The organism is Rhabdochromatium marinum, assembly GCF_016583795.1.
Taxonomy (GTDB): domain Bacteria; phylum Pseudomonadota; class Gammaproteobacteria; order Chromatiales; family Chromatiaceae; genus Rhabdochromatium; species Rhabdochromatium marinum.
This window is the reverse complement of the sequence record NZ_NRRS01000016.1, coordinates 1-57671: the sequence shown is the minus strand read 5'-3', so window position 1 is coordinate 57671 and position 57671 is coordinate 1. Positions and strand designations below refer to the sequence as shown.

The 57671-nt window shown below is 60.6% G+C and carries 47 protein-coding genes, 5 tRNA genes and 1 pseudogene; 28 read left to right on the top strand and 25 right to left on the bottom strand.

Going from position 1 to position 57671, the window contains the following annotated elements:
- Position 1: 1 nt before the first annotated feature.
- The gene (locus CKO36_RS07320; protein WP_242469445.1) at positions 2-550 is read left to right on the top strand and encodes a DUF302 domain-containing protein; all 549 of its coding nucleotides are present in this window, start codon (positions 2-4) and stop codon (positions 548-550) included.
- Here CKO36_RS07320 and CKO36_RS07315 read toward each other — a convergent pair.
- From CKO36_RS07315 to CKO36_RS07280, 8 genes are all read right to left on the bottom strand, one after another.
- Positions 547-2283, bottom strand: a complete 1737-nt coding sequence (locus tag CKO36_RS07315) for a GGDEF/EAL domain-containing response regulator (RefSeq protein WP_200282685.1) — start codon at positions 2281-2283, stop codon at positions 547-549. The two genes, CKO36_RS07320 and CKO36_RS07315, sit on opposite strands and share 4 nt — an antisense overlap.
- A gap of 148 nt (positions 2284-2431) precedes the next feature.
- Entirely contained in the window at positions 2432-3955 is a 1524-nt protein-coding gene (locus tag CKO36_RS07310) for a SpoVR family protein (protein WP_200282682.1), read from the bottom strand.
- A gap of 3 nt (positions 3956-3958) precedes the next feature.
- Positions 3959-5224 carry a YeaH/YhbH family protein gene (locus CKO36_RS07305; RefSeq protein WP_200282679.1) on the bottom strand — a complete coding sequence of 422 codons (1266 nt, stop codon included), beginning with the start codon at positions 5222-5224 and terminating at the stop codon, positions 3959-3961.
- Between the two features lie 38 nt (positions 5225-5262).
- Complete coding sequence (locus CKO36_RS07300) at positions 5263-7185, bottom strand: PrkA family serine protein kinase (protein WP_200282677.1); 1923 nt, start codon at positions 7183-7185, stop codon at positions 5263-5265.
- Between the two features lie 201 nt (positions 7186-7386).
- Positions 7387-9333, bottom strand: a complete 1947-nt coding sequence (locus CKO36_RS20260) for an OmpA family protein (RefSeq protein ID WP_200282674.1) — start codon at positions 9331-9333, stop codon at positions 7387-7389.
- A 197-nt stretch (positions 9334-9530) separates the two neighbouring features.
- The gene (locus CKO36_RS07290) at positions 9531-9860 is read right to left on the bottom strand and encodes a hypothetical protein (protein ID WP_200282671.1); all 330 of its coding nucleotides are present in this window, start codon (positions 9858-9860) and stop codon (positions 9531-9533) included.
- Between the two features lie 71 nt (positions 9861-9931).
- Entirely contained in the window at positions 9932-10990 is a 1059-nt protein-coding gene (locus tag CKO36_RS07285; protein WP_200282668.1) for an HD-GYP domain-containing protein, read from the bottom strand.
- Positions 10991-11030: 40 nt separating this feature from the next.
- Entirely contained in the window at positions 11031-11516 is a 486-nt protein-coding gene (locus CKO36_RS07280) for a Rab family GTPase (protein ID WP_207161412.1), read from the bottom strand.
- 133 nt (positions 11517-11649) lie between these two features.
- Here CKO36_RS07280 and CKO36_RS07275 point away from each other — a divergent pair, with 133 nt between their 5' ends.
- Positions 11650-12141, top strand: coding sequence for a molybdenum cofactor biosynthesis protein MoaE (locus tag CKO36_RS07275; RefSeq protein ID WP_242469444.1), 492 nt, complete (start codon positions 11650-11652; stop codon positions 12139-12141).
- A gap of 15 nt (positions 12142-12156) precedes the next feature.
- Here CKO36_RS07275 and CKO36_RS07270 read toward each other — a convergent pair whose 3' ends face one another.
- From CKO36_RS07270 to CKO36_RS07250, 5 genes are all read right to left on the bottom strand, one after another.
- On the bottom strand, positions 12157-12882 hold the full coding sequence (locus CKO36_RS07270) for a hypothetical protein (protein WP_200282660.1): 726 nt from the start codon (positions 12880-12882) through the stop codon (positions 12157-12159).
- Positions 12883-12975: 93 nt separating this feature from the next.
- Positions 12976-13824 carry a hypothetical protein gene (locus CKO36_RS07265; RefSeq protein WP_200282657.1) on the bottom strand — a complete coding sequence of 283 codons (849 nt, stop codon included), beginning with the start codon at positions 13822-13824 and terminating at the stop codon, positions 12976-12978.
- Between the two features lie 35 nt (positions 13825-13859).
- Positions 13860-14951, bottom strand: a complete 1092-nt coding sequence (locus CKO36_RS07260) for a hypothetical protein (protein ID WP_200282654.1) — start codon at positions 14949-14951, stop codon at positions 13860-13862.
- A 52-nt stretch (positions 14952-15003) separates the two neighbouring features.
- Positions 15004-15498 carry a hypothetical protein gene (locus CKO36_RS07255; protein ID WP_200282651.1) on the bottom strand — a complete coding sequence of 165 codons (495 nt, stop codon included), beginning with the start codon at positions 15496-15498 and terminating at the stop codon, positions 15004-15006.
- Between the two features lie 12 nt (positions 15499-15510).
- Positions 15511-16185 carry a cysteine hydrolase family protein gene (locus CKO36_RS07250; protein ID WP_200282648.1) on the bottom strand — a complete coding sequence of 225 codons (675 nt, stop codon included), beginning with the start codon at positions 16183-16185 and terminating at the stop codon, positions 15511-15513.
- Positions 16186-16407: 222 nt separating this feature from the next.
- Between CKO36_RS07250 and CKO36_RS07245 the strand changes: the two genes are divergently transcribed.
- From CKO36_RS07245 to CKO36_RS07225, 5 genes are all read left to right on the top strand, one after another.
- Positions 16408-16821, top strand: coding sequence for a DUF6858 family protein (locus CKO36_RS07245; RefSeq protein ID WP_200282645.1), 414 nt, complete (start codon positions 16408-16410; stop codon positions 16819-16821).
- Positions 16822-16985: 164 nt separating this feature from the next.
- Positions 16986-17062, top strand: a tRNA-Pro gene (locus CKO36_RS07240).
- A 28-nt stretch (positions 17063-17090) separates the two neighbouring features.
- Positions 17091-17167, top strand: a tRNA-Arg gene (locus CKO36_RS07235).
- Positions 17168-17190: 23 nt separating this feature from the next.
- Positions 17191-17266: transfer RNA gene (locus tag CKO36_RS07230), tRNA-His, on the top strand.
- Positions 17267-17296: 30 nt separating this feature from the next.
- A tRNA-Lys gene (locus CKO36_RS07225) sits at positions 17297-17372 on the top strand.
- Between the two features lie 84 nt (positions 17373-17456).
- On the opposite strand, the gene CKO36_RS07220 is transcribed toward CKO36_RS07225, so the two are convergent.
- On the bottom strand, positions 17457-17876 hold the full coding sequence (locus tag CKO36_RS07220; RefSeq protein ID WP_200282642.1) for a hypothetical protein: 420 nt from the start codon (positions 17874-17876) through the stop codon (positions 17457-17459).
- Complete coding sequence (locus CKO36_RS07215; RefSeq protein WP_200282639.1) at positions 17869-21762, bottom strand: tetratricopeptide repeat protein; 3894 nt, start codon at positions 21760-21762, stop codon at positions 17869-17871. Before CKO36_RS07215 ends, CKO36_RS07220 begins: the two co-directional genes overlap by 8 nt.
- Positions 21763-21857: 95 nt before the next feature.
- On the opposite strand from CKO36_RS07215, the gene CKO36_RS07210 reads away from it, so the two are divergent.
- Entirely contained in the window at positions 21858-22973 is a 1116-nt protein-coding gene (locus CKO36_RS07210) for an S-(hydroxymethyl)glutathione dehydrogenase/class III alcohol dehydrogenase (RefSeq protein ID WP_200282635.1), read from the top strand.
- 10 nt (positions 22974-22983) lie between these two features.
- Positions 22984-23820 (top strand): S-formylglutathione hydrolase, encoded by an 837-nt coding sequence (fghA, locus tag CKO36_RS07205; protein WP_200282632.1) that lies wholly within the window; start codon positions 22984-22986, stop codon positions 23818-23820.
- A gap of 221 nt (positions 23821-24041) precedes the next feature.
- Here fghA and CKO36_RS07200 read toward each other — a convergent pair whose 3' ends face one another.
- Positions 24042-24311, bottom strand: coding sequence for a type II toxin-antitoxin system Phd/YefM family antitoxin (locus CKO36_RS07200; RefSeq protein WP_200282627.1), 270 nt, complete (start codon positions 24309-24311; stop codon positions 24042-24044).
- 198 nt (positions 24312-24509) lie between these two features.
- Here CKO36_RS07200 and pcp point away from each other — a divergent pair, with 198 nt between their 5' ends.
- The 3 genes from pcp to CKO36_RS07185 all read left to right on the top strand — a co-directional run bounded on the left by pcp (position 24510) and on the right by CKO36_RS07185 (position 28719).
- Positions 24510-25184 carry a pyroglutamyl-peptidase I gene (gene pcp / locus CKO36_RS07195; RefSeq protein ID WP_200282624.1) on the top strand — a complete coding sequence of 225 codons (675 nt, stop codon included), beginning with the start codon at positions 24510-24512 and terminating at the stop codon, positions 25182-25184.
- 763 nt (positions 25185-25947) lie between these two features.
- Positions 25948-26784 carry a PstS family phosphate ABC transporter substrate-binding protein gene (locus CKO36_RS07190; protein ID WP_200282621.1) on the top strand — a complete coding sequence of 279 codons (837 nt, stop codon included), beginning with the start codon at positions 25948-25950 and terminating at the stop codon, positions 26782-26784.
- A 24-nt stretch (positions 26785-26808) separates the two neighbouring features.
- Positions 26809-28719, top strand: coding sequence for a putative bifunctional diguanylate cyclase/phosphodiesterase (locus CKO36_RS07185; protein ID WP_200282618.1), 1911 nt, complete (start codon positions 26809-26811; stop codon positions 28717-28719).
- Between the two features lie 18 nt (positions 28720-28737).
- Here CKO36_RS07185 and CKO36_RS07180 read toward each other — a convergent pair whose 3' ends face one another.
- Entirely contained in the window at positions 28738-30888 is a 2151-nt protein-coding gene (locus CKO36_RS07180; protein ID WP_200282615.1) for an NAD(+) synthase, read from the bottom strand.
- Positions 30878-31813: a sensor histidine kinase gene (locus CKO36_RS07175; protein ID WP_200282612.1), complete on the bottom strand. Its 936-nt coding sequence runs from the start codon at positions 31811-31813 to the stop codon at positions 30878-30880. Before CKO36_RS07175 ends, CKO36_RS07180 begins: the two co-directional genes overlap by 11 nt.
- A 310-nt stretch (positions 31814-32123) precedes the next feature.
- Here CKO36_RS07175 and CKO36_RS07170 point away from each other — a divergent pair, with 310 nt between their 5' ends.
- Positions 32124-32411 carry an encapsulin-associated ferritin-like protein gene (locus CKO36_RS07170; protein ID WP_200282609.1) on the top strand — a complete coding sequence of 96 codons (288 nt, stop codon included), beginning with the start codon at positions 32124-32126 and terminating at the stop codon, positions 32409-32411.
- 61 nt (positions 32412-32472) lie between these two features.
- The gene (locus CKO36_RS07165; RefSeq protein WP_200282606.1) at positions 32473-33093 is read left to right on the top strand and encodes a hypothetical protein; all 621 of its coding nucleotides are present in this window, start codon (positions 32473-32475) and stop codon (positions 33091-33093) included.
- Positions 33094-33136: 43 nt separating this feature from the next.
- Here CKO36_RS07165 and rlmKL read toward each other — a convergent pair whose 3' ends face one another.
- The gene (gene rlmKL / locus CKO36_RS07160) at positions 33137-35371 is read right to left on the bottom strand and encodes a bifunctional 23S rRNA (guanine(2069)-N(7))-methyltransferase RlmK/23S rRNA (guanine(2445)-N(2))-methyltransferase RlmL (protein ID WP_338053435.1); all 2235 of its coding nucleotides are present in this window, start codon (positions 35369-35371) and stop codon (positions 33137-33139) included.
- Between the two features lie 47 nt (positions 35372-35418).
- Complete coding sequence (locus CKO36_RS07155) at positions 35419-35649, bottom strand: hypothetical protein (protein WP_200282604.1); 231 nt, start codon at positions 35647-35649, stop codon at positions 35419-35421.
- A 159-nt stretch (positions 35650-35808) separates the two neighbouring features.
- On the opposite strand from CKO36_RS07155, the gene CKO36_RS07150 reads away from it, so the two are divergent.
- Positions 35809-36138, top strand: coding sequence for a hypothetical protein (locus tag CKO36_RS07150; RefSeq protein ID WP_200282602.1), 330 nt, complete (start codon positions 35809-35811; stop codon positions 36136-36138).
- 74 nt (positions 36139-36212) lie between these two features.
- On the opposite strand, the gene CKO36_RS07145 is transcribed toward CKO36_RS07150, so the two are convergent.
- Positions 36213-36401: a hypothetical protein gene (locus tag CKO36_RS07145; protein ID WP_200282600.1), complete on the bottom strand. Its 189-nt coding sequence runs from the start codon at positions 36399-36401 to the stop codon at positions 36213-36215.
- A 66-nt stretch (positions 36402-36467) separates the two neighbouring features.
- Entirely contained in the window at positions 36468-36773 is a 306-nt protein-coding gene (locus CKO36_RS07140; protein WP_200282598.1) for a DUF4342 domain-containing protein, read from the bottom strand.
- A gap of 75 nt (positions 36774-36848) precedes the next feature.
- On the opposite strand from CKO36_RS07140, the gene CKO36_RS07135 reads away from it, so the two are divergent.
- The 10 genes from CKO36_RS07135 to CKO36_RS07090 all read left to right on the top strand — a co-directional run bounded on the left by CKO36_RS07135 (position 36849) and on the right by CKO36_RS07090 (position 50411).
- Complete coding sequence (locus CKO36_RS07135; RefSeq protein ID WP_200282596.1) at positions 36849-38318, top strand: TldD/PmbA family protein; 1470 nt, start codon at positions 36849-36851, stop codon at positions 38316-38318.
- Positions 38315-39667, top strand: a complete 1353-nt coding sequence (locus CKO36_RS07130) for a metallopeptidase TldD-related protein (RefSeq protein ID WP_200282594.1) — start codon at positions 38315-38317, stop codon at positions 39665-39667. Before CKO36_RS07135 ends, CKO36_RS07130 begins: the two co-directional genes overlap by 4 nt.
- A gap of 32 nt (positions 39668-39699) precedes the next feature.
- A complete protein-coding gene (gene rlmH / locus CKO36_RS07125; protein ID WP_200282592.1) occupies positions 39700-40170 on the top strand; it encodes a 23S rRNA (pseudouridine(1915)-N(3))-methyltransferase RlmH in 471 nt (156 codons plus the stop codon).
- Positions 40171-40173: 3 nt separating this feature from the next.
- Positions 40174-40833 (top strand): Maf family nucleotide pyrophosphatase, encoded by a 660-nt coding sequence (locus tag CKO36_RS07120; RefSeq protein WP_200282590.1) that lies wholly within the window; start codon positions 40174-40176, stop codon positions 40831-40833.
- Positions 40830-42284, top strand: a complete 1455-nt coding sequence (gene rng / locus CKO36_RS07115) for a ribonuclease G (RefSeq protein WP_200282587.1) — start codon at positions 40830-40832, stop codon at positions 42282-42284. Before CKO36_RS07120 ends, rng begins: the two co-directional genes overlap by 4 nt.
- Before the next feature lie 48 nt (positions 42285-42332).
- Complete coding sequence (locus CKO36_RS07110; RefSeq protein WP_200282585.1) at positions 42333-46403, top strand: YhdP family protein; 4071 nt, start codon at positions 42333-42335, stop codon at positions 46401-46403.
- 119 nt (positions 46404-46522) lie between these two features.
- Complete coding sequence (locus CKO36_RS07105; RefSeq protein WP_242469446.1) at positions 46523-47365, top strand: carbon-nitrogen hydrolase family protein; 843 nt, start codon at positions 46523-46525, stop codon at positions 47363-47365.
- Between the two features lie 42 nt (positions 47366-47407).
- Complete coding sequence (tldD, locus tag CKO36_RS07100; protein ID WP_200282583.1) at positions 47408-48850, top strand: metalloprotease TldD; 1443 nt, start codon at positions 47408-47410, stop codon at positions 48848-48850.
- 6 nt (positions 48851-48856) lie between these two features.
- Positions 48857-50221 (top strand): metalloprotease PmbA, encoded by a 1365-nt coding sequence (gene pmbA / locus CKO36_RS07095; RefSeq protein ID WP_200282581.1) that lies wholly within the window; start codon positions 48857-48859, stop codon positions 50219-50221.
- Positions 50222-50335: 114 nt separating this feature from the next.
- Positions 50336-50411, top strand: a tRNA-Phe gene (locus CKO36_RS07090).
- Between the two features lie 295 nt (positions 50412-50706).
- Here CKO36_RS07090 and hisC read toward each other — a convergent pair.
- Together hisC and CKO36_RS07075 are read right to left on the bottom strand one after the other, a co-directional pair.
- Complete coding sequence (gene hisC, locus CKO36_RS07080; RefSeq protein ID WP_200282577.1) at positions 50707-51759, bottom strand: histidinol-phosphate transaminase; 1053 nt, start codon at positions 51757-51759, stop codon at positions 50707-50709.
- Positions 51760-51991: 232 nt separating this feature from the next.
- A complete protein-coding gene (locus tag CKO36_RS07075; RefSeq protein ID WP_200282575.1) occupies positions 51992-53140 on the bottom strand; it encodes a hypothetical protein in 1149 nt (382 codons plus the stop codon).
- A 430-nt stretch (positions 53141-53570) separates the two neighbouring features.
- Here CKO36_RS07075 and CKO36_RS07070 point away from each other — a divergent pair, with 430 nt between their 5' ends.
- Together CKO36_RS07070 and CKO36_RS07065 are read left to right on the top strand one after the other, a co-directional pair.
- Positions 53571-54218 carry a leucine-rich repeat domain-containing protein gene (locus tag CKO36_RS07070; protein WP_200282573.1) on the top strand — a complete coding sequence of 216 codons (648 nt, stop codon included), beginning with the start codon at positions 53571-53573 and terminating at the stop codon, positions 54216-54218.
- Positions 54219-54224: 6 nt separating this feature from the next.
- Positions 54225-56804: a leucine-rich repeat domain-containing protein gene (locus tag CKO36_RS07065; RefSeq protein ID WP_200282571.1), complete on the top strand. Its 2580-nt coding sequence runs from the start codon at positions 54225-54227 to the stop codon at positions 56802-56804.
- 59 nt (positions 56805-56863) lie between these two features.
- Here the strand turns inward: CKO36_RS07065 and CKO36_RS20255 are convergent.
- Positions 56864-57067: pseudogene (locus CKO36_RS20255) on the bottom strand (histidine phosphatase family protein); the annotation flags it as partial.
- Here CKO36_RS20255 and CKO36_RS20405 point away from each other — a divergent pair.
- On the top strand, positions 57039-57185 hold the full coding sequence (locus tag CKO36_RS20405; RefSeq protein WP_420826318.1) for a hypothetical protein: 147 nt from the start codon (positions 57039-57041) through the stop codon (positions 57183-57185). The pseudogene CKO36_RS20255 and the gene CKO36_RS20405 overlap by 29 nt on opposite strands.
- The last annotated feature ends 486 nt before the right edge of the window (positions 57186-57671 follow it).

The window sequence follows — 57671 nt, the reverse complement described above, 5'->3', positions numbered from 1 at the left end:
GATGCAGAAGACATTGATGCAGGAGAAAAAAATCATGCGAGTGAAGTTTATGCGGTCACTTGGGACCGTCGCGATGCTACTGACCCTGAGCCTGGGGCTGAATCTGGTGCTGAATTCGGCGCAGGCGGGCGATGATCCGATCGCGCAGTCGGTGATTAAACTGCCGTTGGCGGATGGGGTCAGTATGGACGACGCCGTCGATTCCATGAAGCTGCGCGCTAATGTGCTGAATTTTAAGCTGGTGGCACAGCTGCCGCTGTATAAAGAGCTGGAGGCCATGGGGATCGAAAGCGGGCGCATGGAGATTTTTCAGTTCTGCGATGCGCGTATCGCCCATGAGATGTTGAAGCATAATCTGGACTTTGCCGCCTATCTGCCGTGCCGCATTACGCTCATCCAGGATAACGATGGCAAGCCCTGGCTGGTGACCTTGGATCTGAATCAAATCATGCAACAAGTGGACTTGCCAGCGGAACTTGAGGAGCAGGCCAAGCTGGTGCGTGACAACATCGAGTCTATTATTACCGCCGGAGCCAACGGCGATCTTTAGCCGGAACCGAGCATCGGGTGCAGATAGCCTTCCCTCAGCAGGGCTTCGACCTCGGCAGCCGGTTGCGGTCGTGCCAGGCCGAAGCCTTGTGCGAAATCACAGTCATGACGGCGCAGAAAATCATACTGCTCCTTGGTTTCGATGCCCTCGGCGATGACTTCAAGTTCCAGGCTCTTGCCGATTTGTACGATGGTTTTCAACAAGGCCTCGGACTTGCGTGATCTGCCCACGGTGCTGACAAAGGAGCGATCCACCTTCATGGCATGGAAAGGGAAGGCTTGCAGGTAGGTCAGAGCGCTGTAGCCGGTGCCAAAGTCATCCAGTGCGATGCGCAGCCCCATGTCACCGAGCTGGGTTAGCAGTTGATGAGTGCCGGGAAAATCCTCGATCAGCAGGCTTTCGGTCACTTCCAGTTCGAGTTGCGCGGGCGGGAGCGCATAGCGCTTGAGCGCGTTTTCGAGTTGCTCCAATAGATTGTTACTCTGGAACTGGCGCGGGGAGAGGTTAATGGCTACACGCAGCGCGGCTTGGTCGGGGAGTCGTTGCAGCCAGTCGCGCGCCTGGGCGCAGGACTGGTCAATAATCCATTCGCCCGCTGGGATAATCAGGCCGGTTTCCTCCAGCAGCGGAATGAACTGATCCGGTGGCACCACGCCTCGGCTGGGGTGGCGCCAGCGCAGCAGCGCTTCGACGCCAACGATGCGTCCGTCCGCCAGGGAAACCTGGGGTTGATAGACCAGAAAGAATTCCTCGCGTTCCAGTGCACGGTGGAGTTCACTTTCCAGCTGAATTTGCTCACGCACTCGGGCGTCAGTGGTGGCATCAGAAAAGGCATAGCTCAGATCCGTCTGGGCGCGGGCGCGGGTGAGTGCGGTCTCGGCGCGCGCGAGCAGCTCAGGCGCGTGGCGACCGTCTTTGGGGAAAATGGAAGCCCCAATGTGCACGGTGGGGCGAAAATCGACCTCGTCGATTTGCAGAGGCGCATGCAGTTCGTCAAGCAGATGTTGTAATTGATCAGCGAGATTGTTGAGGTGCGTGGTATCCATCCCCAGCAGGGCGATGAGAAAGCGGGTGCCGTCGATGCGACCGATGATGGCCTGGCGGGTGGGCAACAGGCTGAGCATGCGGTCTTTAAATGAACACAGGAAGCGATCACCTGCCTCATGGCCCAGGGACTGGTTGACGCGGTTGAAACGTTGCAGCGCCAGCACCAGGAAGGCCACCGGCTCGTCCTGGCAGTTGGCCAAATTGTCTTCAAGCAGACGGATACAGTAATCCCGATTGGGCAGGCCGGTCAGGCTGTCGTACTGGGAGTAAAAGCGCAGGCGTTCTTCCTCGGCCTGGCGCAGCGTCAGCATGTTCTCAATGCGCACCAGGAGTTCGGCGCGGTCAAAGGGTTTGGTCAGGAAGTCGCGCGCGCCGCCCTGTAGGGCGTGCAAGCGGGAGGCCTGATCGCTCTGCGCAGTGAGGATAACCACTGGCGGGCAGTTATTCTGGAAGCTGCCCTGGAGCTGTGCGAGGACAGCAAAACCGTCAAGATTCGGCATGTTGAGATCAAGTAGAACCACGCCGGGGCGATGATGCTCGACCAGTGAAAGTGTCTCGCGCGAGTCATTGGTGGTCATCACCGAGGTGTAGCCTGCTTTCGACAGGACTTTTTCCAATACCTTGGTGTTGGTCGGCTCGTCATCGACCACCAAGATGGTGTAGGAAAGCAGCGGATTCGAGGCCATTGCAGAGCTAGTCGCTTACCGTTTTGTTGATTGGAAAGACGTTTTGCGTTGCGCTTGCCCTGTGCATTCCTGAGGATAGGGCAACTGCAAAAATACCAGCGTGGCCAGTATAGCAAAAGGTCTTGCCGATGCCCGATGGGAAATCGACTCAAGCTTCAGCCACAAGTTGAACCCGGCCGCTGTCCTCGACGGCTTCCAGGCGCACATCAAAGCCCCACAGCCGGCGGATATGGCGCAACACTTCCGTAGCACTGTCATCGAGCGGGCGACGGTGGTAGCGAAAATGGCGCAGTGTCATGGAGCGGTCCCCCCGGGTCTCGACCCGATGCACCTGGATATTGGGTTCGCGGCTGCCAAGATTGTATTGATCGGCCAGCGAGGCCCGTAAGGCTCGGTAGCCGGCTTCTTCATGAATGGCGGTGATTTCCAGATGGTCCTCCTGGTCATCATCACGCACAGCAAACAGATGAAAGTCGCGCATCAGTTGGGGCGACAGGTACTGGGCGATAAAACTCTCGTCTTTGAAGTTGCGCATGGCAAAATCAAGCACTTTCAGCCAGTCCTGGCCAGCAAAATCGGGAAACCAGTGGCGATCTTCGGCGGTTGGCTGTTCACAGATGCGGCGGATGTCGCGCATCATGGCAAAGCCCAGCGCATAGGGGTTGATGCCGGAATAATAGGGTGAATCGAACGGCGGCTGATAAATCACATTGGTGTGTGATTGCAGGATTTCGATCATGAAACCGTCGTTGATCAGGCCCTGGTCATAGAGACGATTGAGCAGGGTGTAATGCCAGAATGTGGCCCAGCCTTCATTGATTACCTGGGTCTGGCGCTGAGGGTAAAAGTATTGTCCGATTTTGCGCACGATGCGCACGATTTCGCGCTGCCAGGGGTCGAGCAGAGGGGCGTTTTTTTCGATGAAATACAGCAGGTTTTCCTGTGGCTCGGCGGGGAAACGGCGCTCGTCGGCTTCGGCCACCGGATCGGGGCCGGCGGGCAGAGTACGCCACAGATCATTGACTTGAGCCTGCAAATAGGCTTCCCGCTCCTGCTGGCGCTTTTTTTCCTCCGCCAGCGACAGGGGCGCGGGGCGCTGATAGCGATCCACGCCATAGTTCATCAGCGCATGGCAGGAGTCGAGCAGCAGTTCGACCTCTTCCTGGCCATGGCGCTCCTCGCATTCGGCAATATAGGCGCGGGCGAACACCAGATAATCAATAATGGCATCGGCACTGGTCCAGGCGCGGAACAGATAATTGCCCTTGAAGAAACTATTGTGGCCATAGCAGGCATGGGCGATCACCAGCGCCTGCATCGGTAGGGTGTTTTCCTCCATCAGATAAGCAATGCAGGGATCGGAGTTGATCACGATCTCATAAGCCAGTCCCATCTGGCCGCGCCGGTAGGTTTGCTCAGTGGCAACGAATTGCTTGCCGAAGGACCAGTGGTTGTAGTTGATCGGCAGTCCCACGGAGGAGTAGGCGTCGATCATCTGCTCTGAGGAAATCACCTCAATCTGATTGGCGTAGGTATCGAGGCCAAAGTCGTTGTGGGCAATGCGGCGAATTGCGTGATCGAAGCGTTCCAGCAGCGGAAAACTCCATTCCGATGAGGTTGAAATAAACCCGGTCGGTGTCGCCTTGGGCGGATGCGCGCTGTCCGTGCTCATGGCTTAGGCCTCCTGCTTTTTGAACAGTTCGCGGAACACTGGGAAGATATCTTCGGCACCGGCGATTTCCTCCATGGCGAAATGCGGATACGCGCGTTTGACCTCTTGATAGGCATACCAGAGGGTTTGGTGCTGGCGCGGGGTGATTTCGACATAGGCAAAGTAGCGCATCAGGGGCATGAGCTGTTTGATCAGAATATCCCGGCACAGGTTGGAGTCGGAATCCCAGTTATCTCCGTCCGAGGCCTGTGCGGCATAGATGTTCCATTGGCTGGAATCATAGCGTTCGGTGATGATGTCATGCGCCAGGTTCAAGGCGCTGCTGACCACGGTGCCGCCAGTTTCGCGGGAATAGAAAAAATCCTGTTCATCGACTTCCTGCGCAATGGTGTGGTGGCGGATAAAGACCACTTCGATGGTGTCGTAGTTGCGCTGCAAGAACAGATACAGCAGGATGAAAAATCGCTTGGCGAGGTTTTTGCGGTTTTGATCCATCGAGCCTGATACGTCCATGATGCACAGCATCATCGCCTGGCTGCTCGGCTGCGGCTCGCGGGTGAACGCCTGGTAGCGCAGATCGAAGGTGTCGATGAAGGGCAGGGCGGCGATGCGGGTTTTCAGCCGTGCGATTTCAGCGCGCAGTTCCAGCACGAGCGGATCCTGTTCGGGCGCGCCTTGGGCCAGCCGCGCGGCGAGTTCCTGTTCCAGCTCGCGGATGCGCCCGCGATAGGGGGCGCCGAGTGCGGTGCGCCGGGCAATGGCGCCCTTGAGCGAGCGCACCACATCAATGTTGCTGGGCGCACCCTGGGTGGTGTAGCCGGCGCGAATGGTTTTGAATTCCGTGGTGCCAAGCAATTGATTGCGCACCAGATTGGGCAGTTCCAGATCGTCGAACAACAGATCCAAGAACTCATTGCGCGAGAGCTCGAAGACAAAGTCATCCTCGCCCAGCCCATCACGGCTGGCGCGCCCTGGTCCCTGACCGCTACCGCCCTCGGGACGGGGCACTCGGTCGCCGGCGATAAACTCCTTGTTGCCGGGATGGATCTGCTCGCGCTGTCCGCCCGGGCCGTGGTGGAATACTGGCTCGGAAAGGTCTTTCGCCGGAATGCCGACGGTTTCACCACCCTCAATATCGGTGATGCTGCGGCGGTTGACCGAATCGGCGACCGAGCGCTTCAGCTGATCCTTATAGCGCTTCAAGAAACGCTGGCGATTGACAGCGCTTTTGTTTTTTGACGAACTGCGACGATCAATAAAATGCGACATGCCGGTTGCTAACCCATGGGAGCCTTGGTTGACCCGGTTTATTGGGCCTTGCGGACCCGCAGATACCACTCGGAGAGCAGCCGCACCTGTTTGGGTGTATAGCCTTTCTCGACCATGCGATCGACGAACTGCTCGTGTTTTTTCTTCTCGTCGACCGAGGCCTTGGTGTTAAAGGAGATGACCGGGAGCAGCTCCTCGGTGTTGGAGAACATCTTCTTCTCGATGACCACCCGCAGCTTCTCGTAGCTGGTCCAGCGCGGATTGGAGCCCTTGTTGTTGGCTCGCGCGCGCAGCACAAAATTGACGATCTCGTTGCGGAAGTCCTTGGGGTTGGAAATACCCGCCGGTTTTTCGATTTTTTCCAGTTCTTCGTTCAGCGCACCGCGATTCATCATCTCGCCGGTATCCGGATCGCGGTATTCCTGATCCTGAATCCAGAAATCGGCATAGGTGACATAGCGGTCAAAGATGTTCTGGCCATACTCGGCGTAGGATTCCAGATAGGCGGTTTGCAGTTCCTTGCCAATGAACTCGGCATAGCGTGGGGCAAGATATTGTTTCAAAAAGCCGAGATAGCGATCTTGGACTTCCGGTTGCAGGTGCTCGCGGATAATCTGGCGCTCCAGCACATAGAGCAGATGTACCGGGTTGGCAGCGATCTCGGTCTGATCGAAGTTAAACACCTGCGACAAAATCTTGAAGGCAAAGCGGGTGGAAATGCCCGACATGCCTTCATCAATACCGGCATAATCGCGGTATTCTTGCACCGACTTAGCCTTGGGGTCGGTGTCTTTCAGGTTCTCGCCATCATAGATGCGCATCTTGGAGAAGATGCTGGAATTTTCCGGTTCCTTCAGCCGGGTGAGCACCGAGAAGCGCGCCATCATCTCCAGAGTGCCGGGGGCGCAGGGCGCCTCGTTGAGCGAACTGCTGCGCAGCAGTTTGTCGTAAATCTGCTTTTCTTCCGTGACTCGCAGGCAGTAGGGCACCTTGACGATATAGACCCGGTCGAGAAAGGCCTCGTTGTTCTTGTTATTGCGGAAGCTCTGCCATTCCGACTCATTGCTGTGGGCGAGGATAATGCCCTGGAAGGGCAGGGCCGAGAGTCCCTCCGTCGGATTGTAATTGCCTTCCTGGGTGGCGGTGAGCAAGGGATGCAGCACCTTGATCGGCGCTTTGAACATCTCGACGAATTCCATCAGCCCCTGATTGGCGCGGCACAGGGCACCCGAATAGGCGTAGGCATCGGCATCGTGTTGCGCGAAGTGCTCCAGTTTGCGGATATCCACCTTGCCGACCAGCGAGGAAATGTCCTGATTGTTTTCGTCCCCCGGCTCGGTCTTGGCGATAGCGACCTGTTCGAGCATCGACGGGTATAGCTTGACCACTTTGAACTTGGTGATATCGCCGTTGTACTCCTGCAAGCGCTTCACCGCCCAGGGCGACATAATGGTGCGCAGATAACGCTCGGGAATGCCGTAGTCTTCCTGCAAAATGGCGCCGTCCTCCTCGGGGGAGAACAGGCTGAGCGGCGACTCGAACACTGGAGAGCCCTTGATGGCATAAAAGGGCGCCTGCTCCATTAGCTCCTTGAGCTTTTCGGCCAGCGATGATTTGCCGCCGCCGACCGGGCCAAGCAGATACAGAATCTGCTTGCGTTCCTCAAGTCCCTGAGCGGCGTGCTTCAGGTAGGACACCAGCTGCTCAATCGACTCCTCCATGCCGAAGAAGTCCTTAAATGCCGGATAGCGGCGGATGACCTTGTTCTGAAAAATCCGGCTCAGGCGCAGATCGTCATGGGTGTCGATCAGCTCCGGCTCGCCAATGGCACTCAGCAGGCGTTCGGCGGCGCCGGCATAGGCGAGCGGGTCGCGCTTGCAGAGGTCCAGATACGCTTGCAGCGTCATCTCCTCTTCGCGCGATGATTCATACCTGGCTTGATAGCGCTCAAAAATCGACATCGGTTGGGACCTCTTGGATCGATCAGCGGTTATCGACTCAGACAAATGCAGTAGAGTGGCGTGTCTGGCACCGCGTGCATGGTCTCGCTGGTTATCAGCATGGCGGCGCACGGGTCTATCGACCTATTTGAGGGTGTGGTCCGTACTCCACAATGGAGGCGCCCATGTTCGAGGCTCGCGTTCAGCCACAACCAGCGTCATCTACGGCTCTGCTGTCTGCACCCGAAGCTCGACCCTTCTCATTGACGGTGTTAAGGGATTTCCAGGGTCCAGTGGATAATTGACGTCCCGGGCATGGCTGATGAACAGGGCATCCCTGGGAATACCCGCCTCGACGAGTTGATCGCGGATGAATTGGGCACGTTCTTGTCGCAACTCCTGATTTCTTTGTGCTCCCCCAAGATTGTCGGTGTATCCGCTCACCCCGATCCGGAAGGTTTGGCCGATGGCCGGAGCCTTGACGGATAACATGCGGTAGTGGTCGCGAACCTGCTTGATCGCCGACAAAAAGGGGCGATCCGGCGCAATGGTGGCTTGCGCGCTGGCAAAGTAGAACCTGGTGGCATTGAGCGCGCGAACGGCGTTCTCGTAGGCCTGCACGTCGGCGTCGAGCGGCGCAACGGCGGAAACATCAATGTCACTGATTCCTGCGATGGCGTGCGGCCAGTTGGCCACTTTGGCGACCCATCGTTGATCGGCCTTGCCGGTCAGTACCAGCCGTTCACCAGATAGTTGCGGGGTGACGGTGTCCGGGATGTTCAGGGCTTGGGTCACCCGTTTGAGGACGATGTCCGGCTCGGTGGAGTAATAAGTTTCCCATGTCGCCTGAACCCCAAGCTGTTGGTAGATATCATCGCCAGCGATCTCTTCGATCTCCCGGGCGATGGGGTCCTTGAAACCGTGAAGACGATACCCGTCTTGCTCTTCACCGCTCTCAGTGACGATGTAACCGGGCTCGGCTTGCAATTGCACCAACAACTGTTGCCATGCTTGCCAATGTGCGGGTCTGGTTGGCAAGAGGGCTTGTGTCTCGATCCTGTCAATACCCGGAACACTGTGATGATGCAGTTGATCAATCCATGCGCTTGGTGCTCGGCCGGTGAGTGTCAGTACTCGATCTTCGAGTTGAACTGAAACCGTGTTGGGTATCTTCAATTGCTGCATGGCCCGTTTCTTGACAATTTCAGGATCAAGAGAGAAATAGGGCCGCCAGTCACCGACATAAGCCGTCGCCTCCATGGCCTCTGCGTCGAGAAGCGTCGCTTCTGCACGGGCTAGGGGATCCCGCAGCCCGGAGACGATCCAATCGTTATCCTGTTTTTTTGTGTTTATGACCACATATCCCGCAGCTTGATTCAGTTGCGTGATAACGTCTTGTTGCTGCCGTTGCAGTCGCCATTGATGGGTGTTGTAGCCAATGGAGAGCAAGGCGATCAGCAGTGCAGCCAGTCCCAGGATGCTGATCGCCAGCCAGGGCTTGCGCCGCTCGGTTCTGCCCTGTCTCTGCTGCATCAGGCAGGCTGTGAGCTGGGGGCGGAAGTCCGGAAAGTGCTCCATGTCTCCCGAAAAACTTCGCAACTCGCGACCGTGGAGCCGGTGGAGCGTCTCAATGGTTTCGGACAACAGCTCCTCGACGCTATCCGGATGGTTGCCCCGTATTGCTGAGGCCAGAACGGCGTATGGTCCTTTATGGATGACCAGTTTGAGATTGCCGTAGGCCATGGCGCTCAGGCTTTCGTCATCGCCAACAGCAAAGGAGTCAGCGACAAAGTCCTGAATCGCTGTCAGCATGCTGGAGACCATATCCGGATCGCGGGTAATGGCATCTTCTCGCTGGGCATAACCGATCAGCAGACCAGTTTCCGCATGCACCAAAAAGATTTGCTCGATCTGAAACACCAGGGTTCGCAACAAGGCGATCTTGGCGAAGGGTTCTCCGGTGCGCCACGCCTCAATACGCCACAGGAAGGACTGTGGCGACAGGCTCTGTTCCATGAGCTGGTTTAAGTTATTGAACATCCCCTGGATGGCTGCGTTGATAGCCTTGCGGATAGCCGGCCCCATGACCGGGAACAAGACATCGGCAAAACGCTTGGAATCCCTTTCGATCAAGGTCTGGATCGACTGTTCGATGCTCGGCTGAAGCACCTGCTGGACATCCGCGTCTCGCGCCGTCCGTTCCTGAAGCGCCTCGGCGACAACAGAGGCCAGGGTCTCAGTCAGGGCTTCTTTATCGTGGAGCAGTCGGCTGATCGCCTCAAGATCGCTGCGTTCCCGGCCCAGCAGCAGCGTTTTGAAGCGCTGGAATTCCTCAGCGGTCGCTTGATTGGGGATCCGTTGCGACATCACGACGGGTCTTTCAGCTGCGCTGCGAGTTCTTCCAGAAGTGTTGAGATCGCTTGTCGGGTGTTTTGGTTTTGGCGCAACTCGCTTTTGATGTCCGTGATTTCGGTCTTGAGTTCCTCAACCATCGCCTGAAAGTGCTCTGTGAGAGCGGAGGTTTCATGACTTAACCGGCTCTCCAGTTGATCGATGCGTCGATGAAGATCGCTTTTGTCATGTCCGAACAGGATGTCACGCAGCTGCGCCATCCGCCCGGCATCATCGAGTTCGGTTAAATCGTCGCCGATGGTTTCCCGATCATTCGGGCGCTGGGAATGATTGTCTCCAGTCATTGCGGTGGACCCATTGTTGTGGAGCTAAGATCAGCGTTCATTTGCCCGCTCACGTTCGGGAAACGGCGAATCTAAAACGGGGATGGCTGATCGTTTTCGTGTTCTTGCACCCGGTCTTTGATGGCTTTGATGGTGTCATAAATATCGAGAAATGCCTCTACAATACGTGGATCAAAGTGGGTGTTGGCGGAGGTGCGGATAAAGTGGAGAGTTTCGCTCTCGGCGATCGGTTGTTTATAGACACGTTTATGGATCATGGCGTCATACACATCGACCACACTGACAATGCGAGCCTCAATGGGAATTTCATCCTGCTGCAATTGTCTTGGGTAACCCATGCCATTCCATTTTTCATGATGTGACCAGGCGATATGCCGTGCCATCTCGATCATCGGAATCCCGGTATCGCTGAGTATTCGTGCGCCAAGTTCGGCATGGGTTTTCATGATTTCGAATTCATCCTCATCGAGACGTCCCGGTTTGAGGAGTACCCGGTCGGGAATACCGATTTTTCCCAGATCATGCATCGGCGCGGCAACGCGGAGATCGTCGATACGCAATGGCGGCCAACCCAAGGCTTTCGCCATGGCCGCAGAGTAAAGACCAATCCGCTTGACATGGGCGCCAGTTTCCTGATCGCGATAACCGCCGGCGGCCAACAGTCGATTGGCAACTTCTTCTTCGCGCTCCTTGAGTTGTTGGGTGCGGCGCGACACTTCCGCTTCAAGTCGTTCGTTATCGAGTAGCCTCTCGCGACTGCTTTGGAGTATCTCGACCCGCTCGGCATAGGACGCACCCAGGTGAGTAATCAGCAGCAAGCGTTGTCCATGGTCATGGATGGCTTGTGCATCAAACGGCCACTCCCGTCCCGCGTCGTCAACTTCGATCCAAGGCCCTGAAGTGAGCGAATGTTGTTCAGGTGAGCGCCACACTGATTGTGACTGCTCAAGAAAATCATCAAAAAAAGGCGAGGTCTCAAGAGGCGTAAGCGTGGCATTGCTGGGGCTAGTTTGAAAGAAAAACCGCTCCAGCCACCAAAACGAAGGGCCGGCCAGCTCAAAGGCCGAGGGCTCGATGACCTTGATCACGGCCATTTCCAGATGTGCGAAAACCTGAGCGGCGATATCCATCGTTAACATTCCCGGCAATGATCGATTGATTTGAGGCGCTTCATGCGCGAGCCAATTTTATGAAAATATCCTCCACCGCCTGTGCGGTCTTGGCGCTGGTCAGGTTGATCTCGATACCGAGATCGTGCAGTTGGGCCAGGTGAGCATCGGTGACTTCCCATTGTTCCTGAATATCAACCTTGTTGACGGCAACCTGTACCGCAGCCTGCCGATATTTTTGTTGGCAAGTATGGTAAATAGTCAATGCGCTTTCAAATGACTTAATTCGCGTGCCATCAATCACCAGGATATAGCCCGCCATGCCTCTCAGGTAGCTCATGTTAAGCGGAGAAAAGACATCGTTGCCTGCCAGATCCCATAGCATGAGCTTGACTTCCTGATCCTCAATCTGCACGACTTTTTTATCGACCTTGACGCCGACAGTTGTCAGGTATTTTTCTGAGAATTGACTAGTGACGTAACGCTGCACCAAACTCGTTTTGCCCACAGCAAAGGAACCGAGCATGCATATTTTCTTTTGGATCATTAAGCATCCCATCGTCGCATTTTGTATAATGGCACTTGAAGGACCATTGCGGGCTTTGGAAAGGACATCGCTCTGGCGCGATCACTTTAGTGCAGATCCAAGCCCGGCGCCAATCAATACTTGCCGCCTTTCCATGGCGCAATTTGCTGAGGAATCCATGTTCGAGACACGCATTCAGTCGCATCCCTTCGATCCGGAGCATGAACTGCGCCAGTTGCGCCAGACACAGTCACATCTGGGGGCGCTGGTGTCTTTCACCGGCATTATGCGCGACTGGTCAGGCGGTGAGTCCGTAAGCGAAATGGTGCTGGAACACTATCCTGGTATGACTGAAGCTGTCCTTGCCCGGTTACTTGACCGCGCCCGCGAGCGTTGGTCCCTGTGCGCCGCCCTGGTGGTGCATCGCACCGGTCGCCTGCTCCCCGAAGAGCCCATTGTATTGGTTGCTGTCGGCAGCCTGCACCGGACCGAAGCCTTCCGCGCCTGTGAATTTCTGATCGACGCACTCAAGACTGAGGCGCCGCTCTGGAAACGTGAGACCACCGCCAGCGGCACCCGTTGGGTGAGCGCTCGGCAACAGGATGTAAAAGCCGCCGCGCGCTGGACCTCAGCCGGTGATCCATAAGCAACGTCCCCGCCGTTAGTCGGTATTGAGTGAGTCGTCCGGCCAGTAGCGCGACCCGGTCAGCTTGGCACCGATTTTCCAGCCCTTGCCGGTCAGGATGAAGACGGCTTTGCCATTATCGAAGCTCAGTCTAAGCTGGTCTTTCTCCGCGCCGGTCATGGTGCCAATTTCAGCGCTGGCATCCAGCCCCTGGCTGATAAACTGATTGAGCAGAAATTCGTTCTCAAACAGGATCACCAGTTGCGAGGCGAAATCGCCGAAGCCGAAGCTCAGACCGGCCCCGGTCGTGGCCATTTTCATGTAGGTGTGCGCGTCGGTTTCGCGATCCACGGCGACACCGCGCCCGTAGCCGGCCACAACATAGAAGCTGGCTTCGCGTCGGTCAAACACCGCATAGCCGGCACTTTGCTCAAACAATGTGCGGCTGTTCGGTTGGTCGGCGAACAAGCGCTCCAGGGTCTTGTCGGCCATGGCATCGAGCTTGGCGCGGGTTTCCTCGGGCGTGGCTGAATCCCCCAAACTCTGCTGGGTGGAATTGATGGTCTCCTTAACCGCACCGGTGGCGGTTCCAGCCGCCTGACCGACGGCCTTGACGGTGTTGCTGGTGGTGTCGCTGACGGCTTTCACTGCGTTCTCGGCGCCTTCCTTGAGCGATTCAAGCGTCGTCTGAGCGGGCGCGAGCCATGGGAAGCACAGCAAAAGCAGTGCGGTGGTGCGAGCGATGCTGTTGATGTTGTGCATGCTGTTTTGGGCCTTCTCGGTGATGGTGAAAAAATCCAGGGCTGTTGTTCAATGGCATTGAGAATTTTGGGCCAGCCCGACTTGATTGGAAGCTTACTGAAGCCCCATCCGGCAACCCTCGCTGTTGCAGCGCACCAGCAGCGCCGAGCGGTTGTCGCAAGTCACCCGGTGCACTTCGTGATCCTGGGCACGGTTTTTCGCGCGATCGCCAAAGAGTATTGAGCCGCGCGCGGATACTTTGCAGCCATGGCGACTGGCGAGTCGCTCGGCTTCGTAAGCCCAGAGCCCCACCGGCTCGGGTGGGGGCGCGGGAGGTGCTGGCGGACGCCGTGCGGTGCGATGATGTGTCGGCGCGGGAGGTGGCGGCTGGTTTTGTTGGGGCTGGTTGGTGGATCGACTGGCGGGGCGACTGGGCGACTGCTCCGCTGAGTGGCTTGGCGCACGGGGCTCGGGCGGGGCTTGCGCCTGGCGACGGCCACCCAAGGCAAAATCCTGCCACTGAGTGCGCAGTGAGGCGAGGGCGTGATTTAAATTGGAGCGATAATTGTTGGTGACATCGGTCTGGCGCTCGGCTTGGGTGCCGGGTGAGCGAATTTCCGTCGCGCTTAGCGCCACCCGGACGCCATTGGCATCGCGGGTAAAATCGGCGCGAATGCGCAATAGCACGGAAGCCTTTGCCGTGGATTTACCGGCGGCATTGGGATCTTGCACCCGAGTCTCGAAGACGGAGTGATCCCGAGCGCTGACGGCAACCCGCCAGCCTTTGATCAGTGCCGCATCCAGAGCCAGGGCTTTGGCACGCGGAATATTGGCTTGATCCAGATAGACGCTGGGCCGTTCAGTGGAGGATCCTGTGGATTGGGCGGGCAGCGGATGCCAAACTGAAGCCAACAGCAGGCCCAGTAAGATGCACAGGAGGCCGGCAGTGGATAAACGCAGCATGCTGATTTATTCGTAGGATGAGGCCGGTTGCGCGGCTAGGGCAGGGGCTGGCGTATGGATTGACAGACGCCAGCCTGGCACTTGATCAGTTGATTGGCGCCATTGTTACAGCCCACTTCATGCAGTTCAAACGACGGGGTTTTCTGTAACAGCCTGGCGCCCTGGTCGGATACGGAACAACCCAGCTGTTGCGCGAAGCGCTCGGCATAATAAGCCCAGGTGCCGGTGCGGGTGGCGCTGTCGAGCACCAGCATCGGATTGGTTGGGTCGGGTGCCGGGAGGCCGGCGCTGGCAGTGACCTCTGCGGGCACCTGCTTCCAGGAATCACCAGTTGTGGTCTCGGGCCAACGGGCCTCCTCGCGGCGCCAAGGGGTGGCATCAGGGCTTGGGTTGGTGTCTTCACTCCAGGCTGAGCCGTCACCCCAGGCCGAGCCGGCAAAATCGTCGCCAGCGGCGAAGCCCTCGGACGCGGTTTCAGTCGCGTCTTCATCAGTCGCATCTTCAGTTGCAGTCATGGCTTGTTGCTGCGGAGATGCTTCTGTCGGGGGTTGCAGCAGATCATCCGGGGCCGGTGGCGCTGCTGTTGCAGGCACGGGTGCGGGCGAGGCGAGTTGGTGCTCGGTGGCAAGCCAGGCGCTTTGCAGGGCACTCAGTGAAATAGCCAGATCATCCTGGTAATCCTTCGTGTAATCAATGCGTTTGGCCGCCTCAGTGCCGGGGTTGACCAGGATAAAGGCCTGCAAAGTGACCTGGGTACCGCGATCGAGCGGTATGAATTGGCTATGCACCTGAACTCGGGGCGCGGGTCCATTGGGCAGGGTTCCCAGCGCTTGCGCTTGTGGGGATGAGGCGAGAACGCTGCGTTCAAGAATCAGCTGATCCGCACTGGGCGAGGCCAGCGTCCAGCCCTTGCTGCGTGCCGAGGCCATGGCAACCGAACGCGCTTCATCCAAGCTTGCGCCTTCAAGCAGGGTGCTGGGCTGTTTGCCGACCGAGCCGAAAGGCGCGACACCGGTTGACGTGGTGGCGCAGCCACTGCTGAACAGTACGGCGGCGATCAGCAGCAGAGTCGGTATTGGCGCCAACCGTGTGGCCAGACGCGCAGGCGCGCAGTCGCCTCTCAACATCCGTGGTTTCATCATAAGGCCCAATGCTAGCACAGCCGCGTGCGCGGGCTGTTCAGTGTCCCTGCATCTGCTCGATAATTTGGCGCAGCTGCGGATTCTCAAGCAGTTTTTGGATGGTGGGATGCTGACGCAGACGTTCCAGATCGCGGCTGGCAATGGCGCTGAGCAGCTCGTCGTCGGCTAACGCCTGACGGATGGTGGGGTCATTTTGCAGGGCCATGATCATGTCGAGCAATCCCTGGTTTTGCGTGATTTGCTGTTGCAGGGATTCGATCTGCTGGCTGGTCGCCGCCGGGTGGGTGGCTGCCGGGCCGCGTGGTGCCTCCCCGGCAGGGCTGAGGGCGCGAATCTGGCTGGCATCCAGTTCAATGACTCCCAGCGTGTCAGAGCGAATTCGATAGTGCTTGCCATCGCTGCTTAGCACCTTACCCGAGATAATACTGCCGTCCTGCAGCTCGATGCGGCTGTCAGCAAGGGGCGCGCCGCTGGCGGTCAGCCAAAGTGCAAGTAGGAGTATGGTTCTTATCGCAGCCATGGTGTGGGGCATCAGATGCTCTCCTCAGTCGAGTCCCATCATCGCCAGCAGCTCGGCGCTCTGCATGACATGGCAGTAAATGTGATTGATGATCGCCAGCTCGGCACGGTGCAGTTCATCGGTGCCAGCGGCGCAGCCATCATCAAGCACAATGACATTGAAGCTTTCGTCGGCCAGACTGCGCACCGTCGAGGACACGCATTGGTCGGTATAGATACCACCGACCACCAGGTGGCGAATGCCCATGTTGGTCAGCACCAAGCGCAGGTTGGTGCCGGTCAGAGCACTGTCGCCAGTCTTGGTGATGACGATTTCATCGCCAACCGGTGCCAATTCCGGGATGATCTGCGACTCTGGGCTATCCTTGGGCATGAGCAAATCATTCCAGCCGGGCATTTTCTGGCTCAGGGAACGATCGCGGCCATCGTTGAGCAGGCAGGCGATGCGGGCATGGATAACATCAAGGCCGTGGTCGCGAAAGCGCTGTTGCACCGCTTGCAAGCGCGGGATCACGGTGCCGCGCATGCGCTCATGAAAGGGCGCCCAGCGCGCGCGCTCGGTGGCATCCTGATGCTCGACCAGGCCGTATTCTTGCACGTCAATGCACAGCAGCGCGGTTTCGGCCCAAGGCAGAGTTAGATCCTCTGGCTCAGGTGCATGTTGGTAATAGAAGGAGCGGTGCGCGGTTTTCCAGCTCATGTTTGGATCTCGCGGTTGGGGGGTGGCTGGCCGTGCATGGCGCAGCTTGGGGTCAGCTTGGATACTTGCGCAGTACTCTGCCAGATTGTTGGCCTGTCGTCACCTGGTGGCGGCCATGCTCGGGATTGCGAATTTTCATTGTGGCCCCAAGGCTAATCCCTACAATTACAGTCAGCTATTCTGTTGGTTATTAACCCAATTTACTCTGGTGGAAGACTTAAAATGAAACAAACCTTGCTGCAAGAAAAATATCCTGTCTACACCCTTGAAGCGAAAAAGAGCGAAATTCGCTACCAAAATGTTGATGATATTATCGACTATCTGAAATCCTGTGTGGACGAGCATCCCAAGGCATGCTTTATTTCAACCTTCGATCACTATCAGCATACCCGCGCCATGTCTGGTGGCGAGATCGCTGATAATATTCGTGCGGCCAAGCATATTCTGTTTTGCTTTGGCACTCATCTGCCGAATCCCCAGGTCATGGCTGTGCGTCCGCGCTCCATTGGTGTTGTCGATCAAGGGGATCGCTTTGTGCTGAGCTTCCTTGAGGCACCCATGCCACTTGCCAACAACGCGATGGAGACATGGGTCCGCGCCCTGATCGAAACCGCTGACACGAAGCAAGACCACTAGGCCTGAAGTGGATCCAACAGCGACGCGCAAGCAACAGGAAATCGCTTCCGACTCTTGACGTGGTGGCTGGGCATCTGTATGATTCCCGCTCTTAGTTTTAGAGATTTGTTGCTTGCGCTGACATCTTCATTTTTGAGGTGTCATCATTCAAGCCCGCAAATCATCGGGGTATAGCGCAGTCTGGTAGCGCGCCTGCTTTGGGAGCAGGATGTCGGGGGTTCGAATCCCTCTACCCCGACCATGTTCGCTGGGTCAACCCCGGTCAGCTTGCGCCCGTAGCTCAGCTGGATAGAGCAACGGCCTTCTAAGCCGTGGGTCGCAGGTTCGAATCCTGCCGGGCGCGCCAAGTTCGAAAACAACGATTCAATGGTGGACGTAGCTCAGTTGGTAGAGCACAGGATTGTGGCTCCTGTGGTCGTGGGTTCGATTCCCATCGTCCACCCCATTTAGCTTAGGTTAAAACCCAACAAGCTTCGGGCCGTTAGCTCAGCTGGTAGAGCAGGGGACTCTTAATCCCTTGGTCGAAGGTTCGAATCCTTCACGGCCCACCAATAAACAAAGGCTTAGCTTCATTTGGAGCTGAGCCTTTTTGCTGTTTGAGTAAGGCTGCGGTTTACTTTTTGGCAGCAAGCGCCTCAGCCCTCGCCACCCGGCAGCAAACCGGAGAGTTTCTGGAGCAACTGGGTCAGCAGCTTGCTTTCTGCCGGTTTGTGCTCGATCTCGAACTCCCACTTGCCGTCGGCGCGGCGCTTGAAGCGGATGTGGGTGCGCAGCAGAAAGGTGATGGCGAGCAGTATCGGCACGCTGGCCAGGCCACCGTCGAAGCGCTGGGGATCGGCGGTCCGCGCCAGCGCATCAATCTGCTGCGCCTGCTCGGGCGACTCGCGCAGCACACCCAGCAGCTCGCGTGAGAGCGCGGCCGCCTGATCCTCGGGGATCGGCTGCGCGGCGAGGCTCGCATAGCGTTGCGCGAAGGCATTGAAATCCGGATCGGCTGTGGCGAGGGTCCGCAACAGACCCGAGATGCGGGCATCGGTGAGTGCTTGATCAGTCATTCGGTTTTTGCTCCCTGAGTTGGCGTTCGAGGTCTTCGAGTGTGATGAGTTGATCCAATCCCGCTTCCTGCCAGTCTTGCCGAAGGGCGGTCTGGACTGGGGCGTCCGCCGCTTGCAGGGTGCGGGCGAAATCTCGAACGGCGATGCCCAGGTAATGCGAGTCATTGGATTGGGCAAAGCGTTCGATGGCCTTGAGGAACCAGGCGCCAGCGCTGGCGAAATCGCGTTGCTCCAGAGCCAGGCTTCCCAGTTGTCCGTAGCTCGACGCCGCCCCGTGCGCGTTGCCCTGTTGCTCCTTGATCGCCAGCGCCTTTCGGTACCAGGCCTCGGCGCTGGCGAAATCGCGTTGCTCCTGGGCGATGATCCCTAACTGGTGGTAGCTCAACGCCGCCCCGTGCGCGTTGCCCTGTTGCTCGAAGATCCCCAGCGACTTCCGGTACCAGGCCTCGGCGCTGGTGAAATCGCGTTGCTTCTGGGCGACGATCCCCAACTGGTGGTAGCTCGTCGCCGCCCCGTGCGCGTTGCCCTGTTGCTCCTTGATCGCCAGCGACTTCCGGTACCAGGCCTCGGCGCTGGCGAAATCGCGTTGCTTCTGGGCGACGATCCCCAACTGGTGGTAGCTCGACGCCGCCCCGTGCGCGTTGCCCTGTTGCTCCTCGATCGCCAGCGACTTCCGGTACCAGGCCTCGGCGCTAGCGAAATCGCGTTGCTCCTCGGCGATCCGCCCCAACTGGTGGTAGCTCAACGCCGCCCCGTGCGCGTTGCCCTGTTGCTCGAAGATCGCCAGCGACTTCCGGTACCAGGCCTCGGCGCTGGCGAAATCGCGTTGCTCCTCGGCGATCCTCCCCAACTGGTGGTAGCTCAACGCCGCCCCGTGCGCGTTGCCCTGTTGCTCCTTGATTGCCAGCGACTTCTTGTACCAGGCCTCGGCGCTGGCGAAATCGCGTTGCTCCTGGGCGATGGTCCCCAACTGGTGGTGGCTCGACGCCGCCCCGTGCGCGTCGCCCTGTTGCTCGAGGATCGCCAGCGACTTCTTGTACCAGGCCTCGGCGCTGGCGAAATCGCGTTGCTTCTGGGCGATCACCCCCAAATGGTGGTAGCTCGCCGCCGCCCCGTGCGCGTCGCCCTGTTGCTCGAGGATCGCCAGCGACTTCTTGTACCAGGCCTCGGCGCTGGCGAAATCGCGTTGCTCCTCGGCGATCATCCCCAACTGGTGGTGGCTCGACGCCGTCCCGTGCGCGTTGCCCTGTTGGTCGAGGATCGCCAGCGCCTTCCGGTACCAGGCCTCGGCGCTGGCGAAATCGCGTTGCTCCTCGGCGATCATCCCCAACTGGTGGTAGGCGCCAGCCAACCCGTCCTGATCGTCCGCTTTCTCGGACTCTGTCGCCAGCGCCTCGAAGAGTTGCCGGGCGGCGGCGAGATCCCGCCGGTTCTGGGCGAAGGTTGCCAGCGACTGGGTGAGAGCCAAGACATGGGTCTGCATGCCCAGCTCGCTCGCCAGTCCCAGCGCCTGGTGAAAGCTCACGCCATGGATGGCGAAGTGGCCGCGCTGCTCGTGCAGTTGCTTTGGGGCTAACTGATCGGCGTAACCGCCCATGAAATCGACGAATCCCCGTTGCGCCGCCTCCGTCGCCGGATGACGGTCGGCGAGAAAGCCACTCAGGGCCGGGTGCATGAGATAGATACCCTGCCCCTCATGGTGCAGCAGACCGCCGGTCTCGAGCGCCGCGAGACACGGGTTCAGGGTCTCGCGCGTCACCGGCGTCCCCGCGCCTTCGGCGATCTGCTCCAGGGAGGCGACGTGCACATAGCGCCGGTGCAGCCCGATCAGTTGCAGCAGCGGGGCGAAGGCGTCCGGCAGGCCCGCGTCCAGTAGCGCCAGGGCGGCGAAGATGCGTCGCGTACTCTCATCCCCCTCCGAGCCAGAGAAGGCGGCCTCGAGTTCGGCCAGGAGCGTCTCGGCCGAGGTCTCACCCAGACGCAGCAGCACCGCGCGCATGGCCAGCGGATGGCCGTCGAGCGCATCCATCAGCGCGCCGTAGTGGGCATCCTCGCGCTTGGGTCGGAGCCCCAGGTCCGCCACCACGGCGTTGCAGTATTCCCAACGCTCCTCGCCCTGCAGACCGCCCAGCGGCAGCCGATAGACCGCCGTGGTGGCGAGCCAGGACTCACGCGAGCGGCTGGTGAGCAGCAGCCGGCTCTTGCCACCGCGCAACCCCTGGATCAGCGTCCCGAGCTGCTGGCGGTCGGTCTCCGGGAGCTGGGGGGTGACCTCGGTACCAGGGATGCCGGCGGCGGACTCGAAGTTGTCCCAGACGATAAGCAGTGGCGTATCGCGCAATGCTTGGGTCAGGGCCGGGAGCTTTTGGTCCAGAGGCGCGGCGGTGGCGGCATGGCCGAACAGTGGCTCGACCAGGGCATTGACGACGAATTCGGCGCTGCGGATGTCCTCGAAGCCGAGCCAGAGGATACCGGCAAACGGAGTGCCTTCCTCCGGGTCGCCCAATCCCTGGGTCTGCTCCAGCCAGCGCAGATAGCCCATCACCAGGGTGCTCTTGCCCACCCCGGCCATGCCGTGGATCAGCAGCACCGCCTGGGGCTGGGTCAGGACCGCGCGCTCCAGTGCCTGGATGGCACGCTGGCGGCCGATGAAACCGTAATCGCCGAGCTTGCGCGCCTCCTCGGGCAGGCGCTCCACGCGCTCGGGGGCGGATCGCAGCTCGGCCACGGGCAGAACCAGTGCCTCTTGCTGATAGAGCACCGGCACCAGCCAGTCGCGCAGCGGATAGGTCCCACGGGCGCAGACACGCGCATCCTGGGCGAGCATGGCCCGGCGTCCGGCGCGGGTGGCCTCGGCGACTTCGCCGCTCTCGATCAGTCGATCGTAGAAGGCGGGCACGAACTGCTGGGCGGCGCTGACATAGAGGTTGTAGCCCATGGCCACCACCGAGCGGATGCCGGCCTTGAGCAGGGCTGCGGCCACCGAGGCAAAGGGATCGTCGGCGCGCTCGTCGATGCGCGCCGACTGGCAGGCGTTGAGCACCATGATCGGGATGCGGTAATCACTGAGCAACGGGGCGAGCTTGTCGGCGCTGACGGCCTCGTCCGCGCCGTCCCGGGTCTCGAAGATCAGCCGACCCTCGACGCCCCGGAAGCAGTCGCCATTGCCGCCGTAGGCCGCCTCGCCATAGCCGCCGTGTCCGTCGAAATGCAGGATGTGGTAGAAGCCAGGGCGGCGATGCAGGTGGCGTTGCAACTGCTCGAAGGTCGGCGGACGCAGCACCTCGATGCGTACCGGCAGACCACACGCCGAGACCCGCTCGACCAGCGGGCGCGCCAGGGCGTGATAGCCGACATCCTTGTCGCCATACGGGCGGGCGATGACCAGCAGGATGTTGATCCGGTCCGTCGGCAATCCCTCGGGCAGCGGCAAGGGGTCGTGCAGCGCGCTCACCTGGCGCTCGATGCGGCAGCTATGGGCCAAGGTGGTCCCATCGGGGTCACGCAAGGCCTCCCAGGGCCAGCCGAGGATGCGCGGGTCGTCGCTGGCGATCTTGAGTGTGAGCCGGTCGAGCCCCGCCTGGCGCGCCTCGTGGTACCAGATCAGGGCCTGGCCGGCGAACAGGCGCGCGAAGCAGTCCTCGCCCCAGGCCGTCAGCGCGTCCTGGATGCGGTCGGCCAGTTCGGTGTTGGGCGGAAAGGGATAGTCGAGGAACTTCTCCAAATACCAGCCGAGATTCCGCAGCAGGTGGCTGTCGGGGCGGCCCGGGACCGCTACCGCGTCGGGCGCCTGGAGTTCAACTGCCGGCGAGGCCTTGCCGTCGGACTGGCGTTCGACCCGAAAGCGGCACTCACCCGTGTGACGAAGGATCAGTGTTTGAGCCATGGCGCGGTTCCTGTGTCAGTTTCTTTCGGTTGATCTATCCTTTCTAAGTTAGTCTGCCGTTTTGAATAATTCCAAAATAATCCGAGGAAGCTTCCATGAAAGCGAGAGCCGCGATCGCCTGGGAACCGAAAAAACCCCTTGTCATTGAAGACGTCGAAGTCGAAGGTCCGCGCGAGGGCGAGGTGCTGTTGAAAGTGCATGCCAGCGGTGTCTGTCATACCGATGCATTTACGCTGTCCGGCGAAGATCCTGAGGGTGTTTTTCCCGCTATTCTCGGACACGAGGGTGGCTGCGAGGTGCTCGAATGCGGGCCGGGGGTTACCAGCCTGAAGCCGGGCGACCATGTGATTCCGCTTTATATCCCCGAATGCCAGCAACCGACCTGTCCCTACTGTAGCTCGAACAAGAATAACCTTTGCCAGTCGATCGCGGGCACTGTCTGGACCGGATTCATGCCCGACGGCACGCGCCGTTTTAAGGTGGGCGGCAAGGAGATTTACCACTACATGGGCTGTTCCACATTCTCCGAGTACACGGTGGTCCCGGAAATCGCTCTCGCCAGAATCAATCCCGAGGCACCGCTTGACATGGTTTGCCTGCTCGGCTGCGGGGTAACCACGGGCATCGGCGCGGTGTTGAATACCGCGAAAGTCGAAGCCGGTGCCTCGGTGGCGGTTTTCGGACTCGGTACGGTCGGCCTGTCGGTTATCCAGGGTGCGGTGATGGCGAAAGCTGAGCGCATTCTGGCGATCGATATCAACCCGGACAAGGAAGAGATCGCGCGCCAGTTCGGCGCCACCGATTTCGTCAATTCCGCCGAGATTGACGGTTCCATTCCGGAATACATCCAGGAAATGACCAATGGTGGCGTCGATTACTCCTTCGATTGCACGGGTATCGTTCAGGTCATGCGCGACGCGCTAGAATGCACGCACATGGGTTGGGGCACCTCGTGCATCATCGGTGTGGCCGGTGCCGGCGAGGAAATTCGCACGCGCCCGTTCAATCTCGTCGTCGGCCGGCGCTGGATCGGCACCGCTTTCGGCGGCGTCAAGGGCCGCACCGAGTTGCCGGGGATGGTCGATCAGTACATGAATGGACAGATAGAGCTCGAAAAGCTGGTCACCCATACCATGCCGCTGGAGGAAATCAATACTGCCTTCGATCTCATGCACGAGGGCAAAAGCATCAAGTCTGTGATCAGGTTCTAGGCTATCGGCGATGAAGAAAATCGAAAGTATCAAGGAGAGTGGCGGTTACCTCAATCGCTACACACACATGTCCTCCAGTTGCCAATGCGAGATGACTTTTTCCGTCTACTTGCCGCCGCAATCAAGGAATGCGAAGGTGCCGGCGCTATACTGGTTGTCGGGGCTGACCTGTACCGACGACAATGCACGCACCAAGGGCGGTTTCCAGCGTTTTGCGGCGCGCCACGGCATCGCCATTGTGTTTGCCGATACCAGCCCGCGCGGTGACGCTGTCGCCGACGCGCCCGAACGTTACGATCTCGGCCAGGGTGCCGGCTTTTATGTCAATGCCACGCAGGACCCCTGGAAACCGCATTACCGGATGTACGACTACGTCACGGCGGAGTTGCCCGCCCTGATCGAAGCGGAGCTGCCGCTGCAGGCCGGAGTCAGGTCGATCAGCGGGCATTCTATGGGCGGTCATGGAGCGTTGATCTGTGCGCTCAAACAGCCCGACGCCTGGCGCTCGGTATCGGCATTCGCACCGATCACCAATCCCGTTGACTGCCCCTGGGGAGCAGGCTGTTTCGGCGCCTATCTCGGTGACGACCGCGCGGCCTGGGAAGCTTACGACGCCACCTGTCTGATTCGGGGCGGTGCGCGTCTCGACGATATCCTCATTGACCAAGGCGATGCCGACGAATTCCTGCACGAGGGTCAGCTGCTGCCGAGCCATTTCCAAACCGCCTGCGAAACTGCGGGGCAAGCACTGACATTGCGCATGCAGCCAGGCTACGACCACAGCTACCATTTCATCGCCAGCTTCATCGAAGACCACTTCGAGTACCACGCCGCGCGCCTGAAATAAGCGCCGGTCGCCGGATGAACTGACGGACGGTCCACCGCAGCTCGTAGCGGTTGCCGACGTGGATATGGCCGGATCGCCTTCGACGTGATGCTCGAAACTGGTGTGCTCATCAATTCCTTGCCGCAGTAAGAGGACGAGTGGGCGCACCCGAGCGCTGCGAGAATCCGGCGCCCATCGCTAACATCCATCGCGACGAGGTTGGGTCGTAACGAGCGCGAAGCTCATGCTTCGTCTGCGTCCAGCGCATGCATCAGTGAATCTGCATCCGAGTAGCGGCGAGTTCGACCGGCCTCGAAATCAGCCAGCGAGGCACGGAGACGTTCCCTCGCTGCTTCCTGCTGAGCCTCTTGCAGTTTGGCATAGGCGGCTTCGGTCAGCACGACATAGCTCCGGCGATTGTTTTTGATGATATGTACCGGGCCGTTGTGAAGCACCTCGTCCACGGCTGCGATTCCGTAGCGCTTGATCTCTTGGGCTGGAATGCTGTTCATGGGCGTTCCTGATACTCAAATCGGTACCGAGTCAAGCACTTCCAGAGGTGCGGGTCAAGGTCGCTATCGATTTTCTGCATGCGGTCGATCAGGCGCATGTTCGCCGTTGACCTGGTTCCCGACGACCGATAATCTACGCGCTGACACCCATACTAGATCCTCAGGGTGGTGTTGATCAGGCCGAGAGAGGCGGACACGATGAGCACGATTCTGCTGACGGGTTTCGAGCCCTATGGAGACACCCCGATCAATCCGGCCGAGCGCGTCGCGCGTGCACTGCATGGCCGTTTGATCGATGAGGCGCGCGTGGAATCGCGCATCGTCCCTAACAGCTTCTTCGTCTGCATTGATGTGGTGCGCGAGGCCATCGCCGAGTTGCATCCGGACGTCGTCGTCATGCTTGGCGAGTACCCGGGGCGGTCGATGGTCACTGTGGAGCGGATCGCGCAGAACCTCAACGATGGCACCCGATACGGTCTACTCGACAACGCGGGCCGGGCTATGCAGGGCGAGATGACGGTGCCGGATGGGCCGGCGGCCTACTACAGCACGTTACCGATCCGGGCGATGGTTAAGGCAATGCGCGCGGCTGGGGTGCCGGCAGATATTTCAGATAGCGCGGGTACCTTTTGCTGCAACCACCTGATGTATGGCGTGTTGCATCACCTGTCCCTGCCGGTCGAGGGCACCAAGATCAGGGCGGGCTGGATCCATCTACCGCAGCTGCCCGAGGTGGCGGCCCGGCCCGAGAATCTCGGTGTGCCGAGCATGTCGGGCGAGACCGCCGCGACGGGGGTCGAGGCCGCCCTGGCCGCAATTCGGCGCAATCCTGCAGATATCGACGAGCCGAGCATCTCGCGCCTGTTGCTCTGAGTGCGGGACTCCGAAGGCGATGGAGATCGAACGCCTCGCCGCTTTCTGGTCCGGCCTCGGTGCGGTTGGTGGATGCAATCGGCCTGGCTTCCTCTGTTCAGGTGGTGGTGGGCAGCGGATCGGTGCCCTCGCTAAGAATGGTGAGGTATATGCGATAGCTGAAGACGCGGCCTCGCTTGCGGCCGTGATGCGTTCGCGATCTTCCTTGAATAAATCAACAATACGTGTGGCGGCGTCGAATGCCTGGTTCGCAGTCTCGGCCACGCCGACAAGGAAGAAGTCGAGCCAGGCTTCCCAATGGCCGTGCTCGCGGACTTCCTGAAGGAGTCGATAGTAATCCGTGCGATGTGTCTTGAGAAACAGGCTGAGATAGAGGAGCGGTTTCTGCAGCACGCCGTCCGCTTTGCAGCAGTCGCGCATGCATCTCGCGGATTAATCGCAGGGACAGTGGAAGTTCTTGCAGCCTTTCCAACCCGTACATCATCGCATCGACGTAGTTTGAGACCTCGCGGATGTCGGCGATCGGCTGGCCGGCTTGCGCTTCGGTCTCGAATATAGAGGAAGAGTTCCTGGCGCGTCAGCAGTATGGTGATGCCGTCTAGCCGTCCCAGAGCGCGCTCGGCAAGGCTGAGCCGATCCAACGGTGGATCAGGTGCATATTCGTCGTTGACCTCGTTCCCAACGACCGATAATCTACACGTTGACACCCATACGGGATTCTCAGGGTGGCTTGGATTTCCTATCCTTTATGGAGGGGGCCACGATGCCGGAACGAAGCCTGTCTCGACGCCTGACTGTCATCGCCGCTGCGGCGTTTGCCGGTATGGTGTCCATGTCTACGGTTCTTGGCGCTGAGGCAACGCTCACCATCGGCGGCACCGGTGGCGCGCTCGGTGGCATACGGCTTCTTGCCAAGACCTTCGCGGCATTCTATCCCCACGTCGAGGTGGAGATCCTGCCCAGCCTCGGTAGCACCGGTGGCATCAAGGCCGTGCTGGCTGGGGCCATCGACCTGTCGGTTTCCGCGCGCGACCTGAAGGACAAGGAACGCGCCGCAGGCGCCATTGACCAGCCCTACGCGCGGACTGCGGTGGTCCTGGTGACCGGCGAAGGCGCCGACCTGAAACAGATCTCCGGGGGTGCGCTTGCCGACATCTTCGTCGGCGCGACCGAGACCTGGCCAAACGGCACGCCGGTGCGCCTGATCCTGCGCCAGAAGAACGAGAATGACATCGGCTTCCTGCGCAAATTTGCCACCGGCATGGACGACGCCGTGGACGCCGCCTACCAACGCAACGGCCTCCTCATTGCCACCAACGATCAGCAAAACGCCGATTATCTGGAGAAGCTGCCCGGCTCGGTCGGTGTCTCGACCCAGGCCCAGATCCTGTCCGAAGGCCGCCGGTTGCACATCGTCGGCGTTGACAAGCCGGCACCGACCATTGCCGACCTGAAACGCGGTGCCTATCCGCACGTCAAGACCTTCCGGTTCGTTACCAAGATCGACGCTCCGGAAGAGACCACGGCCTTTATTGCGTTCGCGCGCTCGCCGCAGGGGCGGGAAATCCTGCGGAACTCTGGACATCAGCCCGTCGACTAAGGCCGCCGAATACGGTGCATCCCCATGCCCAACATCACCCATTTTCACCAACGCATTGCCAAGGGGACCACGGTCGTCGCCGTGACTGCCGCTACGCTGCTCACGCTCGCCGTGCCGGCATTCTTCTTCTTCTTTGGTTATACAAATCTGGCGAGTGGGTTGCGGGCCGAATCCTACTTCCTGTCGCAGAATCTGTCCACCATCGTTAGCCAGAATCCGAAACTGTGGACGTTCGAGACATCGCGCATCAATGACATGCTGCGGGTCTGGGACCAAAAACACGCCGCTCATGACGGACATCGGATGGCCGTTTCCTGGGTGCTGGACGCCGACGGTGCGATCGTCGCCATGCACGGAGAAGATGACCAGGAACTTGGCTTGAGTACCATTGTCGCCCGTCACAGTATTTTCGATTCCGGCCGGAAAGTGGGTACCCTCGTTCTCAGGCGATCCGTTTCGCAACTCGTCAACAATACGGTTCTGGTGTTCCTGGTTTCGCTTGGCTGCGGTCTTGGGCTGTTCTACTTCCTGAGGGTCGTGCCGATCCGCGCGCTCACGGAAACCGCCAGACAGGTCACGTTTCTGGCGACCCATGACGACCTGACCGGACTGCCGAGGCGGCACTTGTTGGAGAGCCGCCTCAGCGAAGCCATCGTCACGGCTCGCCAGACTGGCGGCCTCGTTGGCGTGATGATGATCGATCTCGACAAGTTCAAGGACATCAACGACGGCTACGGCCACCATATCGGTGACGCAGCCCTGCGCGCCCTAGCGGAGCGGATGATGGCGGGGCGCAGCCGCAAAGACGTCCTGGCGCGGATCAGCGGCGACGAGTTCTGTCTCGTGCTGCCGGCGCTCGAGAGCCGCACTTACGCGATTGGCGTTGCGGAGGCGTTGCTGGAATCCGTCGCTCGCCCAATCGTCGCGGGGGGCCACAAACTCCATATCGGCACCAGCATCGGTGTCGCCGTCTTTCCCCAGGATGGAGCCACCGGCGACGAGCTCATGGTCAATGCCGGTGTCGCACTTAGCAAAGTCAAAAGCGGCGGCCGCGGCACCTATCGTCTGTTCGACCAAACGATGCGTGAGCACGAAGAGTTTCGGCGCATGATCGAGCGGGACATGCACATCGCGCTTGAGAACGTCCAGTTCGTCATGCACTACCAGCCCCAAATCGACCTGACGAGCGGCAAGCTCGTCGGTGTCGAGGCGCTGGTGCGCTGGCGCCATCCGGAACGCGGGTTCATCGGTCCTGCGGAATTCATCTCGGTCGCCGAGGAAAGCGGCCTGATCGGCCCGCTCGGCGAGTGGATCCTGGCACGCTCGTGCCAGGACGCCGCGCAATGGAGCGGCATCAAGGTCTCGGTGAACATCTCACCGGTGCAGTTCCGCGAGCCGGCTCTCGCCGCCAAGGTTTCGCGGATCCTATCGGAGACGACGCTGCCCCCCAGGCTCCTGGACTTGGAAGTCACCGAGGGCGTGCTGATTTCCGACACCGAAAAGGTGCTCGATATCGTACTGCTGTTGAAGACGTTTGGCATCGGCCTGTCGCTGGACGATTTCGGCACCGGCTTTTCGTCGCTGCGCTACCTGCAGAAATTCCCCTTCGACAAGCTGAAGATCGATAGCAGCTTCGTGCGCGGCATCAACAGTGACATGAAGGACGCGGCGATCATCCGCGCCGCCATTAGCATGGGTCGGACCATGGGCCTCAGGATCAACGCGGAGGGCTTTGAAACCGAGGACCAGATGGACCAGCTCTCGGCGATGGGCTGCGACGAAGTGCAGGGGTATTTCTACAGCCGGCCGGTGCCGGCCAAAGACATCCCGGCGCTGATCGACACCGACTTCCCGATTTCCAACGCAGACCGCAAGCGGCCGAAACTGGTGCCTGTGGTGCCCGAGGTCCCGGCCGTCTCCGGCCACCGGTCCTGACGGCCGGATGTCGCGGTATCAAACTCCCACTGGAGGTGCTGACGCACCATCAGGAGAGACGCCTGGTAGATTTTGGTGTAGCTCGTCGATCCAGGCATGAGCGACGGCGTCGCTTGGTGCGCGCCAGTCTCCGCGTGGGGAGAGGGATCCACCGGAGCCGACTTTGGGGCCATTGGGCATGCAGCTGCGTTTGAACTGACTGCTGCCGAAAAAGCGTGTCAGGAACACTTCCAGCCAATGCTGAATGGTGTCGAGGTCGTAGGCGTGTCGGGCATCGGCGGGGATACCGTCCGGCCAGGGTTCGCGCGCGCGATCATGCCAGGCGTGCCAGGCCAGAAAGGCTACTTTGCTGGGTCGAAGCCCATAGCGGCTGATGTAGTAGAGATTGAAATCCTGCAAGGCGTAGGGGCCGATGATGTCCTCGGTGCGTTGCAGTCCGCCTTGGGCATCGGGCGGAACCAGTTCGGGGGAAATCTCGGTATCCAGAATGCGTTGCAGCACTTGATTGGTCGCCGCGTCGAACTGACTGCTGTCAATCAGCCAGCGGATCAGGTATTGGATCAGTGTCTTGGAGACGGACGCATTGACGTTGTAATGCGACATCTGATCGCCCACACCATAAGTGGACCAGCCCAGCGCGATTTCCGACAGATCCCCGGTGCCGAGAACCAGGGCTTGCTGATGATTGGCCAGCCGGAACAGATGTGAAGTTCGCTCGCCAGCCTGTACGTTCTCGAACGTGACATCATGCACCGGCTGACCAGCGGCAAAGGGATGGCCAATATCCTTGAGCATCTGGGTGCAGGAGGGACGGATGTCGATTTCCTGGGCGGTGACGCCCAGTGCCTGCATCAGTGCCCAGGCGTTGGCGCGCGTGGCTGCGCTGGTGGCGAAACCGGGCAGCGTGTAGGCCAGGACGTTAGTACGCGGTCGCTGGAGCCGATCCATGGCGCGGGCCGCGACCAGCAGCGCCTGGGTGGAGTCCAGCCCGCCGGAGACGCCGATGACGATGCGTTCAATGCCGGTGGCCGTCAGCCGTTTGACCAGTGCCTGCACCTGGATGTTGTAGGCTTCGAAACAGCGTTCGTCGCGGGTGTGGCTGTCAGCGGGCACGAAGGGAAAGCGCTCGACGCGGCGCATGAGTCCGAGATCTCCCGTTGGCCACTCGGGGGTAAAGCCGATGCGGCGCAGTGCACGCAGACGCTCACCTGCGGCGGTGGCGGCATCGGCAAAGCTGCCGCGGCGCCGACGCTCGGCGATGAGTTGCTCCAGATCGACATCACTCAGAATCAGTTGCTCGTCGGGAGCGAAACGTGCGGACTCAGCGAGTAGTTGGCCATTTTCATAGATGACCGCATGACCGTCCCAGGCCAGATCGGTGGTCGATTCACCTGGGCCGGCGGCGGAGTACAGATAGGCGGCCATACATTGGCTGGACTGGGCCGCGCACAGCGCATGGCGCTCGGCGGCTTTGCCGATGGTGATATTGCTGGCGGAGAGATTCAGTAACAACGTGGCGCCGGCCAGGGCGGCATAGGTGCTGGGCGGAATTGGCGTCCAGAGATCTTCGCACAGTTCCAAATGCAGCACGCAGCCGGGCAGATTGAGCGCCTCGAACAACAGATCATTGCCAAAGGGAACGGACTCACCGAGCAGCCGGATCTCTTGGCTCAGTGCGGCGGCGGCAGGACTGAACTGGCGCTTTTCGTAGAACTCGCGGTAATTGGGCAAATAGGTCTTGGGCACAGCGCCCAACAGCCGCCCCTGGTGCACCGCAACGGCGCAGTTGAACAGCCGATGATCGACCGCCAGCGGCACGCCGACGACGAGCAGGGTGTTGAGCTGACGGCTCGCCGTGCGTATTTGCTCAAGCGCGGTCAGACTGGCATCAAGCAGTGCCTGTTGCTGGAACAGATCCTCATTGGTGTAAGCTGAGAGTCCCAGTTCTGGGAAGAGTGCCACCAGGGCGCCTTGTGCGGCAGCCTGCTCTGCCAGTCGTAGGCTGGCCGCCGCATTGGCGTGTGGATTGGCGACGACCACTTCAGGGACGCACACGGCAACGCGGACCAGCCCTTGGTGATACAAATTAAAAAAGTCTGGCGTATCCTGGTGACCAGGGAGCGGCCCTGGCGCCTGCTCAGGAATGTGCCCGGAGCGCTTAGAGCGCATGGCAATCGCCGGCCTGATGCGGCGCTTTGGGGATGACCATGCGAATGCGCGTGCCGCGATTTAACTCCGAGCGAATCCAGAAGCGACCGCCAAACTGCTTGCAGATAACATACGCCTTGGTCAGTCCGAGTCCGCCCCCCATGGTACGGCGCTGCAGTACATTGGAGGCACGCTGGCCATAATCGATCACCGACTCGATTTCCTGTTCGGGAATGCCGCAGCCAGAGTCCTCCACGCCAATGCATAACTGGTGTTCGTCACTCCAGACACCGGCACTGATGCGCCCACCAGGTTTGGTGTATTTGCGCGCATTGGCCAACAGATCCCTGATCACATCAATCAGCACCGGTGGCATGCTGATCCAGGGATCTTCGGTACTATGAACCTTAAAGTCCACATAATAGTCCTTCGATTGTTGTGCGGCGATGTTGGAGATAATGCGAAACCGGCCTTTGCTGTTTTTTTCAATTGCACCAAAGACTTGCTGGAAATCATTAATCACTTGAGCAATCTTGAAGGTTTTCCAGTTTCCCCGATCATGCATGTGCATCTGGAGGTCATTGATGCGCTGGTGCAGGATCGTAAAAATTGATTCCAGATTTTCCAGCGCCTCCTGCACTGGAGCTGAGTCGCGCATCTCGGGTTTGGTCGCCAGGAGATCCGCGACCTGCTGTTTGATCGCGGCGATGTCCTCATGCAGCCCGGCAATCCGCTGATAAGCCACATCCGGATCGGAAAGGTCGTGTGCAGTTGACATTATGCACTGAATGCTGTCCTGAAGTTCGTGTTCGAGACCGCAAAGATCGGCGAGACAGGATAACTCCAGGTTCACCACATTGAGAATGTTTAGAAAGGAGTGTGTATCCAGCGCGACGGTTTCAGAACTGTCCAGATGCAGCGGTCGGGTAATCTCAATGTCTTTCATGAGTGGCTTGAGCGGTGATGTGAAGCGCGGTGCTCAGGTTGGCCAAAATGCCTGAGCCAGATAGATAAAGAGTAGGGATCGAGTCTGGATCGGTCAAATGCTTCTGCGCGCGAGCAACCGGGCGAGGCAGCGCCGGGCCGCACTGCACTGGCGCAGCTGGGTTAGGATATTGACAGCGGTGAGGGTGGCGAATGCTCAGCATTGAGGATGTCGCTCCCGGGGCAAGTCGCAGGCTGACTTGTCTTTAAGCCCGCTGACTCGGACAATGTAAACTGCAAGTGAGAGCAACATTCAGCGGAGACGATATTGTATGGCAAACGAAGGTTACCACGAACCCATCGACGAGCTGAGCACTGAGACCCGCGATATGCATCGGGCTATTCAGTCGTTGATGGAGGAGCTTGAGGCGGTTGACTGGTACAACCAGCGCGTTGATGCCTGTCAGGACAAGGAACTGGCTGGCATTTTGGCGCACAATCGCGATGAAGAAAAAGAACATGCAGCCATGTTGCTGGAGTGGATTCGCCGCCGGGACAGCAAGTTTGACGGCGAATTGAAGGATTATCTGTTCACCGACAAGGCGATCACCCATCATTAAAAGCCCGGCACGTCCTGGCTCATCCCCCGACTTTAGATGAATCGAAAGAGGAGTAACGTCTGTGACAACATTAGATGCGATACCTGATGCTGAGACCATTAAGGCTGCCATGAAAAAAGCGCGGCTGGTGTTTTTTTTGAATCAACTGCCGTACATTATTCTCTATATCACCACCATCGTATTGGTAGCCATGACCGACCGAGAGCCGACCGAGGCGGTCATCAAGTGGCTCTGGTTCATTCCCGCCGTTGCGCTGGTCGCCATTGTTGGGGGATGGAAATATCATGCGGGTGATACGCCGAAATCCCGTGCTCTTTACCTGGTACGCCAAGTGTTGCATTGGGCGGCGCTGGCGATTGTGGTGCATTATTTCTTCACGAAGGATTTGCTCCACTTCCTGAATGCTGAAACAGACGGCGTCATGATGATCTTTTTGCTCGGGCTGACAGCAATGCTGGCTGGCATCCATGCAGACTGGAAGATGGCTCTGTTCGGAGGCTTCCTGATTTTGAGCGGCGAGACCATCGGGTGGTTCGATGACAATGCCGTGCTCTTGGGAACCGTCGCCGGGGTGGCTTTGGTCGCCATCCTTGTGACCTTACTGGTGCGTGCGAAGTTCAAAAGCAAACACAAAACCGCTGGTACTACAGCCGGTACGATCGCGGCGGGCAGCCACACTTAATCTGCCACATTTGAGTCTGGTGTGGCGCCCTGTGATGTGGTGTTCAGGAACGCTGACGCAAGCACCAACAATGATGAATACGCGCGTTGCGCTTAAAATCATTCGGAAGTGTGCGGGGGTTTAGATCCTCAATGTGCCAGTCGGGCAAGGCGTTGCTGTCCAGCTTGAAGCGACGCAGATTGGTGGAAAAAATCAGTTCGCCGTCCGGTTCCAGCAGCCGGGCGGCCTGCTGGATCAGGCCGACATGATCACGCTGGATATCCAGACTGTGGCGCATGCGTTTGGAGGTCGAAAAGCTCGGCGGATCAAGAAAAATCAGCCCGAATTTTTCCCAGCGTGGGCGCTCCAGCCATTGTAGGCAGTCGGCCTGTTCGACCCGATGTTGGGGTGCTGAGAACCCATTGAGCGCCAGATTGCGCTCAGCCCAGTCGCAATAGGTGCGTGAGAGATCCACCGTCAGTGTGGACTGGGCGCCACCGGCGGCCGCATGTACGCTCGCTGCACCGGTGTAGCCGAACAAATTCAAAAAGCGCCGCCCGGAGGCCTGTTGTCCCAGCAGGGCGCGGGTGTTGCGATGATCAAGAAAGAGCCCGGTGTCCAGGTAGTCTTCCAAATTAACCAGCAGACGTAGTCCGGCTTCTTGCACTTCAAACCAACGTCCAATCTGACGCTGCTTTTCATACTGAGCCGTACCGCGCTGGCGTTGCCGCACCTTAAAAAACAAGTCGTCCGGCTTGACACCCAAGAGTTCACCCAGCGTCTCGCCAATCACGCCCATGGCTTCGCGCAGGCGCCGCCGGGCGGTGCGCGGATCGATCTCAGGCGGGGCCGCATATTCCTGCACATGCACGCGTGGGTGCTCCCGGTCCGGGTCATCCAGACAGGTGTACAGATCAATGGCCAGGGCGTACTCGGGCACATCGGCATCATAGAGCCGGTAGCAGCCGATGCGGTGTCGTTTGAGCCAGCGGCTCAGGGCTTTGTGGTTTTTGCGCAGGCGGTTGGCCAGCATCTCCGCACCTGGGCCGCGTTGCTCGGGTGGCAGCGGACGCGGACGTTCATCGACATAGGCCGCAGGGTGGATGTCGAAATGCAGTAACTGGCAGTCGAGTGGGCCGTTGAACAGGCGATGACGGCGATGGGCGCGCAGGCCCATGCACTTGCCGAGGCTCGGATCAGCGGTTAAGACGGCACCCTGCCAGCCCTCGAAGTGGTCGCGCAGCAAGTGCCCGAGCGTGCGATACAGGGGCTGAAGATCTTCTCCCGCGCCAAGCCGCTCGCCATAGGGCGGATTGCTAATCACCAGCCCCTGACTCGTACCGCCGCACGGGCGACAGTCGCTGAGTTCGCGCCGCTCAAAATGTACGCGTCCCTGCAAACCGGCGCGCTCCAGATTGGCATACGCGATGCGAATCGCTGCGCTGTCGCGGTCATAGCCACACAGACGCCCCAGGTGCGCCAGGCCGGCGGTGGCACGTTGCTCGGCTTCTGTCAGCATGGCTTGCCAGAGATGCGGATCATGGCCACGCCAGGCGGTGAATCCCCAGTAGTTGCGCCGCAGTCCTGGCGCCCGGTCAGCGGCCATGAGCGCCGCTTCGATCACCAGGGTGCCGGCGCCGCACAGTGGATCGACCAAGGCGCCTCCGGCAGCGGCAATCTCCGTCCAGTGAGCACGGCGCAGCAAGGCCGCCGCCAAGTTTTCCTTAATGGTTGCCGGCCCGGCCTCGGTGCGATAGCCACGCCGGTGCAGGGAATCCCCCGACAGATCCAGACTCAGTGCCAACTGATCGCGAAACAAGCGGCCATAGAGACGAATATCTGGCTGCACGCGCTGCACAGAGGGCCGCTGTCCACTGCGGTCACGGATTTGATCGACGATCGCATCTTTGATGCGTTGGGCGACGAAATGCGAGTGATCAATTGTCGAGCGCGCGCTGTCAACATGAATTGCTAGGCTTTGTTCCGCGCCGAGATGCGCCGACCAGTCAATGGCGGCGGCCCCGGCATAGAGTGCCTCAGGATCGGCCGCCGGCCAATCACCCAGCGGTAGCAGCACCCGGTTGGCGATGCGTGACCAGAGGCAGACCCGATAGGCATCGGCCAGCCGGCCCTGAAAGGTAACACCCGCACGGGTTTCGCGCGGCTCTGGAATACCCAGATCGCGTAATTCCTCGGCCAGCAGGGTCTCCAGATGCCGGGCGGCGGTGACGAAGAAAGCGTGTGTTTTCAGGGGCGAAGGGTCTGAAGGAAGGACGTCAGTCGAAGATGTATTTGGCACGTTATGGGGGTGTCGATATCAGCGCGCGGTGGAAGTGGGTGGAGGCGTCACAGGGTGGTTGATGGAGGCTCATCTTTCAAAACCTTGTGCAGATAACAAAAGACCTTGCTCAATTTTTCGATCCCTGCATGGTCAAGGTTTCCGTCGATACGCAGATTCAGCCGGCCGTCGCTGTATGTATAGAGGTCAACGTGCAGGTAGTGGGGCTCAGACATTGTCTGGCTAATTTCACTGCACTTGTTGCCAACCTTCTTGATTCGATCATGGTACTCAGTCATGACTACCCCTCTGAAACTGGGTCTGAAAATTCTACCAGCTGCGCCTGGTGGGATCAGGTGATTAGCATTTGGGTTTCTGGGGTATGATTTTTTGGTGTATGAGTGGCGTTTTCATGCGCATGAAATCTGTCAAACAATAGAATCGCAAGGTGGTCGTGAATGTTGACAAGTGTCGAAGGTATTTATGAAAACGGCCGGGTGTACTTGCTGGAACCCTTACCGGAAGTGACGCGGGCGCGGGTCGTGGTTACGGTGCTGCCTGAGACTCGGCTCGGAGCATCTTCGGTGAGTGCTGATGATCAGGCCAGCGCGGCATTGGTCCTCAGCCAGACGGGCAGGGTGGATGAGGATGCGTCCGAAATCAGTGAGCTCGGGCAGCTGCTGTTAAAAGTTCGTCAGCGCGCGCTTGACCAAGGGATGCCGCAGTCGTCGGTTGATGCGATTATGGATGAAATTGTGCGCGGGCGCCGTGCCGAGTCGGGCAAATGATGGTAAAGGCCAAGCCACTCGCGAGATCGCCCGGGCGAATCGCGAGTGGCTGCGTCAACTTAAGTCGTGAGCCTTTACTCAGCAGCTGCTTCAGCTGCGGCTTCCGGGTTCTTGGCCTTGGGCGCGCTGATCAGGCCCTCGGCAAGGAGCACGGCGGCTTTGTCATCGCCGTTGATCGGGCGCTTGCGTGCGTTTGTGACGGCATAGCGCCCGGAGCGCTTCTGGTAAATCCGGTGTTCCTTGGTGCGTTTGATTGCTTTCATCGGTGCTCTGTGGAGTCCTGTCGAGTCAAGTGGGGTTAAAAGGGTCAAGGGGTGTGAGTCCGGGGGTTAGTCCTCGGAGATGGGGCGTTCCTGGCGTGGCTCGACCTTGCGCTGCACGTCTACCTGTACCTTGGTAAAGAGCGCGGCGATGGCGCCGAGGGCCGCCAGAAAGGGGGCAAGCAGTGTCAGGGCACCACCGACGGCGACGCCGGCGGTGAGCGGAATATCCAGCAGCGGCGTGCCGTTGGCCTTACGTATCACCAAGCGCCGAACATTCCCCTCAGCAATGGTGGCTTTGAGGAACTCGAGCAGGTCACGACCAGCAACGGTGGCGCGTTCGGTGATGTTACGATTGGAGCGGTATTGAGACATAACAGGCGGCCTGCGGCGATGACTGGAGATAAAACGGCTGCAGCGAAGCGCAAAGTTTAGCAAAGAGCAATCAAGATGTCCGCACCCGTGAATTTCCATTCGCTCCATGACCTCCAAGCCTTGGCTAAGGTCTTTGCCACTGTGGCGCCAGCGTGCGATTACTGGTCCCTGCGCCTGGTGGCTGAGCATTGGGATCGCCTGGAAGTGCGCCAGGGGGTCATGGAACCGGCAGCGCTGGGCCATTCCCTGGGGGCCATGGTGACCGTGGTCACGCGCGCCGGCCTGGGCTATGCGGCCACCAATGATCTCAGTCGCGCCGGCTTGCGTGCCGCCGGTCGTCAGGCGCGTGACTGGGCGTTGGCGCACGACCAGCATGGTCTGTTCGACGCGGCCCTGCTGCCGCGCGCGACACTGCAAGCGACCTATGACGCGCCGGTGGAGGAGCCGTGGGGTGAGGTGCCGCTGAGTGACAAGCTGGCGCTCTTGCAGCAGGCCAATGCGGCCCTGGCGATCAGCCCGCGAATTCTTGACTGCTCGGCCTGGCTGGGCTGGAACAGTGTGGATCAGCTCCTAGTCAGCAGCGCCGGGGCGCAGATTGCGCATCATCTGGAGTTTTTGCATTCTGGACTGCTGGCGGTGGCCAATGCCGGTGATCAAACCCAGCGGCGGCTCGGCGGTGGCGCGGACTGGCCGCAGCAGGGCGGCTTGGAGCGACTGGCCGCGCTCGGCTTTGTTGAGGCCGCCCCCCAGGTCGCCGAGGAAGCCCTGGCGTTGCTGGAGGCGCCCGAGTGCCCCACCGAGACACTGGATCTGGTGCTGATGCCAAGCCAGATGATGTTGCAGATTCACGAGAGCATTGGTCATCCGCTGGAGCTGGATCGCATCCTCGGCGACGAGCGCAATTACGCCGGCACCAGCTTTGTCACCCCGGCCATGTTCGGTCAGTATCGCTATGGCTCGGAGTTGCTCAATGTCACCTTCGATCCCGGTGTGCCGGGCGAACTTGCCAGCGTAGTGGCCGATGATGACGGCACCCTGGCTGAGCGGGTGCATCTGATTCGCAACGGCGTGCTGGAGCGACCGCTCGGCGGTGCGCTGTCCCAGGCGCGTGCCGGGCTGCCGGGCACCGCTAATGCCCGCGCCAGTGGTTGGGATCGCCCGCCTATTGACCGCATGGGCAATCTCAATCTCGAACCCGGTTCGGCGACCCTGGCCGAGCTGATCGGTGGGGTGGAGCGCGGCGTGCTGATGGAAACCAACCGCTCTTGGTCGATTGACGACAGCCGCAACAAGTTTCAGTTTGGCTGCGAGCTGGGACGTTTGATCATCGACGGTGAGTTGGGCGAGCTGGTGCGCAATCCGGGGTATTTGGGGTGCTCGGCTGAATTTTGGCGCAGTCTTGATGGGGTGGGAGCAGCAGACACCGTGGAAGTGCGTGGCCTGTGCAACTGCGGCAAGGGTGAGCCGAATCAGTCCCTGTATGTCGGCCATGCCTCACCGCCGTGCCGCTTTCGGCAGGTCGATGTCTTTGGAGGTGGCGCATGAGCGCACAGCAGATCGAGGAAGACGCGCGCGACAGCTTCTACACGCTTGCCCGACGACTCAACGCCGAAACTCGCACGGACGAGACCCTGTTCTGCGAGCTGAATGCCGAGCACTCGGACTTTGTGCGCCTGAATCAAAATCGCATCCGCCAGGCCGGGCAGGTGCAGCATGCGCGCCTGAATCTCACATTGATTGAGGACAGGCGCCAGGCCGAAGCGCAGTGCGATCTGAGCGGTGATTTGGCACGGGATTTTGAGCAGGCGCGGGCCTTGCTGCGGCAACTGCGTCTGCGCCTGCGCCATCTGCCCGAGGATCCCTATATTCAGTTCAGCACCGAGGCGACGCGCAGCGACCACTGGCCAACCGTCCCCCTGGTCGCAACCGGCGCGGCGGTGACTGACATCATGACTGCCGCCCAAGGGTTGGATCTGGTCGGCATCTGGGCCAGTGGTGAGCTGACCACCGGGCTGGCCAGTTCGGTCGGGCATTGCCACTGGCATGTGAGTCGCAGTTTTCACTTCGACTGGAGCTGTCATGGCGGCGCTGATTGCGCGGTGAAGGGCTCACATGGCGGGGTGGCGTGGGATGTTACGCCGGTGCGCGAGCGTCTTGAGGCCATGCGCGCGGAACTCGACATCATGACCCGGCCGCTGAAACGGCTGACACCAGGGCGTTATCGCGCCTGGCTTGCGCCCATGGCAGTGGCCGAACTCATTGAGATGCTGGCCTGGGACGGATTTGATCTCAAAAGTCAGCGCACCCGGCAAACGCCGCTGTTGCGGCTGCTCGATGGCGAGGAACGCCTGGATTCTCGCGTTGTGCTGCGTGAAAGTCATGGCGCGGAGGGTACCGGTCTGCTGCCGGCCTTCACCAGCGAAGGCTTTTTGCGCCCGGACACCCTGACCCTAATCGACCAGGGCCAGGCCGGTACGCCGCTGGTCGATGCGCGCGCCGGCAAGGAATTCAATCAGCCGGTGAATGCCGCCAGCGGCGCTCCTGAATCATTGATCATGGCCACCGGCGATCTGGCCGCTGATCAGGTACTGAATAGGTTGGGCAGCGGTTTATTCATCGGCAATCTCTGGTACTGCAACTGGTCCGACCCCAATTATTGCCGCATCACTGGCATGACGCGCTTTGGCACCTACTGGGTTGAGAATGGCATGATCGTCGCGCCGGTTGCGCCCATGCGCTTCGACGACAGTCTCTATGGTCTGTTAGGCGAGCGTCTGCTCGCGCTCGGCGCTGATGCCTCGCTAATGCTGTCGGCGCAGACCTATGGCGGGCGGTCGCTGGAGAGTGCTTGTTTGCCGGGGCTGCTGGTGGATGGGTTGCAGCTGACGCTCTGAGCGAAATGGACTGAACTGAACGGACTGCTGTCATGCGCATTCATCTGCTGAGCGTCGGACGCCGTATGCCGGCCTGGGTCGAACAAGGCTTTCGCGAGTATGCCAAGCGGCTACCGGGTGAATGCGCCCTGCGGCTGGTGGAAATCGATCCGGTTGCACGCACCAAACGCACCGATCCCGCGCGGGCGATCCTGACCGAGGGCGAGCGGCTGCTGCATGCGGTGCCCAAGGGGGCGCGGATCATCGCGATGGATGGCGGCGGCGCGTCCTGGTCAACCGAGGCTGTGGCGGCGGAACTTAAAGGTTGGCTGGCCTCGGGACAGGATCTGGCGCTGCTGGTCGGGGGCGCCGATGGGCTGTCGGCTGAGTGTCTGGCGCGCGCCCAGGGGCGGTGGTCGCTGTCGCCGCTGACCTTCCCGCATCCGCTGGTGCGGGTGATTCTGGCTGAACAACTGTATCGCGCCTGGACCCTGATCCAAGGGCATCCCTATCACCGAGGCTGAATTGTGCCGTCATTCTCAGAGTCTGTTTTTCCACCGGTTTCAGCCGCCTCATCCAGACTGGTGCTGGCCTCCGCCTCGCCACGTCGCCGTGCCTTGCTGGCGCAACTGGGGTTGGACTGTCAACTATGCAGTGCCGATATCGACGAACGTCCGCTGGCTGGGGAGACTCCGCTAGAGCATGTGCAGCGTCTGGCGCTGGCCAAGGCTCAGGCGGTGCAAGCGCGCATGGCGGCTCATCCGCCATCGCTGATTCTGGCCGCTGATACCCTAGTTACGGTGGATGATGATCCCCTGGGCAAGCCGGCCGATGCGCAGCAGGCGGCACAGATGCTCAGGCGTTTGTCCGGGCGCTGGCATCAGGTGATCACCGGCGTGGCGCTGCTGGAGTCCGAGCCGCAGACGGTGACCGTCAGCACTGAGGTGCTGTTTCGCCCGCTGGAGCCGCACGAGATCAGCGCCTATTGGGCGAGCGGCGAGCCGCAGGATAAGGCCGGTGGTTATGGCATTCAGGGACTTGGCGCGCTCTTTGTCGAGCGCATCGAAGGGAGCTATTCCAATGTGGTCGGTCTGCCGCTGTTTGAGACCGGGCGCTTGCTGGCGCGTGCGGGCCTGACGCCCTGGCGCGGCATCAACGACATCCGTCCTGGGGAGCCATGCTGGTGAGTGAAGAAATTCTGATCAACGTCACGCCACCCGAGACCCGGGTGGCGGTGGTGGAAAATGGTGTGGTGCAGGAGATCATGATCGAGCGCACTGATCGCTGCGGTCTGGTTGGCAATATTTATCGTGGACGGGTGTGTCGGGTTCTGCCCGGCATGCAGGCAGCCTTTATCGATATCGGTCTGGGGCGCGCGGCCTTTCTGCATGCCTCGGATATTGTCACCATTGATGGTGAGCCGCGCGGTGAACACATCAATGAGCTACTGCACGAAGGTGAGAAGATTATCGTGCAGGTGGTCAAGGACCCGCTCGGCACCAAGGGCGCGCGTTTGACCACCAGCATTTCCATTGCCTCGCGCTATCTGGTGTTCATGCCCAGCATGACCAACACTGGGGTGTCACAGAAGATCGACGGCGAGGAGGAACGCAAGCGGCTGCGCGACATTATTCAGATCTTCATAGACGACCATCAGATCAGCGGTGGCTTTATCGCCCGCACGGCGGCTGAGACCGTCACCAAGACGGCGCTATGCCGTGATATGGCCTTTTTGGTCAAGCTGTGGCAAAGCATCCAGGAGCGCTTCGATGCCGACTCGGAGGTTGGCCCCATTCATGACGATCTGCCGCTGCCGCTGCGTGCGCTGCGTGATCTGGTGACGCCGCAGGTTGAGCGGGTGCGCATTGATTCGCGCACCACGCTGGAACTCGCCTGCGCCTTCGGTGAGAAATACATCCCCGAGGTGGTGGAGCGCATCGAATACTACGACGGCGAACGGCCGCTGTTTGACCTCTATGGCGTCGAGGATGAAATCAAAAAAGCGCTGCAACGCAAGGCGCAGCTCAAGTCCGGCGGTCATCTGGTGATCGATCAGACCGAGGCCATGACCACCATTGATGTCAACACCGGTGGCTTCGTCGGGCATCGCAACCTCGAAGAGACCATTTTCAAAACCAATCTGGAGGCGGCTCAGGCCATCTGCCGGCAACTGCGGCTGCGCAATCTCGGCGGTATTATTATCATCGACTTTATTGATATGCTTGATGAGGAGCACAAGCGCCAGGTGCTGCGTGCACTGGAGAAATGCCTGGCCCGCGATCATGCCAAGACGCATATCTCTGAGGTCTCCTCCCTGGGCCTGGTGGAAATGACGCGCAAGCGCACGCGCGAATCCCTGGAGCATGTGCTTTGTGAACCCTGCACTTGCTGTGGCGGGCGCGGCTCGATGAAAACCGCCGAGACCACCAGCTATGAAATTTTCCGCGAGATTATGCGCGAGTCGCGCCAGTTCGAGGTGGAAACCCTGATGGTACTGGCCGCCCAAGAAGTGATTGATCGCCTGCTCGATGAAGAATCCGCTTATCTGGCCGAGCTGGAGGAGTTTATCGGTCGTCCGATTCGCTTGCAGGCCGAGGCGCTTTACACCCAGGAGCAGTACGATATCGTACTGATCTGAGCCAACCTGTGTTGCCGGGCCTGATCCCTTGACCGCTGACCCGCCGCCATGAAGCACCTGGCACTCACGGCCGTTTTGCATACGCGTCGGGTGTTGATGATCTTGCTGCTAATGCTGGCCGGGCTTTTGTTATTGGTGCGGGCACTGGGGCCCAGCCTGGTCGAGGGGCTGCGTGACGAACTGGCGGTGTATGTGGGCGATTGGCTCGACATGCAGATCACCGTCCGCGACCTGACGCTGCATCTGGATGGCTGGTCGCCGCATCTGACGCTGACCGATGTCACCCTGACGGATCGGGTCAATGATCAGGCGGAACTGAGTGCCCGTGCGCTGCAACTCGATCTTAATTTCCTGGCCAGCCTGATGGCGCGGCATCCGCGCATTGAGGGCCTGAGCCTGGTTGGGGCCGACCTGGAACTGCATCGCACCACCGAAGGGCAGATCGAAATCAGCGGCTTGCAGGCGCTCAGCGGTGGTCAGGATCCGGGTGCATTGGCGTTCTTTCTGCGTGATGGGTCTTTTGCTCTAAGCGACAGCCGCCTGTATTGGAGCGACAGCTTTACCGGCGCAACCACTGTCGCGCTGGACATTGAGCATTTGCAGCTGGTCAATCATCAGGATCGGCATCAGTTACGCCTCGACGCCCGTCTGGCATCGGAGCCGGGTGGGCGAGTGCGTATCCTCGGGCGCCTGCAAGGAGCCGCTGCCGACATGAACGCCTGGTCCGGTCAGCTCTATGCCCAGGTGACTAGCCATGGCGATCTGGCGCGCCTGCTGCCTGATGCCGGGCCGGAGACTTTACATCTGGAGCTGCCGGGACTGCGGTTCGAAAGCTGGTGGCGCTTTGCCGCCGGGCAGCCGCAGGATCTGCTAGCGCGTGTGCGTCTTGATGCCTTGCGCGCCTACCATGGCAGGCCGGAAGACGCCCCGGCAGCGCTGACGCTGGAAGGACTCAGCCTGCTGGCGCACTGGTCGCGCAAGGGTGAGGAAAGTCATGTGCGCATTGCCAATCTGCGTGCTCAGGGACTTGGCTCCGAGCCTCTCAGCCTGAGCCTGAGCCTGCGGCCAAAACCCGCCGCCATGTCGCCCTCAGCCGCCACCACGGCCCCGCCAACGCAGCGCCTCCTGCTGGGCGGCTGTGGTGATATCGAGCTGGCGGTGTTGCAACGTCTCGCCCAGCTGGCTCCACCGCAGTGGCGCGCTGCATGGCCAGTCCAGCTGAGCCAACAGTCTCTGGCGGGCCGCCTGGAGCGGCTGGTGTTCGCGCTGACATTGCCTGCCACTGGATTCAGTCCAACCGACTGGCGTGTCAAAGCTGAGCTGGATGACATCGGTCTTGCGCAGCAGGGCAGCTGGCCCGGGGTTCAGGGTCTGAATCTCGAATTCGACGCGCGCCCCAAGCACGGGTTTGCGCGCCTATCTGCACGGGAGGGCGGGATGGACCTGCGCCCCCATTTGCCCAGCTCAACCCCGGTCAAACAGCTGTTTGCCGAAGCTGGCTGGCGCATCGAACCAGCCGGCTCGCTGCATATTCAGCTCCCTTACGCACAGCTGCAAACCCCTGATCTCAGCGCTGCGCTGCGCGCTGAGCTGTGTCTGCACCGCTCGGCCAGCCCCTATGTCAATCTGCATCTTCAGATTCGCGACCTGGAAGCGCGCGCGGCGGCCCGCTATCTTCCGGTACGGGTGCTCAATCCGTCTCTGGTTGCCTGGTTGCAGCGCGCCCTACAAGGCGGACGCATGACGACCGGTGATCTGCTGCTGCGCGGTCGGCTGGCGGATTTCCCCTTCGATGATCAGCAGGGACGTTTTCTGATGGACCTGGAGATTGAGGATGGCATCCTGGATTACTCCGCGCCGCGTGACAGCACCCGTCAGCAACCGCGCTGGCCGGCGCTCACTGAGCTGGACGCTGAGGTGCGGATCGTCAATCGGCGCCTGGATATTCACGCCCGGCGGGGACAGTTTCTGCACTCTGAACTGCGCCAGGGCTCAGCAGAGCTGCCCAATCTGTGGCACGCCAAGCGCATCCTGATCTCCGCGCAGGGGGAGGGGCCGTTCAGCGATGGGCGGCGCGTCCTGCTGGATACCCCACTGGAAGCTCAGCTCGGGCGGCTGGCGCGCGCGCTGGAGGTTGATGGACAGCTGGGCGTGGAGCTGAATTTGAGTGTGCCGTTTCGTCGCGGAGACCCCATCGACTACCAGGGGGCGCTGCACTGGGAGGCTGGGCCGGAAACCGCTGCCCAGGCGCGGCTGATGCTGGGTGAGGGCTTGGCGCCGCTGGAGCTGCGCGACATTCAGGGGCAGCTGGATTTTTCCAAGCAGGGCGTGCAGGCGCAGGGAATTCAGGCGCAGCTGGGCGGACAGCCAATCAGGATTGATGTGGACACCGAAGCGAGCGCTGCTGGCGAGGCCGGTGGCTATACCCTGGTGCAGGCGCAGGGGCAGACGCCGCTCGCGCAGCTGGTGGACAGTTTCCCGAGCCCGGCCTGGCGCCTGGTGCACGGGGATCCCCGCTGGACCTGTTCCATCCGGCTGTCGAACCGCAATTTTTCCAGTGCCAGCACGCCCATTGAGCTGGCGTTGCGTTCCGATCTGCGCGGCGTCAGCCTGGAGGTTCCGGCGCCGCTGGGCAAGGCTGCGGCTAGGTCACTGCCGCTGCGTCTGAGCGCTCAGCTGGTCGAGCAGCAGGTGCGCGATCCTCTGGTGCAGCTCGGTCCCTTGCAGGCGCGCCTGGCATTCAGCCCGGTGGCCGGGCAGGCACCGGCCCTGCGGGGCGCGGCCATCGCCCTGAATGCCAGCCCACCACCGCCGCCGCAGACCCGCGCGCTGAGCCTCAGTGGTCATTTGGACCGCCTTGATCTGGGCGCCTGGCTGGACTGGTGGCGCGAGCAGCGCAAGCACTTGGCTGCATCAGGCCAGCCCTGGCCGCTGCATGCCAAGGGGGTGGGGATTGATCAGTTGCGCTTAGGTGCGCTGAAGTTTAATCAGCTGCAAGCTGCCTTGGCGCCGACGACCGATGGCGGTTTGCGGGTCAGCTTTGAGGCCAGCGACAATGCCGGCACACTGAGCCTGCCGCCGGCCGGCTCAGCGGCGCCAATGCAATTGCAGTTGGCGCACTGGCGTCTGACCGACGCCGACTCGGTCACACTGGCTACGCCCGGCACGGTGCCGCAACGGTCTGAGCGCCAGGCCCCCGATCCGCGTCGCCTGGGTCCGCTTGACATCCACATTGATCAGCTCGACTGGCGGCAGCATCCGCTCGGAGCCTTCGCGGTGCGCTTGGTACCACAGGCGGCGGGTCTGGCCTTGCAGGAGATTCGCCTGAACGGTCCGCAACTCGAAGTGCGCGGGCAGGGGCGTTGGCAGGTGGCCGCGACGGAGCGCGGGGCGCCCGGGGCTACCACCGCCGTCAACCTGGAACTCAGCAGCCCCAATGCGGGGGACTTGCTGCGCGATCTGAAGTTGTATCGGGGGCTTGATGGCAGCCGTGCTCAGGTCAGCGCCCAGCTCGACTGGCCGGGCGATCCCGGCGCCTTTGGGCTAGCCAAGGCCGCCGGGACGCTTCAGGTGGAGTTTGGCCCTGGGCAACTGCTGAATCTGGAACCGGGTGTGGGGCGCATGCTCGGCATTTTGAATATCGCCGCGATTCAGCGCCGCTTGAATCTCGATTTCAGCGAGCTGGTTGATGAAGGGCTGACGTTTGATCGAGCCAGTGGCGCCTTTGCGGTGGGCGCCGGCGTGGCGCGGATTAAGCACTTCGAGTTGCTGTCCTCCACCGCCGATCTTCGCATTACCGGCATCACGCACCTGGTCGAGCAGACCCTGGATCAGACCGTCACCGTGACACCCAAAATCAGCACCGGCGTTGCCCTGGCCAGTGCGGTGGCGGGTGGTCCGTTGGTGGGGGCGGCGGTGTTCCTGGCCGATAAGGTGGCTGGCGATGCCATGGATCGCCTAACCCAGTATCAATACCGGGTCACCGGTCCCTGGAGCAAGCCGGACATCGAGCGGCTGGGCATGACCATCAATGACATGCCCGCTCAAACCCCAAGGCCAACCAAGTCCAAACCCAAACCCAAACCTGAGCCCGATAACCTGTTTCTGGAGCATTTTTGAGTGGGCCGGTTTTTCCGCCGTGCCTGAACACGCTCGTTTGACCACGCCAAGACGGATCAACCAAGCTTGGTGCATACGGCGATCATCTCATTACCACCGACCAGAGAGTCCAACCGATGATGAACAAACCAATGCGCGCTGCGGCCATTCAGATGGCGACCGGACCCAGTGTGGATTCCAATTTGATTGAGGTCGAACGCCTGATTCGCGATGCGGCTGAGGCCGGCGCCACCCTGGTGGTGCTGCCGGAAAATTTCGCCTTCCTGGGCCAGCAGGATCAGGATCTGCTGAATTTGGCCGAGCCGCCGGGCGACGGCCCCTTACAGCAGTTCCTCTCAACCACGGCCGCTCGCCTGGGCATCTGGCTGGTGGGCGGGACCATTCCCATGCAGGCCTCGGTGCCGGACCGGGTGCGCTCGGCGGCCTTGGTCTTCAATGCCAAGGGCGAGCAGGTGGCGCGCTATGACAAGATGCATCTGTTCGATGTCAGCTTGCCCGGCACAGAGGAGCGCTATCAAGAGTCGGCCACCATGGAGCCGGGGGATTCCCTGACGGTGGTGGATACGCCACTGGGGCGCCTGGGGGTGGCGGTCTGTTACGATCTGCGCTTTCCGGAGCTGTTTCGCCAGATGCAGGATGAGGGGGTCGAGTTGCTGGCCATTCCCTCGGCCTTCACTGCGCTGACCGGCAAGGCGCACTGGGAAGTGCTGGTGCGTGCCCGGGCGATTGAGAATCTCGCCTATGTGATTGCTGCTGCGCAGGGGGGCTATCATCTCAACGGCCGCGAGACTCATGGACACAGCATGATTGTCGATCCCTGGGGTGCCATTTTGGCGCAGGTGCCACGCGGCACCGGTTGCATCTGCTACCCGATTGATCAGGGGTTTCAGACCTCGGTGCGGCGCAGCTTCCCGACCCTGACCCATCGACGTTTGAAATGCCGGCTGGCTGCCAGCACCTAAGAGAATCCACTGAAAACACACACAAGCGCGACGCCATACCTGATGAATGACACCCTGATGCTTGCCCGCGACCGGATTTTGACCCCGGTCGGTCTGGCTGATGCCGATCTCGACCGCCTGATTGGTGCCCTGCATGGCCCGCAGGTGGATGCCGCCGATCTTTATTTCCAAAGCAGCCGCTTGCAGTCCTGGATGCTGGAGGACGGCATCATTAAGGACGGCCATTTCAGCATTGAGCGCGGCGCGGGTGTGCGGGCCATCAGTGGTGAGAAAACCGGCTTTGCCTATTCCGACGAGCTGGAGTTCCCGGCGCTGGCGCAGGCCGCCGAAGCGGCACGCGCCATTGCTCGCGCCCATGCGGCAGGCGAGGTGCGCATCGCGCCACGCGCCTCAGTGGTGCGTCGCTATCCGCCCATCGATCCGATCAACAGCCTGCCCGATGCCGACAAGGTCGAGCTGCTACAACGGGTCGATGCCGAGGCGCGCCGCGCCGATGCGCGGGTCAAGGAGGTGGTGGTGAGCCTGGTTGCGGCGCAGGACACCATTTTGGTGGTGCGCGATGATGGTCAGATGAGCGCCGATGTGCGGCCACTGATGCGCCTGAATGTCAATGTGATTGTCGAGCACAACGGGCGGCGCGAGCAGGGCTCCATGGGCGGTGGTGCGCGCAGCGATCTGGGCTATCTGCTTGAGGATGAGCGAGCGCTGGGCTTTGCGCGTGAGGCGGTGCGCCAGGCGCTGCTCAAGCTTGAGGCGGTCGAGGCGCCGGCTGGCAGCATGACGGTGGTGCTGGGCAATGGCTGGCCGGGCGTGTTGTTGCACGAGGCGGTGGGGCATGGCCTGGAAGGTGACTTCAACCGCAAGGGCACCTCGGCCTTCGCCGGGCGCCTGGGCGAGCAGGTAGCGGCCAAGGGGGTGACGGTGGTCGATGATGGCACCCTGGACGGTCGGCGCGGCTCGCTGAGCATCGACGACGAAGGCCAGCCGACGCAGTGCACCACCCTGATTGAAGACGGCGTTCTGGTTGGCTTTATGCAGGACCGGCTCAATGCGCGCCTGATGAACAGCCAGCCGACCGGTAATGGCCGGCGTGAGTCCTACGCTCATCTGCCCATGCCGCGCATGACCAACACCTATATGCGCGCCGGTTCCCATGATCCGCAGGAAATTATCGCCTCGGTTGATAAGGGACTCTATGCCGTCAACTTTGGCGGCGGCCAGGTGGATATTACCTCGGGTAAATTCGTGTTCTCCGCCAGTGAGGCCTATTTGATTGAGAACGGTAAAGTTGGCCGTCCGGTGAAAGGCGCTACTCTGATTGGCAATGGCCCCGATGTGCTGACCCGTGTCAGTCTGGTCGGCAATGATCTGGCGCTCGATCCCGGCATTGGCACCTGCGGCAAGGACGGGCAGAGTGTCCCGGTCGGTGTCGGCCAGCCCACCCTGAAAATCGACAGCTTGACCGTTGGCGGCACCGAGGCCTGAATGAACATGACTGCTTCTCTTACCTCCCTTCCCACCATTGATCAGAGCAGCGAACAACTGGCCGGACTGCGCCAGACGCTGGAGGATTTGCTTTCCGAGGCCAAGCGCTGTGGGGCCAGCGCCGCTGAGGCCGCCGTGACCACCAGCACCGGCCTTGAGGTGGCCGTGCGCCTGGGTGAGGTCGAAACCGTTGAGCATACCCGCGATCATGGCCTGGGCATCACGGTGTATTTTGGCCATCGCACCGGCTCGGCCAGCACCTCCGATTTCAGCTCTGAGGCGGTGCGCGATGCCGTGCAGCGCGCCTGCAATCTGGCGCGCTACACTCAGGAGGATTGCTGTGCCGGCTTGGCTGGGCTGGAGTTAATGGCCACTGAGGTGTTGGATCTGGATCTCTATCACCCCTGGTCGCTGACGGTGGATGATGCCACGGCGCTGGCCATTGCCTGCGAAGATGCCGCACGCAGCGCTGATCCGCGCATTGTCAATTCCGAAGGTGGCAGCCTGTCGAGCCATGCCGGCGTGAAGATCTACGGCAACAGTCATGGCTTCATCGGTGGCTATCCCAGCACCCGGCACGGCGTCAGTTGCGCAGTCGTGGGCCGCGAGGGCGACATGATGCAGCGTGATTCCTGGTGGAGTAGCGCGCGGGCGCATGAGGATTTGCAGCCGGCGGCTGAAGTGGGGCGCGAAGCCGCGCAACGCACCGTGGCGCGCTTGGGTGCGCGGCGCCTCGGCACCCGCAAGGCTCCGGTGCTGTTTCGCGCCGAGGTCGCCGCCGGGCTGCTGCGCAGCCTGATTGGTGCCATTAGTGGCGGTCATCTGTATCGCAAGTCAAGCTTTTTGCTTGATCACCTCGGGCGGCAGATTTTTCCCGACTGGGTGGAGATTTTTGAGGAACCGCACCGGCTACGCGGCCTGGCCAGTGCGCCCTTCGATGGCGACGGGCTGCCCACCCGCGCCAAGCACTTCGTCAGCGGCGGCGAGCTAAAGAGCTATGTTCTGGATCACTATTCCGCCTGTCGTCTGGGGCTGAGCAGCACCGCCAACGCCGGCGGGCCGCGCAATCTCAGTATTGCTATGGGCAGTCTCGACCGCGAGGCCATGCTACGCGAACTGGGCACCGGCTTTTACGTCACCGAGCTGATGGGGCAGGGCGTTAATATGGTCACCGGCGATTACTCACGCGGCGCCTCCGGCTTCTGGGTGGAGAACGGCGAGATTCAATATCCAGTCGAGGAAATCACCATCGCCGGCAATCTCAAAACCATGTTCGAGCGCCTGGTTGCCGTCGGCAATGACTGTGATTTCCCCGGCAGCGTCCGCACCGGCTCTTGGCTGATTGATCGCATGACCATTGCCGGGGAGTAGTCGAGGCTGCGGATGTGGATCGATGGATCTTGACTTCAAGTGCGGAAAGCGTTTTAATACGCAGCTTAGGTCGCGGCACAACTTCCCCAGTGCCCAACCATCCATGTCTTGTTGGCCCAGGTAGCTCAGTTGGTAGAGCAGCGGACTGAAAATCCGCGTGTCGGTGGTTCGATTCCGCCCCTGGGCACCAACTACATGCATTTAAACGCGCCTCAGAGCGCGTTTTTTTGCGTCTGGACGCCTGATTCGCATCCCGCAGTGATACCTCTATATTGGTACCCGCCGGATCCCCGCCTGGATGATGGTATACAGTCGTTCCTGGAAAACGCTCATGGTCTTCCTCAGGCCGAGGGCGTCGAGACACAGGAGCAGCTGCAATTCCTCAAGGCAAGCTGCTGCTGCGAGGTTCAGGGATTCCTGTTTAGCAAGCCAGTGCCGATCGAAGAGGTTGCCGCAACACTGCTGCGGCTGACCAAACCACGGAGCTAGTCAATCTCACGCATGGCTACGAGGGTCGTCTCCATCTCGGCATCGGTACCGATGCTGATGCGTAGCCCGTGCGCGAGCAGCGGGTCACTGAAGTGGCGCACCAGAATCTTGCGGTCAAAGAGCGCCTGATAGACGCGCCCAGCGTTACGGTCTGGGGGCGATGCAAAAACGAAATTGCCCTGCGAGTCGATGACCTCATAGCCGATGGCACGCAACTCGGCCGTAAACCGCGCGCGGGTGGCACGAATACGTGCCAGTGTCTGGCGCAAATAGTCCTGATCGCGCAACGCGGCGGTTGCGGCCACCAGTGCCAGCCGGTCCAGGTGATAGTGATCACGGATCTTGTCCAGCGCGGCAATCACCCAAGGCCGTGCAATGGCAAGCCCCAGCCGCATTCCAGCCAGTGCGTAGCTCTTCGAAAAGGTCCGGGTCACAATCAGGTTCTCATGTTCGCGCACCAGATCCAGCACATCCGAGTCGGCAAAATCGGCATAGGCCTCATCGACTACCAGCACCCCGGAACAACGTTTGGCGAATGAGGCCACCCATTCCCTGGAAAAGGCAAAGCCGAGCGGCGCGTTCGGGCTGGTGAGAAAGAAGAGCTTGCCCTCGTAGCGCTCGGGGAAGTCGGCCAACTCGAAGTCCTCGGTCAGGCCAAAGGTGCGCACGCGTGCACCCTGAATCTCGGCCAGGGTCGAATAATAGGAATAAGAGGGATGGACATAGCCGATCTCCTCGCCTTCCCCCGCGAAGGCCCGGATAAGATTGTTCAGCAGCTCGTCCGAGCCATTGGCGCTGATCACCCAATCCGGGTGCACGCCAAACAGTTCGGCCGCCGCCGCGCGCATCTCCCGGCTAGCGGCGTCTGGATATTTACGCAGACTGCCACCGTCCGCACCGACCTCGACCCGAATCGCCTCGGCGACTTTCGGAGACGGCGGATAGGGATTTTCATTGGTGTTGAGCTTAATCCAGATCGACTCGTCAGCCGGCTGGAAACCGGGGACATAGCCGGTCATTTCGGCAATGTTCTTACGCAAGGAATTCATTGGGGGCACTTCTCGGCAGCAAGCCCGAACGCTCAAGACCGCCGCGCCATGCTGCGGCAGGCTCCGGGCATAAAGGCAAAATCATCGCACAGGATGGATGGCGAGGTGGTTGGTTTTGTCGCCCAGTTGGGCGTTTCGGTTTCACGGCCGCAGCCCGCGCAGGGTGGAACGCGAAAGCGGTTACGCCATCTCAGGCTGGACGCGGCTCAACACCCGCTCTGAACATCATGAGTCAAGCCGACAAACCTGCCTTGTCGAGCCGGCGTATCAGGGCCTGCTTGCGAGCATTCTCCTCGCGAAAACGCCGCAGGCGGGTGCTGAACTTTTGGGTCAATCCTGTCGCCATCGCAAGATCGCGCAAATCGACCAGCAGGCTGACAGTCTTTTCATAGGCCGACGCATGGCGCAATGCGGCCTGGTCGTCGACCTCGCCCCAGATCTCCTCTTCGCGTCCGCGCAGCGAGGCGAGATAGCGCTTGCGGCGCTCGGCGGCCTCGGCCGCCTGGCGGACCTGCTCGGCAGCACGCTCGGCTGCCTCACGTTGCACACGCTCTTGCATCATGGTGTTGGCGCGACCGAGCAGGTCCGCGACCGTCCGACGCTCGCAGGAACCGGACGCGTCGTCGGTTGGATTCAGCTCCAGCTCAATCCGCCGCCGTAAGGTGGCGAGTTGCTGCGGCGGATCGTCCAGCAACAGCTTGGTGAGGAGGGCATCCTTCTCGGCGGTAGAGCGCGCGGCCAGCCAACGTTCGAGCGCATCGGGTCCGATGCCGGTTGCCCGCAGCGGGGCGCTCGACTCGGCCGCAACCTCAATCAAGTCAAGGGGGATGCGCAGAAAATCAGCCAGCGCCTGGTGCGAGGCGTCCAGCTCGGCAAGTCCGGGCGGAACTGTCGGTTCGGTGGCGTCTTCGTCCAGATTCCCGGTCCAGGCCCCGGCCAACCAGCCGAGATAGAGGCTGCGGCGGTCGCCCCGCATCAGGCTCGCGCGAATGCCGACCAGGGACGAGAGCCAGCCATTACCCTCCTCCCAATCGGGATCATCCGTCTCGGAACGGAAGGAGAGTACGACATGCTCCTGCGTCTGCCAGCCCTCCATGCCGTCTTCGAGCAGAGAGTCGGAGATCTCGCTCAAATCCATCAGCGCGCACGGTAGTCGCAGCATGAACCAGTGGCTGCCCCAGTTGGCAAGATAGAGGAAGGCGTCGAAATAGCATTCCATCCAGCGACGCGGATCGCCCTTGAAGCCACCCCAGTTGTACTCGTTCCAAAAACGGCTGGAGGTGATCTCGGCGCGTGTCGAATAGCGTCGCAGCTCGGCCATCTCCTCTCGCGTCAACGGGCGGTCGATGGCCTGGAACTCGTAGTATTGATACTCGCTCATGTGGTTCTCTGGGTCCGATTTAGTGAGGGCACGGGGACGTCGGCAAAGGTCATCGCACCAAATTGTACAACCCGCTCACCTTCGAGCACGGCGCTTCACTCACCTCTGTCTGACGCTCGCGCAGCCGCTCTCGGCGGCCTGCCAGCGTCAGCAGTAACCTGCAAGGCTGAGAGTGTGACGGCGGGATCGCTGAGCGCAGCGGTTGCGTTGGCACAAAGCGTTTGTTGGCCTTGGCCCGATACAAATAGCCGTAGATCAGGTTGCCTTTCAGAAGACACCGCGCTCGACCTTGTTTTCGATCCGGCGCCGGTACTCGTTACTACCGAGCATGCGCACAAAGTCGCTATTTTCGAAGTCCAGTATTTTTAGATTCGTTCAGCCTCTCACAAGCCAACGAGCATCGGCGCCAACACGGCTTAGAATATCCAGCATGACGCTGGGACGGAAATACTCGGAAATGGGACTGGATATCGCACGCGAGCGCATCGCGCAGGAATCTATTGAACGCACGGGCCACCTGGACCTGGGCAATCTGGGGCTGAACCGCTTACCACCGGAGCTGTGGGAACTGGATTTGCTTGAGACGCTTTGCTTGGGGGGAGTCTTGGAATACATAAGCACATTCCGGCGATCCAAGGTGGGTTCTTGGTACGTAACCGACGAGCCCCATGAACCCAATCAATTAGAGGGTTCCTTGGCCCCGATCGCCCGGCTGCCAAAGTTACGCAATCTCGATTGTTCAGGCGCGCTCATCACCAACCTCCAACCCCTGGCCGCGCTCGTCAATCTCCAGCAGCTTGATCTCACAAGCACCCAGGTGTCCGACCTCCAACCCCTGGCCGCGCTCGTCAACCTCCAGCAGCTCGATCTCAGGTTTACCCAGGTGTCCGACCTCCAACCCCTGGCCGCGCTCGTCAACCTCCAGCAGCTTGATCTCACAAGCACCCAGGTGTCCGACCTCCAACCCCTGGCCGCGCTTGTCAACCTCCAGCAGCTTGATCTCACAGCAAGCACCCAGGTGTCCGACTTCCAACCCCTGGCCGCGCTCGTCAACCTCCAGCAGCTCGATCTCTCATAAACCCAGGTGTCCGACCTCCAACCCCTGGCCGCGCTCGTCAACCTCCAGCAGCTCAATCTCTCATCAACCCAGGTGTCCGACCTCCAACCCCTGGCCGCGCTCGTCAACCTCCAGCAGCTCGATCTCTCATCAACCCAGGTGTCCGACCTCCAACCCCTGGCCGCGCTCGTCAACCTCCAGCAGCTCGATCTCAGTTTTACCCAGGTGTCCGACCTCCAACCCCTGGCCGCGCTCGTCAACCTCCAGCAGCTCGCTCTTTGGAATACTTCGTTATTAAACGGCCTCCCAGAAAACCTCGTCGGGCTAGCAAGCCTGGAAAGACTCTTTCTCAACCCGCAGCCAGGTCTCAGCGAGATCCCCGGTGAGGTGTTGTCCCAGAATGACAGGGACAACTGTCTGCCACGGCTGCGTGCCCATCTCGCTGATCTGAAGACCGGCGCAACGCCCTTGCGCGATCTCAAGGTCATCGTCCTTGGCAATGGACGGGTCGGCAAGACGCAGCTGTGCCGGCGTCTGCGTGGCGAGACATTCGAGAAAGACGCGGACTCGACGCATGGGATCAGCGTGACCTCCGTCGATCTGAGTCTCGGCGAAGAAGAGGAACAACCGGCCATCCTCAACCTCTGGGACTTCGGTGGCCAGGATCTCTACCACGGCACACACGCCCTCTTCATGCGCACCCGCGCGATCTTCCTGCTGGTATGGACCCCGGAGAGCGAGCAGGGCGAACATACGCATGGCGGCCTGATCTTCCGCAATCAGCCATTACCCTATTGGCTAGAGTACATCCGCCACCTGGGCGGCGCCAAAAGCCCTGTCATCCTGGTGCAAACACGCTGCGATGGCGGACTGGGCGAATGCCCCAACCTGCCCGTCGACGCGGATTTTCTGGTATCCCTGCTGGCGGATGGCCGGCTTGTTAAGCGGGTCGCCTATAGCGCACAGGACGTCAGCGGACGATCCTGTCTCATCGAAGCCATGCAACAGGCCGTGAGCCAGCTGCGTGCGGTGCAGGGCCGCCCACTGATCGGCCGGGGTCGACTGACCGTCTGGGATCAGCTGCGGACATGGCGCAACGCCGATGCCGAGGAATCCGACCCGAGCGCGCGTCGGCGCTTGATTCCTTACGACGAGTTCGCCGCGTTATGCGCCCAACAGGACGTGACAAGCACAGAGACCTTCGTGCAGGTACTCCACAATGCCGGAATGGTCTTCTATCAGCCAAATCTGTTCGAGAATCAGCTCATTTTGGACCAGTCCTGGGCACTGGATGCGATCTACGCCGTTTTCACGCGCGAGGGCGCGGTTCATGAGACCCTGCGACGTCTCGGTGGACGCTTTACCCGCCCGCTGCTCGACCGGCTTCTGTGGCGTGACCACGACCTGAGCGCGCACGACCAAGGCTCGCTGATTGACATGATGGAGACGAGTGGGATCTGCTTCGTACATCGCCGGAACTATGACGCAGACGAAACCGAGTATGTAGCCCCCGATCTGCTGCCCGATGGGCGGATGGGACCGCCAGCGACAGTGGCCGGAGAACTGGCCGCGCGCTGGGATCTCATCCCTGGTGATCCGCTGACGACCTGCCTCCGCTTTCCCTTCCTCTCTCCCTCCATTGGTCGCGCGGTGCTCTCGAAACTCGGCCAGCTTGGGCGCGATACAGCCCTTTATTGGCGCTATGGTCTCTGTCTCTATGACGCCGAGAGCCGGGCCAGTGCCATCCTGGAGGCCATCGCGGATGCGGATGCGACGACAGCCCCATCATCCAAGCCCGACTATGGCGGTCGACTACACCTGCGGGTCAAAGGTGAAGGTGCCGAGCGGTTGCTCGCCGTTTTGGTTAAACGGCTTGAGACACTCAACCAAGACCACGGCTGGGCGGGCAAGTGGGAAGATTCAGAGTCTCAGGTGAACCGCCCACACAGGCGTGCCAGAGCAGAGAGCCCCAGCGATGATCGCGATTCGACGCACCTAACCCTGACGGATCCACCCACAACGCCCCCCGCAATTCCCGAGGTCTACGTCTCCTTCGCCTGGAAGCAGGATCGCGCCGAGCCGCTCGTCGATGACATGATCGCGGGCCTTGGTAAGCAGGGCATTCAGGTTCTACGCGACAGCGACCAGTTGCACCCCGGCGACAGCATTTCCAACTTCATGAAGCGTCTGAGCGCCGGGCGCTGCGTGCTGCTGGTGATCAGCGAGGCCTATCTACGCTCGCCCTTCTGCATGACCGAGCTGCAGGGGATCTGGGTCAATGCCCGCCAGCGCGAGGATCTGTTTCGCCAGCGGATCGTGCCACTGGTGCAGACCGATGCCGGGATCGGCACCCCTGCTGGACGGATTGCCCATGCCGCCCACTGGAAACAGCAGTTCGGGGAGATCGACGGGCTGATACGAGAGCATGGCGCTGAGGTGGTGGGTGGCGAAGACTTCCGGCGCTTCAAGCTCATCGGCGACTTCTACCGCCATGTCGGTGACATCCTGAGCTTCACGGATGACGTGCTGGTCCCGCGCGACCGCCCAACGCTCTCGCGCGACGACTTTGCCGTGGTGCGGGATCTCATCTGGCGTGCGCTGCAATGAGAGAAAACCCAGTCTTTTTCATTTGGCGCAACCTGGTTCTGGGAAATGTCGTTGAACAATTGCAACCGGGCGCGAACCTTGTTGGCGAATTCCAGGATGGTCAGGGCGGTGGGACTCTGGTCGAGCCGATCGCGGTAGCCTCGCGCGTCGAACCCTAGCAGGCTGCTGATCAAGAGCCGATTGGTGCTCTTGTGGGACACGATGAGCACCGATTGATGGCGATGGGTCTGAACGATGCCGAGTTCCCGAGTTCCGGGCGGCATCACCCCCGATCATGTGGCGGCGGTGGCGGCGAGCGGCGCGGATGTGATCTCCGTCGGGTGGCTGACCCACAGCGCCCCGGCCCTCGACGTCGGCCTGGACTTGCCCCCTCTGGCGTAACCCACCTTGCCGGTCCCGAAGGTGAAGCGCGCATTCTCGGCGTGACGGCGCGCAAAGGCATACGCCGCCAACGTCAGGCCGAGGGCGCCGATATGGCTGGCGATAAGGATTTTCAACAAGCAGCGCAACGTTTTGGGGCAGGCGGGACAGGGCGAAACCGTTCTATCGCAGTTTGACTTGCTGCAGAGGGACTTATCCTCAATTTTGGACATTTCCCAGCCTTGATCGGGTGCGCCCAGGCATCGGCGCCATCCCTTGCCGGGGGTGCTCGCCATCGCCGCATCCCCCCGACAGCGCTGACCCTGCTCGGTTTCAACCGCAGGCACTGGGGAATCGAGGCCCATCACTGGATGCTCGACGGGTGCTACCTTTCAATAATGTCCTTAGCAAGGCTGAGCACCGAACTGATCGATCTTGTCCCAGAATTGCGCCCAGCGTCCGGTCGACTGAACCAATGCACGTAAGCTCAAAACAATCTTGGCGCCC

Excerpts from the sequence above, each read along its gene's own strand:
- CKO36_RS07170 (WP_200282609.1), top strand. The coding sequence starts at position 32,124 with ATGGCAAACGAAGGTTACCACGAACCCATCGACGAGCTGAGCACTGAG.
- CKO36_RS07220 (WP_200282642.1), bottom strand. The coding sequence starts at position 17,876 with ATGACTGATCAAGCACTCACCGATGCCCGCATCTCGGGTCTGTTGCGG.
- fghA (WP_200282632.1), top strand. The coding sequence starts at position 22,984 with ATGAAGAAAATCGAAAGTATCAAGGAGAGTGGCGGTTACCTCAATCGC.
- hisC (WP_200282577.1), bottom strand. The coding sequence starts at position 51,759 with ATGAATTCCTTGCGTAAGAACATTGCCGAAATGACCGGCTATGTCCCC.
- CKO36_RS07275 (WP_242469444.1), top strand. The coding sequence starts at position 11,650 with ATGGCGCAATTTGCTGAGGAATCCATGTTCGAGACACGCATTCAGTCG.
- CKO36_RS07155 (WP_200282604.1), bottom strand. The coding sequence starts at position 35,649 with ATGACTGAGTACCATGATCGAATCAAGAAGGTTGGCAACAAGTGCAGT.
- pmbA (WP_200282581.1), top strand. The coding sequence starts at position 48,857 with ATGACTGCTTCTCTTACCTCCCTTCCCACCATTGATCAGAGCAGCGAA.
- CKO36_RS07105 (WP_242469446.1), top strand. The coding sequence starts at position 46,523 with ATGAACAAACCAATGCGCGCTGCGGCCATTCAGATGGCGACCGGACCC.
- CKO36_RS07130 (WP_200282594.1), top strand. The coding sequence starts at position 38,315 with ATGAGCGCACAGCAGATCGAGGAAGACGCGCGCGACAGCTTCTACACG.
- CKO36_RS07270 (WP_200282660.1), bottom strand. The coding sequence starts at position 12,882 with ATGCACAACATCAACAGCATCGCTCGCACCACCGCACTGCTTTTGCTG.
- CKO36_RS07320 (WP_242469445.1), top strand. The coding sequence starts at position 2 with ATGCAGAAGACATTGATGCAGGAGAAAAAAATCATGCGAGTGAAGTTT.
- CKO36_RS07290 (WP_200282671.1), bottom strand. The coding sequence starts at position 9,860 with ATGACTGGAGACAATCATTCCCAGCGCCCGAATGATCGGGAAACCATC.
- CKO36_RS20405 (WP_420826318.1), top strand. The coding sequence starts at position 57,039 with ATGCCGAGTTCCCGAGTTCCGGGCGGCATCACCCCCGATCATGTGGCG.
- CKO36_RS07255 (WP_200282651.1), bottom strand. The coding sequence starts at position 15,498 with ATGCCCCACACCATGGCTGCGATAAGAACCATACTCCTACTTGCACTT.
- CKO36_RS07265 (WP_200282657.1), bottom strand. The coding sequence starts at position 13,824 with ATGCTGCGTTTATCCACTGCCGGCCTCCTGTGCATCTTACTGGGCCTG.
- CKO36_RS07150 (WP_200282602.1), top strand. The coding sequence starts at position 35,809 with ATGTTGACAAGTGTCGAAGGTATTTATGAAAACGGCCGGGTGTACTTG.
- CKO36_RS07135 (WP_200282596.1), top strand. The coding sequence starts at position 36,849 with ATGTCCGCACCCGTGAATTTCCATTCGCTCCATGACCTCCAAGCCTTG.
- CKO36_RS07310 (WP_200282682.1), bottom strand. The coding sequence starts at position 3,955 with ATGAGCACGGACAGCGCGCATCCGCCCAAGGCGACACCGACCGGGTTT.
- tldD (WP_200282583.1), top strand. The coding sequence starts at position 47,408 with ATGAATGACACCCTGATGCTTGCCCGCGACCGGATTTTGACCCCGGTC.
- CKO36_RS07210 (WP_200282635.1), top strand. The coding sequence starts at position 21,858 with ATGAAAGCGAGAGCCGCGATCGCCTGGGAACCGAAAAAACCCCTTGTC.
- CKO36_RS07110 (WP_200282585.1), top strand. The coding sequence starts at position 42,333 with ATGAAGCACCTGGCACTCACGGCCGTTTTGCATACGCGTCGGGTGTTG.
- CKO36_RS07305 (WP_200282679.1), bottom strand. The coding sequence starts at position 5,224 with ATGTCGCATTTTATTGATCGTCGCAGTTCGTCAAAAAACAAAAGCGCT.
- CKO36_RS07180 (WP_200282615.1), bottom strand. The coding sequence starts at position 30,888 with ATGCGCTCTAAGCGCTCCGGGCACATTCCTGAGCAGGCGCCAGGGCCG.
- CKO36_RS07280 (WP_207161412.1), bottom strand. The coding sequence starts at position 11,516 with ATGATCCAAAAGAAAATATGCATGCTCGGTTCCTTTGCTGTGGGCAAA.
- CKO36_RS07145 (WP_200282600.1), bottom strand. The coding sequence starts at position 36,401 with ATGAAAGCAATCAAACGCACCAAGGAACACCGGATTTACCAGAAGCGC.
- CKO36_RS07190 (WP_200282621.1), top strand. The coding sequence starts at position 25,948 with ATGCCGGAACGAAGCCTGTCTCGACGCCTGACTGTCATCGCCGCTGCG.
- pcp (WP_200282624.1), top strand. The coding sequence starts at position 24,510 with ATGAGCACGATTCTGCTGACGGGTTTCGAGCCCTATGGAGACACCCCG.
- CKO36_RS07185 (WP_200282618.1), top strand. The coding sequence starts at position 26,809 with ATGCCCAACATCACCCATTTTCACCAACGCATTGCCAAGGGGACCACG.
- CKO36_RS07215 (WP_200282639.1), bottom strand. The coding sequence starts at position 21,762 with ATGGCTCAAACACTGATCCTTCGTCACACGGGTGAGTGCCGCTTTCGG.
- CKO36_RS07075 (WP_200282575.1), bottom strand. The coding sequence starts at position 53,140 with ATGAGCGAGTATCAATACTACGAGTTCCAGGCCATCGACCGCCCGTTG.
- CKO36_RS07175 (WP_200282612.1), bottom strand. The coding sequence starts at position 31,813 with ATGAAAGACATTGAGATTACCCGACCGCTGCATCTGGACAGTTCTGAA.
- rlmH (WP_200282592.1), top strand. The coding sequence starts at position 39,700 with ATGCGCATTCATCTGCTGAGCGTCGGACGCCGTATGCCGGCCTGGGTC.
- CKO36_RS07140 (WP_200282598.1), bottom strand. The coding sequence starts at position 36,773 with ATGTCTCAATACCGCTCCAATCGTAACATCACCGAACGCGCCACCGTT.
- CKO36_RS07250 (WP_200282648.1), bottom strand. The coding sequence starts at position 16,185 with ATGAGCTGGAAAACCGCGCACCGCTCCTTCTATTACCAACATGCACCT.
- CKO36_RS07300 (WP_200282677.1), bottom strand. The coding sequence starts at position 7,185 with ATGTCGATTTTTGAGCGCTATCAAGCCAGGTATGAATCATCGCGCGAA.
- CKO36_RS07245 (WP_200282645.1), top strand. The coding sequence starts at position 16,408 with ATGAAACAAACCTTGCTGCAAGAAAAATATCCTGTCTACACCCTTGAA.
- CKO36_RS07200 (WP_200282627.1), bottom strand. The coding sequence starts at position 24,311 with ATGAACAGCATTCCAGCCCAAGAGATCAAGCGCTACGGAATCGCAGCC.
- CKO36_RS07070 (WP_200282573.1), top strand. The coding sequence starts at position 53,571 with ATGACGCTGGGACGGAAATACTCGGAAATGGGACTGGATATCGCACGC.
- CKO36_RS07315 (WP_200282685.1), bottom strand. The coding sequence starts at position 2,283 with ATGGCCTCGAATCCGCTGCTTTCCTACACCATCTTGGTGGTCGATGAC.
- CKO36_RS07285 (WP_200282668.1), bottom strand. The coding sequence starts at position 10,990 with ATGGATATCGCCGCTCAGGTTTTCGCACATCTGGAAATGGCCGTGATC.
- CKO36_RS07260 (WP_200282654.1), bottom strand. The coding sequence starts at position 14,951 with ATGTTGAGAGGCGACTGCGCGCCTGCGCGTCTGGCCACACGGTTGGCG.